Genomic DNA, 57,671 nt, shown 5'->3' with positions numbered 1-57,671 from the left:
AACTCCACGAAACAGGCCATCACGAGATTCCTTACCACAAGAAGCTGTTTACCATTTTCCAGGATTCCGAAACCACCCTTTCTCCCGACGTCGCAAACCTATTCGAGCGCGAAGCTAATAACTTCGCGAGGTTCATCCTCTTCCAAGGAGATACCTTTTCCAGGATGGCCGCAGATGCTGAGGTTGGAATTAAGGCGCCCATGGCTCTGGCGAAGAAATTCGGCGCCTCCGTCTACGCCTCCACCAGGGAATACGCAAGGACCCATCCCCAACCATGTCTTGTTTACATTCTTGACCCCGTCGAACTTGGTCCCGGCTGCGACTCACACGCGGTCGTCCGGAGACTCCAAGCTTCGCCATCCTTCGCGTATCAATTCGCGATGCCTGCTGAAACGGAAATCAACATTGCTCACCCCCTATGGAGCGTCATCCCCCTCGATGCCCGAAAAATGACTTCGCCACGCTCGTTTCAAATACGGGACAAGAACGGCAGTCAACATGAGTGTTTGGCTGAAGCATTCAAAACGCCATTCAACATATTAATTCTTGTTCATACGGTCAAAGAGATCACCTCTCAAACGGTAATTTTTTAGGCTGGGCACTCGAAACAGTCAATACTTACCCATCCCTCAGCCTTCCAGGAAGGCAATCCGGCCTGGGACGTTGCCAGACCGCTCGATAAGTGAAGGATCCTCCTAGGCCACCCATGAATCACCCAAGCGCTGCAGGAGGTTGCGCTCATCAGGGTCCCGCTCCTTGATGGACGCCATCCCCCCTGCCCCGTCCAGGGACAAGGAATCCAATTTGCGTACACCCCGGCCGTGAATACGCACCGCCTAGAGAAAGCCTATGGGCTGCCTCGCCTTGCGCAAATGAGAAGGCCCCAGGATTCAAGAATACGACGTGGGAGCGAGTCAGAATTGAATACTGACCATTGATTCTGACAAACATGAAAAATTAGTTGCGCATAAAACAAACCTCGCATTACTATCTCCATATATACGGAGTGACTTGTGAACAACGAGGCAAAAAAGAACCCAATCGCGTTTATCAACTCCCATCTAAAAAAAATGGGTTTGCAACCATGGAAAAGCGTGGATAAAAACCCGACAGCATTTTTTGATTATGTTTATAAACATTTTAAAATCAATTTGATGACATCTACAGGAGATAGCAAGACATTTTATTCAATCTTGAACTCAAATTTATCGTTAAGCAATGTTTGCTCTTCGCAATTTGATAAATCAAGAATTGAAGCAGTCACTCTTGCCGTAATTCAGTCCGAATTTGATATCGGCGATAACATGCTTGAAATTGGTTGTGGCAATGGGATTTTTACTTGCTTAATGGGAATTCTTTACCCCAATACCCATATTATCGGAATTGATCCTTGTGAAAATTCAATTTCTATTGCAAAACAAAGGGCAAATATTCTCGGTATTAAAAATATCGATTTCCAAGTAAATAATTTAGAAAACTTTCTTGCTTCTTACGATAGTGAAAAATTTGATTCAATATTTGCAATAACAAGCATGCAAGAAGCACTTGAAAGTTATTTCACAAGTTGCAATGTCGACATCGTCAGCAATTCAAAGTCAAATTCTTTATTAAAAACTGACGTTTATTATGAAAAATTTTTAACGTCAAGTCCCTTGTTCCTCAGACTGGTAAAACAACTTGTACCGAATGGCATTTTGATAACCGTTGATCGCAGAGACACTGCACCAGGCATTCTCGAATGGATACGCATAACAGAAAGCGTTGGACTTCATCCTGTTCTAAAAAAATCAAAACATTTGATTGAGCAAACGGCAAATGGCATTAAAAATAAACTCACAATGACTGTTTGTTTAAATCAAACCAAAGGCCGCATCAAAATTGGGGAAGTACTCTCGTTTTTAGCCAAATCAGAACTCGAAAAGACTAGAATAGTCGGGGTACATAATGGCACCCTTGCAGAAGCTCTATTCGTATCAATGGGGACGCCTATTCGTGTGAAGTGTTCTAAATTTGAATATTTCGACAAGAGCAAATCTGGGGAAATTCTGATTGGTTACTCTGGTGCAATTGGTTTTATATACATATCTGATGACGCCGACAACAGAGAGTTGGATCTTTTTCTTCTTGAGGAACTGGAAGAACGCATTAGCGACTTTGAACAGAGATGTTCTAGAATCAAAACAGTTGCATCACTTGATAATGTCAACTCCGAACAGGTCAACCGCATTATTTGATCAATATCGAACGTCAAATTCATAATGCAAGACATTCCCCGGAAGAGCCAGCGGCTTCTCGATGTGAGCCGTTCGAAGCGACTGAATGGCTTCACCAGTCTGTGTTCCTCGGCGCCCTCGGTCCGCCTCCGCAAGGCGGTGTAGTCGATGGTCAGCGCCCGGGCCACCGGGCAGCCCTAAACTCCCGGGCCAGGGTCACCGCATCCACCCGATCCTGCGGGGGGTCTTTCCTGAACCTGACCATGGGGCCTCCAGAGACCCCAAGAGCCTATCGGGCACTGGCCCCGCTATTCACGCACCCTTCCCGGAAGCACACTGTCCTCCGGTGTCGGTTCGATTTTTTGTTTCCTCATGGGTGAACTCCAGCGACCCATGAGCCTACCGGTGATCAGCCTACGACGTCACGCACGCGTGCTGGAAACACACCAAAAATCGCGATCGCCGCGCGCAGCATCGGCACCGATGCATTGAACCAGGCCGACCCGCGAACCTGCCGTGCACAAAGACAAGGCCCCCATCCGTCGAACGGGGGCCCGATCTCCACCCGAATGCCACCTACATCAAAGAGCTTTGGTTGCTTGGTCCCCATTGGGTGATGCCATGAAGCTAATAATTCCCAACAGTGGTGCAGGTCTCAATGATTTTTCGAGAACCCGATGATTAGGTCAGGTTCGATGCATGTAACAAGGTGGGTGTGGCATGGGTCACATGCGTCAATCATTGAGGCTTATATTGCTTTAGCATCAGGTGATTGGAATTCATCTAGCTTTTGATATCTTGCTTATGGTTTTTGAAATTGAATGAAATGATGTTGACGTTGGGAATCGCGGGACTTGTGTGGTGTTGGGATTGCATGATGTATAGACAGTGTGTAGGTGATATTTTTATCTTTGCTTTACAACGATCTTGGCGAACGGAGGACATGCATGCCTTGGCGCAGCTGGACGTATAAGGATTGGAACCATAGGTTATTGGGCGCTTGTTTTTCCGGCCGCGGTTCCTCTTCTTGGCAACCTGTTGAACGGTTCTCCTGTAATCAAGATTGCTTTCTGCAATTGCTGGGGATAGAGAATCTTGGCGGCGCCGATAGGGTGTTGCAGGGATTTATTGATTGTGTTCGCAAGCAGATAAGTGATGCTGGATTGCAGGCGTTCGCACGAACGGTGAGTGGAAATTTCGAGACAGAGTCAAGTGCTCCGCCCCTTTTTTTTGCGCTATTGTGGTCCACCTGTCTTGTTGCGTCCGGATATCCTGATGCTCAGAGGGGTTTTCACGATAATTGGGAGAGTTTGTTTGGGCAAAGGGGCACTTTTGGGTTTTTGCCCGGCATGTGGGCTGACTTGGAAGTGTGGAGGCGCCGGATGGCTGGTCTCGGCGGCGGACGACCTTTGAGGCTTCCTTCAACATCAGGATCGCAGTATTTAAAGAATATAGGCTACTCGTTTTTCATCGCTTTCCCGTCCCGCCCTGATCGGAACCAGCTTATAGATATTCTGTTTAAGCTAGGGGTATATGGGATGGAACCTCCTGTAGATGCTGTGCTTTCTAGACTCATGGCTTCTCGTAATTGTTTTTCCAGTGATTTCAAGGGCGCACTGGATGACTTTAATAATTTCATGGCACAGGGTGGGAGAGCTGAATGCAGTCCCTTTTGGAGGGTGATTCATGATGAGGCCTTGGGATTGGTGCCAGTGGAGGGTGGGCCTGAGAGCGGACACAATCTGACCTTGATGTTCGTTCAGGTTCAGGACGGCCTGGAGCCTGTTGTGCTGGGTCGTGCGGGCGCCTCGATCCCAGAGGGCCATTCACTCGATGACCCTGGTGATTTGCCGGATGAATGGCTTCAGTTGGCCGATGGATGCGGCGGTTGGCAGACTCCGGGCCTGAGCGTATTTCTTCCGGAGCCGCCGCCCTGGCTCTCACTCCGGATCAGCAACATGGTCGCTCAGGGGGTGTTGGTCCTGCGTCGGATCGACGCATCCTGGTTGGAACCCGTGACAGGGAATCATATCCAGGATTGCGATATTGCCTTGGTAAGGGAAGATCGCCTTCCGGCCTTTCAGGCTGCTTTTTCGGGCAGCTCCTCCAAGGCCTGTGTCGATGGGTGGTTTGAGCTGTGGAATTGCAAAATCAGGCGGCAGGGGGAGAGTTTTCGGGGGCTGGAAGATGTCCTGGCCCTTCAACCCACCATGCCCCGGCCGTCTGTGGCGATTCGTGGAGGGATACAGGTCCCTGGCGGGCATTTTCTCTTTCCCGGCATGCTCCCGAAACTTTCCGCTCGTGGGGCTGATAGGGTGTGGCTCCGGGGGGGTGGCGTGAACCTCCAGTGCGCGTTTGAGGATGTTACTGGTCTCTGGTCACTCCCTGGGGACTTGCCCGCGGGCGACTACGAGTGCAAGGCTGAGTGGACTTCGAACAGCGGGGCGGGCGATTTGACCGCGGGAACCCGCCTGCATCTGGATGGTTGGGTGCTTTCTGATGACTACCGTCCAGTCGGACAAAGTTTGGCGGGATATTCGGTGGAAGCTTCGGGGGGGCGGCAGCACCGCGGGGAGTTAGCGGTCGCTGCTGGACACGAGGTTCCCTTCGGCATCCTGAATTCTGGTATGGAACCTTCTGACGATCTTGTTCGCTTCGACCCCTCGGCCCGTTACCTCGGACCGGGATTGGGGGTGATGTCCTTGGAGCCAAAACAGGGATTTGAGTGGTTGGTTACCGGGGGACTGAATCATCCCTCGTCGATCATTTTTATCGGGGATCCTGGGAGCCCGACTCCCCCTGCAGCCATACAGTCGGCTCACAAAGGGGACAGGCGCCACTGGAGGCATGCGTTCGGTGCGAAGACTCGGTTGTATGTGGCCGGGAGGGGGAGGTACGAGGACCTCGCCAAAGCACCTGAAGGCCTCCGGGCGGTGCATGCCGCCTTCACGGAACTAAGCAAGGGCAAGCCCGGACCCACTCCGGGTGCTCACATCATTCAGTGTGAGCCTCTCGAATTGGAAGCCTGTCGTAAGTCGCTGATTGGATCGGCAAGGCCGACAGATCAACTCCAGCAGGGCCTTGATGCCTTGGCGGCAAGATCGGTGAAGGTCAGCGGGATTACCTATCAAGAAATTCGGAGCATCATTGGTGCCATTACAGGGCAAGCTTCGTGGGGGGTTCAGGAACAGATTCTCAGAAGTTGGTGCGAAATGGGGATGCTGGACTTGCTCCGGCATCCCAAGAGAAAGAGCCTAGTGGTGGTTGCCCGCAGACCCCGCTTGGCTCTTTGGTATCGGGCAGGGAGTGTCGTCGCTACCTTGGTTGGCCTAGTGACTTCAGCCCGCCTGGGGCGGGTGAGGGCCGAAGCGGGGTGCCTTGGGGTGGCCTCCGAGGAGATTTTGGGGCGCCACCCATGGCAGCCAACCACCCTCAGGTTTGAAGGGGCTCTGGAAGAGCTTCTTGAGATGGGGAAACAGGCGGAGCTGGCGCCTCCGCAATGGTTGGATTGGCAGGACTTGGATCTTCATCCCCCCGGCATGGATGTCGGGCTCGTCCTGCAAAGTATGGGATTTGGCGGTTCGGAACCGCCAGAATGGAAGGAAATTGGCACCTGGGATTGGGGGAAATCCCGATTTGCCAGGGGTGAAACGCATGTCAGTGCAGAAGGCGTTGCCGTGCGGTTTCGGGAATGCGACAGGGGGCGGATCATGGAAGTCCTGCAGGGCGGGCGTTCTCGACTCTGGACCTACAACCGGACTTGGGCTTTGCTTGCAGCAAGCCAATTGCGTGGTGTCTCCCCCTTCGTTCTTCGAAAGGATGGATGCTTGGTGAGTAACGGGCAATCCCCAGTCCATCTTCCTTTGGGTTTCGGTCGATTCTGCACCCTCCTGGGGGCCGGCCTTCCTGGACCTGTGTTTCCGAATGCGGATCCTCTCCAAAGGCAATCCGATGGTAGCCGGATTGACTGGACGTATGAATACCCCTTCGGGAGCCATGTTTCCCGGATTCTCAAGAAAGTCCTTCCCACTGATTGGTATTGCGAGGAGTAGTCGTGTTCGATCCGGTCGGCAGTTTTCAGGACATCAGGGAATACTACATCAGCTATCTGGATACGGCGTTCAGGATCGCCGATCCGGAGGTTGCTGCGGCACGACGGAGGCTGCTCCGCAAGGCCGGAGGGCTTTGCACCGACCCCCTCCTTGAGCCTATTCCACGCTACCAGTCGCATGAGTCGAGCTTTCATGAGTGGAATGGAATCGGTGACGGCGAACCCCTGAAGACACTCTCTCCGCAGGCGCGGGAGGCATTTGTGCAGCTTGCCTGCTCGGGGCTTTTCTTGGGCGAAGGGGATGCCGGGTTAAGGAAAAGTGCATATCCTCCGTACAGGCATCAGGTCGAAATGCTGGAGCGAGGCACGGCGCCGGGCCGACCGGGCATCGTGACCTCAGGAACCGGCTCTGGCAAGACGGAGTCCTTCCTTCTCCCCGTCCTGGCGACCATCGCCCGGGAAGCACAGGCCAATTGGGCTGCACCTGACGCGGGATACCTGGCAACGCGATGGTGGCACGATCCCGCAACGGGGAAGCCGAAGACCAGAACAGTCACCCAAGGGAAAAATGCCGGGGCGGTGGTTCCGAGCGTTTTGGGATTTTCGAACATGCCTCACAAGACCAATGGGCAGGATTCCCCCTATATGCATCATCGGTCAGGTGAAAACCGGCCACAGGCTGTGAGAGCCCTGATTCTTTATCCCATGAATGCCCTGGTTGAAGACCAGATGGTTCGATTGCGGAAGGCCCTGGACAGCCGGGAGGCCAGAGCTTGCATGGATCGTTATTTTAACGGCAACAGGCTTTTTTTCGGCCGGTACACCGGAGCCGCCCCCGTTACCGGCTTCTCCAAGGTGCATCCCGGACTGAAGAGACTTTTTTCGCCCCCCGCGAACAGTCTGGGTGAAGATGAGAAAAAACTTAAAGAGGGAGAGTTGGAGCGACTGAAGAGCGCCCTGCAGAAGCAATTCAACGCCGTGGTGGAAGCTGAGTCCTGCCAGCGGAAGGCTAGAATTCAGGTCGGTGGCCAGCCTGAGGTTGCCGCGTCTTGTGGCGGAGACGAGACCCCATTCTTGTTCCCCTCCGTGGATGGCGGAGAACTTATCACTCGCTGGGACATGCAGGCTGCGCCGCCCGACATCCTCATTACGAACGTCAGCATGCTCAGTGCCATGCTCAACCGGGAAGTGGATGCCCCCATCTTCGACAAGACCCGGGAGTGGTTGAAGGAGGATGATTCGTACTTCTATTTGGTGATGGATGAACTTCACCTTCAGCGCGGGTCGGCAGGCACTGAAGTCGCCTGTCTCTTGAGGCTCCTGTTTCACCGATTGGGACTGGAAACCCCGGAACAGCTGCGAAAACTCCGGATCCTGGCCTCCAGTGCTTCGCTGCCGGACGCTCCCGAAGAGGAGGCCGAAAAGAGTGCGAAGTTCCTGTGGGACATGTTCGGCTCGTGCGGGCTCGGGGGGGGATTCTATGAAGAATCCTTAGGTCGGGAAAAATGGAAGAAGGCCATCGTCTCCGGTGACCAAGTGCCGTCGGCGTACACCGAGTCCGACCCTCCCCAGCCCATGAATCCTCGTCCTTTCCTGGATTTATTGAAGGCTTGCAAAATCGGGGAGCCCCGGGATCCGGAACTCGGATGGGATTTTCCTACAAGCCTCGTGTTTCCCCGCGAAGGCGGCGAGGGGGCTCATGCATGGCAGGCGGTGGCCTGCGAGCTTCTGAGTGAGCCGAAGTCCAGCCTCCCCCAGACCATCGAAGCCTGTGTGCGGTCGGTTGCGGAGCGGTTGACGTATGCCTGTTGGGAACCTGGCCCGGTGGGGCGGTCTGGCAGGGTCAGGGCACACCACCTGGGGGAGATCGGCACCAAACTGTTTTCCGGGTTCGACGCGTTAAAAGATGACGAGGAGCGGACAGCCGCAGTTCGGGCTTTGCTGCTGGTCCGGGCCGCCGGGGATGTGTTCAAGGAGGAGCTGAAGGGCCAGGGCGGGGCGGCCAATCCTGTGCCCCAGTCCTTCCGGCTCCACACCTTCTTCCGAACCATCGAGGGGGTGTACGCGCCTGCTTCCGCAGAGGGCGGCAAGGTGGTTGATCCCGCTCGATTAAGCATCGAAAAGGAACAGAAGGCCGGTGGCGCCCGCAAGTTGGAATTGCTGTATTGCGAGGCCTGTGGGGAACTCTTCTTTGGGGGGATGAAGGGGCAGACTTCAAAACACATTGAACTTCTCCCCAATGAACCCGCCCTGGAAGGGCTTCCGGATGAATCCGCAACCGGTCGGTTTGAGGACTACAGCTACGACCAGTACGGGGTCTTCTGGCCACGTGACACAGACCCGTGTGCTCCTGATGATCTGCCTGCCTCGGCAAACTTCAACCCGGCGAGCCTTGGCTGGGACGCCTACGTGCTGGACGGTCTCACTGGAAGTCTGCAGACGCCCCGGGCGGTTGGCGGGAACCGGGAGGGGGAGCGATGGGTCCGGGGCCGACTTTACAGGCGTGAAAGTGAAGAAGCGTCGAGGAGGAGAGCTCACGGGCGAACAAATCAAACGCCAGGGAGTCATGCGCCATTCGCCTGCCCCAAGTGTGGAACGTCATACAAGAGAAGGAAAAGCGAGCAGCGGCTTTCGCCCATTCGCGGTTTCAGGACAGGCTTCGGAAAGACGACTGAATTGCTGGCAGCAGAGCTTTTCAAGGCTCAACGACTCGGTGGGAATGACTCCCCGAAGCTGGTCTGCTTTTATGACTCCCGGCAGGCGGCCGCCAAAGGGGCGATCTCCATTGAGTCCAATCATCACTCAGAGGCCATCCGGGACTCCCTGGTAAAGGCTCTTAGGGAGAGCGCTTGCATCTCGAATGACATGCAGCTCAAAGAGCTGGAAGAAGAAGAATTACAATATTTGTCCATGCCCAAAAGAAATGCCAAATTCGACGGACTTCTGGCAGAAGTCCAGGAACGGATCAGGGCACTCAGAGGGGCTGATTCACAAGTTGTTGATCTGAATGCTATTTTGGAGCGGCCTGGGACAACCGATTGGAGCAAGCCTGTTCTCCCGCTATTGTCAGCTTTGGTAAAGTGTGGAATTCATCCATTTGATGAATCCGGGAAAAAATCAATCAAGGCAGAGGTGGGTAATCAGTCCAGATATTTCAAGTGGAATGACCTCTTTGAGATTGAATCGGATGAGGTCCGATGGGCAATCGACGAACCCCAGGAGGATTTTCTGGGCAGGGCACGAAGCCACTTGCTTGAGGTTCTCCGAGAAGAAATCGGTGGGGTCATTTTCCGGAAGACCTATTTTGCCTTGGAGGAGACAGGCATCGGATACCCGACGCTCCGCAGCGGGGGCGATGGTGAAGATGCCCGGAGGAGGGCCAAGGAGTTGGCCGCGGTCATCCGTGTCCTGGCCGATTGTTACAGCCTGAATCCAAGCCCCTATGAGTTGCCGGAGGATCAAGATCCAGCCGTTATCGAAATTTTTGCGCAGGCGCCGACCCGACTGAAAAAGTTCGCCCAAGCTAGCTGGCCGGATTCCCCGGTGGACTCTCTCAACAGTGCATTGGGGGAGTTGAGGCGATCGGGTCATTACAAGGGCCAGGTGTATGTCGGTGCCCTGGCCATCCGGGTTGCAGAGCCGGAAGACGGCGTCTGGAGATGCGGAGGATGCGGGCGGATCCACCTCCATCCCGGTACCGGATGTTGCACCCGCTGTTGTCGGGAGCTCCCCAAGGAGCCGACGGAGACGGTCCGGGCACTCCAGCAGAGGCAATTCCTTGGAAGGAGGGCCAACAGCAGTCTCGCCGTCACTCGCATGCACTGTGAAGAGCTCACCGGGCAGACGGAAGACCCGGCCCGTCGTCAGCAAGAATTCAAAGGGGTTTTCCTGGACCTGGATCTTGAGGTTGAGGGTGGTCCGGACAGTGGGGAGGAAGGAGGTGAGCCCCCCGACGAGACCGGTGAAGATGTGTCACGCAACCTGGATTCCCGGAAGATCGGAGAACTTGCACGCGAGATCGATCTTCTTGCTGTCACCACCACCATGGAGGTGGGGATCGACATCGGTCCCCTCCAGGCGGTCATGCAGGGCAACATGCCACCTCAGCGTTTCAACTACCAGCAGCGCGTGGGTCGGGCCGGGCGACGGGGCCAGGCTTTTTCCATCGCCCTGACCCTCAGCCGCATGAAGAGCCATGACCTGTATTATTTCCAGGAACCCAAGCGGATGACGGGCGATATCCCCCCCACGCCTGTCCTGACCCGGGACGTAAAGGACATTCCCTGGCGCTTTGCAAGGAAGTACTGGTTCGGGAAGGCCTTTGCCTCCCTGCGTGAGGAGGTCAGGGGCTACGGGGTCTATCCGGGTGATGTCATGTCGCCCCCCGACATTCATGGTGAGTTCCTTCCGTCAGCCCTGTGGTGTGTGGATGAACAAGCAGAATGGCATGCGCTTCTTGCAAAGCACCTTGAACGCACCCGCGATGACGCCGGGGCCTTTGTTTCCTTCCTGCTGCAGGGCAGTCCGGTTGGGGCTTCTTTCACGCTGTGTCCGCCCGCAGAAATGATCCAAGCGGTTGATCAGGCCATGGAAGATGGCATAAGGCGGGATGGGGTCGCCCACAGTCTGGCCGAAAGGGGGTGGCTGCCCATGTTCGGGATGCCCACCAGGGTCCGTAATCTGTATTTGGGCCTCTCCAAGGGGAGCGGCCCCCAAGACTGGCGGACCGTGGACCGGGATGTTGACGTGGCCATTTATGAATTCGCACCTGGGGCCACAGTGGTTCTGGACAAGCAGGAACACCGCTGCATCGGCTTGACGCCCGACCTGGCTCCACCCGTGGGGAAAGGGATGATCAAACCGCATCCCGAAAGTCCCTGGGCCGAGGAATATCGGCTTGTCGAGTGCCCTTCATGTAATGCCTGGGCCCGGGTTGAAGAGACTGGAGCAGAATTCAATTGTAAAGGGTGTGGCGATCCGCTGGGGGGGGCGCCTTCCTTCCTGTGTGTCACCCCACACGCCTTTCGCACGGATTTCTGGCCAAAATACAAGAGGGATGATACTTCAGATGGTGTCAGGCACCGTTCCATCCAAGCGGAGGGTCAGCACCTGGAATTCCAGACGGCCACTCTGGGTGACATGCAGATCCGCACGGCATTCCTCTCCACGGCCAGCACCTTTAGGCTCAATAGGGGGCCTAAAGTTGATGGTGGCCTCCAGGGGTTTGCATTGAGGACCGGGTCGGTGGATTTTGGAAGGAATGAGATCCGTCACCAGTCTCTGCTTAAAGACTCTGAGTTGACAAGGCGATTCACGTTCAGCCAGGTTGATGCGGAGGAGGTTGTCTGGCTGGCTGCACGGAAGACGACTGATGCCCTCTTCCTTTCACCGGACGGCGACCGCCCCGGCTTGGCTTTACATCGGATGCCCGCCAGATGCAGCAGTGCGGATAGTCTTGGCCACCGGGTGCGGTGGGCCGGTGTCAGGGCGGCTGCTCTTTCTGCGGCATTCCTTGTTGCCAACCGGGCCGCTTTGGACATGGACCTGGACCCTGAGGAGTTTGATGTGCTGGAGCCCCGGCTGTACGGGGATGTGGATGCTCGCATGCCGGTTCTTCAGCTCACGGATCGCCTAGTCAACGGGGCCGGCTTCTGCAAAGAGCTGGAAAGCGTGGATGGCGGAAGCCCCAGGGTGCTCCGGATGATCAAGTCCATGCTTGAGGATCCGGAGCAATATCCCCTCAACAAATTCCTGGACTCCGAGGAGCACGGGCAATGCGACACGGCCTGTTATCGGTGTATGCTCCGCTATGGCAACCAGCCCTATCATGGGCTACTTGACTGGCGGCTGGGGTTGACCTATCTGAAGGTGATGACTGACAGAACCTTCATGTGCGGGCTGGATGGGGATTTTGAGAGCTTCCCAGGCCTCACCGATTGGCCCGAGATGGCCGTGGCCCTTGCCCGGCAGATCGCTGCAAAGTTCAATAGTCCGGATGGCATTAAAATGATGGGACGCCTTCCCGCCTTCCGTTTGGGCAGTGATAGAGAGCCTCGGAGCCCTTGGGTTCTAGTCACCCATCCGCTTTGGGACTGGAGTGACAAGGATGGTCCCTTGGAGGGTGATTTGCTTTGTCAGGCATACGAGGCAGTCCTCAAGGAGGAAGGCCCGGAATCGCGTGTTCTAGCTTGGGATACCTTCAACCTTGCACGCCGCCAGGTGCTGGTGAGAGAGAAAATCATGAATCCTGACGGTCATGCCTGATGAAGCCTCTTCCAGCACCTCTGGAATCGTTTCGGGCTCGGCGGTATTTCTCTCCCTCCCGCTGGCAAGATCTGAAGTCCTGCCCCCTCCGGGCCTTTGCCCGGGGGGGCATCCTTCCCGATTCTTTGGAATCGGTCGCGGGAACCTTCTTGCATGAGGTCCGTCATATGCTCCTGGCAAAGGGGGAAGTCGGTCCCTCCATGCGGGAGGAGGCGCGGGCTCGTCTTCGGTCCATGACGGAGGATCGTGAGGCGGAGCTTGCGGGTAATCCGGAATACGCGACTCTGGTTCCCTTTGTCTCTTCCTTCGGCAGGCTCAAATGGGCCGCAAAAGCTGCAGGATTGCTTGATTGGGCACGGAATGCTGCGCCCCTGGCATACAGTCCGCCAGCTGGAAAAGGGTTTCTTGGGTGTGGGGAACAGGATCCCGATTCTGTAAGGGCTGACTCCTTTGCCGTAGGGGCGGAGGTCACTTGGGTTTGCAACTCGTTACGCTTGGCGGGCCGGGTCGATGAAGCCCGGGAGCTCTCGGATGGCTCGATCCTGATCACGGATTACAAGTCCGGGGTACTCCCCGATGAGGAGGGCCGCATCCCTGACCACATGGTCTGGCAGATGTGGATGTACCTCCTCATGGCCGAGTCCCTGACCGGTAAGCCTGCTGCGGCGGTTCTGCAGGGAGGATGGGGGCGACTGCAAGTGCCATGGTGCGATGCAGAGCGCGAAAGGGCAAAAACGGCCCTGTTGCACTCGGCTGCAATCTTTCCAGTTGGCAGCAAACTCGATGCTCAGCAGTACGCCACCCCCGGCAGCGTTTGTGTGGGTTGTCGCCAGCGCCCGGCATGCCCAGCTTATTTACAGTCTGCCCCAAAATGGTGGCCGAATCGGTCCGGCCAGCCCCGCCCGATTCCCTTTGATACCTGGGGAGCACCTTGCGGAGCCCCGGGGGCAGGGGGTGTACGAATTGTGACGGTCAACGGGCTTGAATCGATAATAAGATGGCTGCCACCAACTCTTGACCTTGGCACGATGGACCCTGGGGACCGCCTTTTTGCCTTCGACCTTCAACCCACCAGCGAAATCCGCATGCATGGCATGCGCCTGCACCCACAGGCATTCCATGCCGATTGGCCCAACCGCCAGAAACCAAGGGCACTTCAGCCGCGATTTTTTATACAGAAGGGATGAACGATCCCCAAGCTTCCCTCAAATGAAAATATTCCGGATGCTTGAGATACTGGATGTCCCAAGCGGATAGGCTGTGTCTTCGGGGCCCTTCGCTGGGCTATCATCAAGAGCAGATGTTTTTTTGGAGTCCCGTTGTCTTCAGCTTCACAACAGACCGATCGCGGAATCCCAGTGCTTTCCTTTTTTACCGGTGCGGGATTCCTTGACTTGGGTTTTGAGGATGCCGGATTCACGTCGGTTTGGCATAACGAGTATTCCGAGGACTTCAGGCGGGGGTTCGCATTCGGGACCAGATCCATGGGAAAGGGTAGGGGCCGGGAGATTGAAAACCCTGATTCCATTGTGGATGTTGGCCCTGACCGGATCATTCGAGAAGCTTTCGAGATGCATGTTCCACCCATTTTTGGGATGATCGGGGGGCCACCTTGCCCTGATTTCTCAAGCGGTGGAAAAAACAAAGGCCATGAAGGGGAGAATGGCCGTTTAAGCGGTGTGTATGTCGAACGTATCATGGAGATCAGGCCAACCTTCTTCATCTTCGAGAATGTGCCAGGTCTGTTTCGAACAGCGAAGCACAAAGAGTTCTTTGCATCCTTGGTAGACAAACTGAAGCCGCACTATTTCCTAGACTGGAACATTCTCAATGCCTTGGAATATGGTGTGCCACAGGATCGCCAGCGTGTGATCTTTTTTGGCTTGTCGCAGTCATGGGTCGGCCAGTCTGATCTGTTCTCCCAGAGATTTCTGGACAAGTCCATGCATGAACGCATGATCGCAATGCGTCTTCGAAACGTTGGGTTGCCGGGAGTTCATTGGTTCCCCTGGGCCAAAGGGCGGATCCATCCAGATGCAAAAAAAGCCATACCATGGCCGGACGTGGCTCCGTTTGGGATGGATATTCCCATGCCTGCGGGCATTCCAGAGCAGCTTACCGTATGGGGTTGGATCAAGGATCTGGTGGAGGGGGCGACCACTCCAAACCAATCGGACCAATTCAGGGCTTACAGTCCGAAGTTTAACCAGATCCCGGAGGGATTTACCGCCAAGAAGAGCTTCAAACGCCTTCATCGCTGGCGTTTCAGCCCTGCCGCAGCATATGGCAATAACGAAGTTCACCTCCACCCGACCCTTCCCAGGCGCCTTTCTGTGCGGGAGGCGCTCCGGATCCAGACCGTCCCGGACAACTACCAGTTGCCTCCCGACATGCCCCTGAGCAAAAAATTCAAAACCATCGGGAACGGCGTTCCATTCCTTCTTGCCAAAGCCGTTGCCCTTGGTGTTCGCAGGGTGCTCACCGAAGGGATTTCCGACGCCGACATTCGACCTGACAGTCGGCCCTAAGTTCCTCATCGTGCTGGCAGTGTCTTGGCGGATTGTGTTGGAGCCGGCGGGCGTGACTTCACGGCCCTGTGTTGAACGTAAGCCACTGCGCGGCGGGGGTGTCGTCGGGTGGATAACCCTCGAAGTAAGAAAGCTAGCAATTCCATGTAAATGAAGGCTCCTTGGTCATCGCGAGATGGCGCATCGCCAGACGACCAAGGAGGCAACACATGAAGGACATCAGTCGTGTGCTTCCGGCAAGAGTGCGTGAATATCGGGCCTCCCGCCCGGTATGTTGGGGTCTCTGGAGGCCCCATGGTCAGGTTCGGGAGGGACCCCCCGCAGGATCAGATGAACGCGCTTCTCGCCAGGATCGGGGAGTGGCGGCAGGCTCGGCACGGGGTCCGGGGCCGATGCCGGGTGAGCTATGGGAGGCTGCAGTGACCCTGGCCGGGAAGTTCGGTGTCTGCCCGGCGGCCTGGGCGCTGACCACCGACTACACCGCCCTGCGGAGGCGCACCGAGGGCGCCGAGGAGCACAGGCTGGTGAAGCCAACCATTATCCAACTGCCCGCAACCCTGGAGCCGCCTCCTGGTGTTCCCCACGCACCTGGGCCCACCATCGAGATCTCGGCCCGCGATGGGTCTAGGATGCGGATCTCCCTACAGGCCGGCGGTGGGACCGAGGCCCTCGACATCATGGCGGCCTACCATGCCTCACCTTCTGCGATGACGGCGTAGTGTGCGATAGGTCGGCAGATCCCCCTCGCCGGCACGGGCAGGCTTCGGCCCTCCAGATGGTGGATGGCATGATCTGAATCCTCCACGACCTGGTGCCGACCCGGATGGATCCCGTGGCTTGCCACGATCTGGCCCTGCCAGAGCACGGCCAGGGAATCCGCCTCGATCCGCACTTCCAGGGTGGCTCCGATGAACCGCGGCGGAGCGCTGTAGTGGTTGGTGTCCAGGTCGATCCGCCCATCGGAAGCCACCTTTCGGGTCAAATGGCGAACGCGCAGGTAGCTGGAATGGTTCAGGAGGGGTCGGAGGGCGGCCGTCTCCGCTCCGAATCGATCGATGGGACGTTCGAAAGTCGTGCCGTGAACCCGCACATCCGCGACGTTCCGCATCCACCAGAGCAGGTGCTCATCCAACGGCTCGTCGCTCTCCCATTCCAGGCGGCCCAGGGCATTGCCTTTCACGTAGCCCACACCGCGCTCCACCTTACCTTTGGTCTGGGCCCGAAAGGGCTGGCAGGCTTTCGGGACCGTCCCCAGTGCCTGCAGAAGGCTTCGAATTCGGGATGAAAGACGGCCCTCCCGCCCTCCCAGCGATCCACCAAGGGTTTGGCGTTGTCACTCAAGAGCTGCTCAAATCGCGCAAAGGAGATCCCGGGAATCGGAGTCGACTACGGAGCCAAAGACTTTTGCGCGCATACCTCGACAGCCATTACCTCTGAGGTGATCGTCGTCTGGGCTACGCCCTCAGGGGTGATGCGCCAAAGAATCTTTGCCGATGCACCGACCTCGACCTCAATCGCAAGGAATGGCTTCCACCCCAGGCCAATTCGCTGTGTTGGGGGCCGCACGCCTCCTGTACGGCGAATCTGTTTGGCCACAGGGTCGACTTCATAAACCGAGGATTCGGTCCAGATCAGAAGGATCATGTCTGCAATGTTCATCGGGGTTCATCCTCTCCTGATCGTTCCAATGGAGAGCCCAGGGCTCGACACTGGAGAAAGAGACGGACGCACGGCTTCGCTGGGCGCAAGCCCGCCGCCGCTTGCCAAGTCCAGGTCATTCCAGATGACAAGGCTTGCGTGCATATGGGATCGAAGGCTGCCCTGGGCTCCTTCCAGGCTCGCGCCTGTTGAGTGCGTTCACAGGTCGGGTGTCCAGAAATCGTCTAAAGGCATGGCCTCGGCAGAGGCCAGGTACGCCAGGAGGGATTCCTTGCCCCGGAACAAAGTGGCCAGATGGTTGGTTCTTGGAACACAAGATCCAGCGATTACCTAGTGCCTGACACATTAGGCGAGCCCGCAACATAGGGCTCCCTGAGTGGATGAGCTCCCCACCTCATGCCCCAACCTTCGCCCTCTGCTTCGCCCAGTACCCCCGTGGCCGCGTCTCCAAACCAAGATCCCTACATCGTTTCTCAACCGCCTTGGCGCTCACGCCCAGATCCTTGGCCACCACGGTCACCGGTTTGGCCAGGACGAGGGCCTGCAGATCCTCCTGGGATGGCCAGGACGCACCAGCCAACCCTGGGATCGCCGCCTGGGCGATCTTCTGAGCAGCTCGCAGGCCAATGTCCAGGGCGTATTTGGTCTTCACCAAGTACTTCATGGTCACCCGGATATCGGAGTGACCGACCAGTGCCGCGATAGTCGGGATCGGCACCCCCTGCTCGGCAAGGTAGGTAATGTAGCTCGCCCGCAAGGAGTGCGTGCCCAGGCGGCCTACCCCCAACTCCCTTCCCACCCTGGCCAGGGTCCGCCGAAGGAATTCCTTTCCATGAGGCTGCCCCTCCGCCGAAGGAAACATCCACAACCCGTTCCGGGCTAGCTTCTTCAGCTCGGCGATAAGCCAAGGGTCGAGCTCGAAGACCAGTGGATCCCCATCCTTGATAATCGTCGGCGCCCAGATCCCCCGTTCAAGATCCATATCTTCCCACTGGGCTCGCAGGACGTCGATTCGCCGTACACCCGTCGCGAGGAGCAGGGCAACCATAAGAGGAATATGAGAATTTCGAGCCTTGGCGATTAGGGCCCCTATCTTGGAGTAGTGCTCAGCGCCTAGGATCACCCTCCGTTTTACAGGCTCTTTCCGCTTTCGAAGGGGCGGAAAAGGAAGCTCCCGAATCAGTTTGGCGCGCTTGGCGAAGGCGAAGAGTAGGTTGACCGTCCGCCGGAGCCCATTCGCGGAGGCAACGGCGTGGGTGCGGCAGTATGCCTTGATTACGGGCTGGATTTCTTCGATGCCGATCTGGTCGACTGGCAGATCGTGAAGGGGCTTAAGGTGCAGACGCACATGATCCCGGACGTTGCGGAGATGCCCAGAGCTGGCCTCTTCGTCTTGGGTGGCCTCCCATCGGTCTGCCAGCTTCTGCAAGGTGACCACGGCCGGAGGAGGTGTCGTGGCCATAGTCTGGGCCCCGAATTTTTCGATCATCCGGGCCTGAATAAACTGCTCGGCGACGATTCGAGCTCCGGCCAGCGTGGACTGCCGAGAAGACCGATGGTATTGACGGCCATCGAGCATGACACTGAAATAGTAGGTGCCATTTTTTTTGTGAAAATAGGTATTTGACACAAACGCCCCATGTAGGAAGCAAATTAATTCCGATGGAATCACGCCTTCTATACACTCTTCCTACGCCTGTTTTGTTTTTGGGTTGCAGTGTAAGTTCGGTACCAAGTCCAAAGTTGAGGCCAGTCGTAGACCCAGTATCTTTGCCCAGGAGGCTGGACGGCCCAAACCCCCAAGGGATCCATGACCCGCCAAGCAGCAAGCGTATTTGGCGAGATCGAGCGCCCCGTCGCAGCTTCGAAACACGCCAACACATCCACGGCCATGATCAGTTCGCGCCCAGCGATGATCTCATCCACGCTTCGCATGTTGACACCTCACTATTTCCACAATCGCATACTACATAATTCAGCAACAAAATATCAAACAAAAATTTTCTTAAGACACGTTATTTCAACACATAAAGCAAGTAATTAAAAAGAAAGTCAAGAAGTAAGGAAGCAAGTAAGTATTGATAATTTTGCCTATTTTCAACACTTATGTAAAAGCATTGACTTTAACCACAACACACCATATACATTCACGCTAAAGCAGAGCATCAAGCCACCCCCAAAGAGCTCCAGGGCCACCGCATGATGGAATTATTAGATAGAGGTCGTCTCTCCATTGTGTGGGAATCCAAGCAAAGCAGCCATACGATAATCCGGCGACATGGCGGCCTGCATCCTGCGGAACTTGATGCTTCCCATGGGGTTCGGGTCCTGCCGGAGGAGATTCAGCACGATATGGCGGAGGACCGCGCTGCACTCAGGGCCGCTCCCCTTCCGAGTCCGATTGGCATCTTCCCGAAATGCCACGTCTAGGACCCAGTGGAGCTTGTTCTCGATGCCCCAATGATGGCGGGCGGCCGAACCAATAGCCTCGGCTTGGGTCATGGACAAGGTGGTGATGTAGAACCGTTCTTCCAGGGCAGGCTTGCCGTTGCGCAGCGATTCTGATTGGATTCGCACGATCGTCTCCAGCTTGGGCCATTCCAGGAGGATGCTCTCTGGAAGTTGCTCAACGGCATCCAGGGTGGTCACGCGGCGCCGCTCATTCCGACCACGTCGAGACTCCAAAGACTCGGCGCTGCCGTGAGCAGTGCCCACCAAATTGGCATCCAGGCTTTCAAAGCACGCCTTGATGGCCTTGTGGAGGCGCTCCTGGTTGCCCTTGACGGCCAGAAGGTAGTCGGCCTTCTTCGCCACGATCCCCTTGGCGATTCCCTTCTGGCACCCCATGGCGTCGATCGTCACGATGCACCCTTTCAGATCCAGAACCTTGAGGAGTGCGGGAATAGCTGTGATCTCGTTGCTCTTTTCGTTGACGGCGCATTGTCCAAGCACCATATGGTTCGCAGAGGACCAAGCGCTGACCATGTGCAGGGCCGACTTACCGGCTGCAAGCGATGCCCGGAGCGTCTTGCCATCCAGGGCCACAACATCCCCAGGAACCTTCTTCCGTACGTCGCGAACCCAGGAGAGGAAGCACTCTGTGAAGGCCTTGGGGTCGAGCAGGATGAACACCCGGTTGATCGTATCGGCGCTTGGCACACCGTTGGGCAGCGTGAGGAAGGTCCTGAGCCAGGCATCCTGCGACTTGGCGAAGCGGTGGATGTCCTCCCAGCTGTCAGCGCCACAGAGAACGGCCAGGACGGCGATGAGAATGATGTCGAGAAGGAGGTGCCGCTGACCACGCGTGCTCCGGGGATCGGGCAAGGATTCGAGGTGATCGGCGAGGGTTCTGGCTTTGGTTACCATGGACAGTTCTCCATGGAATGTCATGCCATACTTGATTATGAAGTACAAGTGTTATATGGGCCCGCACCGTTGATTTGCCAGCTATATGGCCCGATTTATTGCTTTTTTGATTATTTGTACATGCGGCGGCCCTGCAAAGAGCTCCCATGCCCCCACCTACCCCCAACCCCCTTCCAGTCGTGTCCACCGGGAGAGCCCTGTCCTGGACCTTCGAAGGCCTGCCTCAGCATGTCCCGCACCCTCTCCCCACGCCCGTCGCCCTAGACAGCGAGGGAGAGGCCGACCCTCCCCCCTTCACTCGCCTGGGGCTCGCCGCCAGATGGCACTCGAAGCCGCCCTCCAGCCATCCACAACTCCTGGAGGTGCGCATCCAACTGAGAGCCTGGCCAGACCCGCCACGGTCCGCCTGGCTGGCAGAGATCGCCACCTTACTGACCGAATGGATCGAAACCGAAGGCTACCTGGTGGCTCATACCCTGCCTTTCGAGGATCACATCCTCGGGCAGCGGGTTACCCGCCACGCCCTCCTGGGCCTCCAGTCGCTCCAAGGAAACCCCCTTTGGGCGCACCCCACCGCTGTCGCGGCTGGGCTTCTCCCCTTCGACTTCCCCCCAAGCCAGGCCTGCCGGACCCTCGGCGCACCGATCCGATGGCGGGCGGGCGGTATCACCCCCCTGAGCCCCATCGACCCTGCCACCGGACTGCCCACCTGGTTCATCGCCCTTTCAGACTGCGCCCGATTCCAGAAGCTCCCGCCCAAAGCGCACTCAGACCAGGTCCTTCGCGACCGGGGTAGCGAACTCTTCCGACAGAGGCATTTCCCCACTCCCGCAGCAGCACTCACAGCCGCCCAGACTCAGCTTGACGAAGCCATCCAGACCATCCTGGGCTTCGGACACCTCTGCCCCGCCCAGCCACCCTCCCATGCCTGAAGCCCTCCACACTCCTCGGCCCCCATGCCGGGAACTTCTCCGTGGACAGCAAGGACTTCTCACGGTAGCCTAGAGGGCTGGAGCTTTTCAGGTTCCAGGATTTACGAGGAAGCAATTCCGATTCTGTGGGCCAACTCTGGCCACCCACACAGTTTTGACACCGAGCTTTTAAGTTCTTTGTTTTCAGTGGTTCCATCAGACTACGAATCTGAGGGTCGGGCGTTCGAATCGCTCCGGGACCACCATCAACCCCTGAAGTCACACGACTTCGGGGGTTTTCCACGAATCACGGCGAGGCATTACGGGCCAGACACCTCCGGTCAGTCTTCCCCCGGCTCCCATCGATTCGCCTTTTCTGCCCCGACCGGGGCCCGCGTCGGACGTTGCTCCGGGCGGGTGGGCCCTTCCAGGAGCATTCATGTCCTTCGATACCCTCGGCCTTCTGCCCGAGCTGCTGCGTGCCGTACGCGAGCAGGGTTACGAAACCCCCACCCCCATCCAGGCTCAGGCCATTCCCGTAGTCCTCCAGGGCCGGGACCTCATGGGCGGCGCCCAGACCGGCACCGGCAAGACCGCAGCCTTCACGCTGCCCATGCTGCAGCGCCTGGCCCCCCAGGCCAGCACCTCCACCTCTCCCGCCAAGCACCCCATCCGGGCCCTGGTCCTGACCCCCACCCGGGAGCTGGCCATGCAGGTCGAGGAGAGCATCCGCACCTACGGCAAGCACATCCCCCTGCGGTCCACCACCATCTTCGGCGGCGTCAACATCAACCCCCAGATTGCAGCCCTCCGCAAGGGCGTGGAGATCCTGGTGGCCACCCCCGGACGCCTCCTGGACCACCATCAGCAGGGCACCCTGCGCTTCGACCAGCTGGAGATTCTCGTCCTGGACGAGGCGGATCGCATGCTCGACATGGGCTTCATCCGCGACATCAAGAAGATCCTCGCGCTCCTGCCAGCAAAGCGCCAGAGCCTCCTCTTCTCCGCAACGTTCTCCGGCGAGATCCGGGAACTGGCCGCCAGCCTCCTCAAGGATCCCGCCTCTGTGGATGTGGCTCCCCGCAACTCCACCACCGAACTGGTGAAGCAGGTGGTCCACCCCGTGGATCGGGAGCGCAAGCGGGCCCTCCTGGCCCACCTGATCCAGACCAAGAACCTGGAACAGGTACTGGTCTTCACCCGCACCAAGCACGGCGCCAACCGTCTGGCCGAACAGCTGGACAAGGATGGCATCAGCGCCCTGGCCATCCATGGCAACAAGAGCCAGCCCCAGCGCATCAAGGCCCTCTCTGACTTCAAGCAGGGCAACATCCGCGTGCTGGTGGCCACGGATATCGCCGCCCGGGGCCTGGATATCGACCAGCTCCCCCACGTCGTGAACTACGAACTGCCCCAGGTTCCTGAGGACTACGTGCATCGCATCGGCCGCACGGGCCGTGCCGGAAGCGAAGGCGAGGCCCTCAGCCTGGTCTGCGTGGACGAGCACAAACTCCTGAAGGGCATCGAACGCCTCCTCAAGAACCCCCTCCCCAGCGAAGTGGTCGCAGGCTTCGCCCCTGACCCCGCCATCAAGGCCGAGCCCATCGAGAACGGGCGCAGCGGCGGTGGCCAGCGGCCCGGCGGAGGCCGCCCCAGCGGTCGCCAGGGGTCCAACCCCAGGTCTTCCAGCGCCCGACCAGCCCGCCCCGAAGGTCGGCGTGGGTCAGCCCCCAGCAGCAGCCGCCGCGGCGTGTAGCAACGGCATCCGACCCAGGGTCTGCGAAAGCGCAGACCCTGGAGTCCGCCAGCAGACAAAGAAAAAGGGCGGCTGAAGCCGCCCTTTTTCTTGCTTATCTTTACGGTAACTAGAGCTTGTTGACGTTGGTGGCCTGGGGCCCCTTCTGGCCCTGCGCGACGTCGAAGGTGACGCGCTGATTCTCATCCAGGGTGCGGAAACCGCGGGTCTGGATGGCGGAGTGATGGACGAAGAGATCGGGACCACCCTCATCGGGGGTGATGAAACCGAAACCCTTTTCAGCGTTGAACCACTTGACGGTGCCTTGGGCCATGATGAATTCCTACGAGTGCCTGGAACATGATTGCGATGACATCCCCCAGGCAGGGGCGTCAAAGTGTGTTCGTGGTGGCCGCACTTCGCGGGCATCACGGCATGCCATAGAATGACAGAGTTTCTAATAATACCCAGAAAAAGTCCTCGCCGGGAAAAAAAATTCAGTTCACCCCGAGAATTACACTGGAGGCCTTGAACATCGCGCAGGCGTGGTCCCCGATCTGCAGGTCCAGGACCTTCGCGCTTTCATGGGTGATGACGGCGCTGATCGCAACACCTGGCCCGACGTTGATATGGATTTCGGCATTGATGGGGCCATCCACCACCTTGCACACCTCGCCACAGAGCAGGTTCCGGGCGCTGACCTTGGCCTGATGGAGATCGGCCCCCACGATCACAGAGCTGGCCTTGACGATGGCAAAGGCCTCCTTCCCACCCTCAAGACCGAGCTCCTCCACACTGGCATTGGTGATGCTGGCGAAGACATCATTCCCGTTCTTGAGGGTGAGCCGCACCAGGGCGTTCACCGCCCCTTGGCTGACCTCGGAGACCTGTCCGACCAGGACATTGCGCGCACTGAGCTTCACGACGATCCTCCTAATCCAAGTTGGCAAATGAGGACATAGCTCGACACCTCGAGACTGCCCAGGTGGCTCCAGCACACCCCCTAGACACCCAGGATCACGCTCGAAGCCTCGAACATGGCGCAGGCGTGCGCCCCAGGCTCGAGCCCCAGCTTCAGGACACTGTCATGGGTGATCACGGCGCTGATGGTGTTGCCCCCCCCCAGATCCACATCCACTTCAGCATTGACCTGGCCATCAATGACCTTGGCAACTTGGCCGCAAAGGACATTCCGCGCACTGAGCTTCATCGCATGGAGATCGGTCCCAAGAATGACAGAGCTGGCCTTGATGATGGCGAAAGCATCCCTCCCCACCCCAAGCTCCAGGGCGTCAACGCTCGCATTCGTGATGGTGGAGGAGATGCTGGCGCCCCCCTTCATGGCCAGAACCACCAGGGCGTTCACCGAGCCTCGGGTAAGAGTGGTGATCTTGCCAGCCAGGACATTGCGGGCACTGACCTTCATGGACATCCGGCGCAGGAAGGCATAGAGGTCCCCACCCCCCTCGATGCGCTGACTGATGTTCTGCAGGAAGCGCCGGTGCTCCTCCGCAAAGACATGGAACTGCCGGACGACCTCCAGCCCGGCCTCCGTGAGGGCCGTGCCCCCTCCCCCCTTGCCACCGGCATTGCGCTCCACCAGGGGACGATCCGCCAGGTTGTTCATGAGATTGACCACATCCCAGGCGGTCTTATAGCTGATCCCCACGGCCTTGGCGGCATGAGTGATGCTCCCAAGCTCGTGGATCTTCTCCAGGAGGGCGATGCGCTCCTCGGCAAAGACCTTCTGCCCGGCCTTCTGAACCCAGAGGGATCCGGCAAGTTCCATCTGGGGTGTGCTGCTCTTGGACATTCTCTGGCTCCAGGCTTGGCGTTCATCGTGGCACCGCCCAGAGGGCGAGACAAGCACCCCGCTCAGCCCCCCTCACGATAGACGTTTGCGCTGAAAGCCCCCCAGCAGGTTCGCTTCCAGCGCAAAACGCCAGCAGTAAAAACGGAAGCTCAGAACGTGTACCGGGCGTTGGCAAACCAGGTGCGGCCCGGCATGGGGTAGCCGACGCTGTACTGGTAGTTGCGGTCCAGAGCATTCTTCAGGCCGGCATCACAGCTGAGCTTGGCCATGGGCTGCCAGCCGATGGCCACATCGGCCGTGGCGAAGCCACCGACATAGGTCGATGTGACAAGGCCTGTCGAGGAAGCCTGGGAGGAACTATCACACACACGGCCCTGGGACTGGATACTGGCCTGCACATAGAGAGTCTCCAGCGGGTCCACCCGGAGGTATCCCGTAACCCGGTGCTTGGGGGTGCCGGTGAGGGCCGTAGCGCCGCTCTGGTTATCCCGATTCAGGTAGGTATAGCCCAGACCGCCCTTGACGTATCGGTTCGGCTTCAGGCCGATGGCGAGCTCCACCCCCTCGTGCTGGACCTTTCCGATGTTCTGCATCTGATACATCTTGGTGGTGCCGACGGTTTCGACATAGACAGACTGGATGAGATCCTTGATGTCACTTCGGAAGAGAGCGGCCTCCAATTGCAGCCACGGGGCAGGAGTCGACTTGACGCCAATCTCGTAGTTGAGGGAGGTTTCAGGCACCAGGCTCGGGTTGGCGTAATAGGTTCCGAATCTCAGGGAGTAGCGATCCTTGAGAGTGGCGAAGTGGTCCTTCTGGGCGATGGTGGCGTAAAGCTGGGTACCGGGGGTCACCCTCCAGAAGAGACCCACCTGCCCGTGCCACTTGCTCCTGGATTCAGATAGCTCCCAGGTGGACCCCGACTTCTCAGGCTTCATCTGATCCCACCCAGCCCCCAGGGAGAGGTCCAGGGTGGGAGAGAGCGTAATACTGTCCTCAAGCCCCAGGATCAGGTACCGGTCCTCGAAATGAGGCATGCTGGCGGTGCCGGACTGGGTGTAGTCACCCTCCCGGTGGACATCCGTCTTGGTCTGCAACACGACCTTCAGGCTGTGGTTGGCAATGGCCAGGGTGCCGGCCTCAGCCATCAGCCCATGACTGAAGTCTCGGTAGCGGCTGTGACCATAGGGGCTCATGGCCCCTGACCCACTGGTCTTGAGGGTGGTGTAAGTGCTGTCCGTGTAGCTGTCGATGCCATTCTCATAGCGATCGAAGTAGGCGCGGAACTTGACGTAGCTCTTGGCCCCCAGAGCCGTGCGCGTCACAAGAAAGGTGCTGTCCATGTTCCAGAGGGGCCAGTCCCAATAGCGGGCGGTGGTGCTCAGGTCCGTGCTGACCGGGCTGGACTTGTCACCCCGCTGCCTGACGATCCCGATCGCATACTCGTCCGTATCGTTGGGGGTGAGGCCAACCTTCAGCGACAGCTTCCTGTCGGAATAGCCCGAATGATCCCGCGCCCCCCCGTCCTCCCGGGCATTGGGAACGAAATCCGAAGACATCCTCCAGGAGTCGGCCTGGTTGTATGCAAGCCCCCCCTGGACGTACCACCCCCCCTGGTTGCTGCCGAGGTTCAAGGCCGTCGTCCTGCCGTTTCCCTCGAAGGCTCCCACCCGGAAGTCCCCCTCGAAGCCCGTTGCGGGCTTTCGCGTCACCACATTGATGGCACCGCCCAGGGTGTTGGCCCCGTACGCGATGGAACTGAATCCTTTGGCCACCTGGATCTCGGCCACATCGAAGGTCGTGAAACGGGCGTAGTCGATATTGCCGTCGTAGGGGATGTAGCAGGGCACACCATCCACGAAGACCGGGGTCTGCCGGGGATCATTCCCGCGAAGGTAGAACATGGCCTCGTTGCGTGCGCCCCCCTGACTGACGCTCACCCCCGGCAGCAGGGCCAGGGCGGAACTGATGTCATCCCGGTTGAGCTGCTGAATCTGCTCCGCGCTGATCGTCGTGTTGGCCGTTTCGATCGGGTCCAGATCAGCGGTCACCGCGACGGTGACCTCGCCCATCCGGAACTTGCCATCCTTGATGGCCCTGGCCCTTTCTTCGGCCGCATTCGTGGTGGTGGACTCCGAAGCCGCCTCCCCCGCCACCAGGGCTGGGGATGCGCAGAGAAACAGGGCCAGTGCTGAAACTGCAATGGGAAACCGGGACATGGATGTCCTCCGATGGCGCTGCCAACCCCTCTCATGGAGGGGCGGACAGCAAGGTTGGGGAGAGGGGTTGAGGGTTGAAACGAGTCCTTGTTCGCGACCTGATCAGTTGCTCTTCCGCCACCAGATCAGGGCCCACTGGATGGCATCCTGATGGCACAAGTACCACTTGCCATCCCGGAGGCTCAGTTCCCGCTGGAGATAATCCTGCAGGCGCCGGTCCTCCTCGGGACTGAGGCCGTCAATGAGCGTGCGGTAGAAGTCCAGGGCTTCCTCCGGCCCTTCGAAGGGGCGCCCCTGCTCGGACCTGATGAGGGTAATGTTGGCGAAAATCCCCATCTGGTGGAGGAGGTTGTAGACGTAGATGTAGTCAGGCCCCTTGCGCGCGGGTCGCCCCACCGCCTCCAGAGCCCTGCGATCCGAGGGACCATAGCCCGCCGGGGCGGTGAGATAGACTCCGCGACGCGAAGCCCGGTCAAGCTTGCGAAGCGCCGCTGCCAGATCCCCCACCATCAGGGAGCGGGAAGCGATGACCACATCGTGGACCCCCACCCCAAGGGCATCCCAGTCGTCATCCCACCCCCCGTGAAGGGCGCAGATGTTGGATAGCCCCAACTCGTCGCGACGCAGAACCAGCTGCTCGAGCATGCCCTCAGAGAAGTCCATAGCCGTAACAGCCTTAACGCGCTCGCCCAAAGGAAGGGCGAGGGTGCCGGCCCCGCAGCCCACATCCAGCACCGACCATTGGGGCTCGGGGGCCAGAACCTCCAGGAAGGTCCGGGTATAAGGGGTCTCATGACAGCGGGAGGCAAAGGAGGGCGCCCGACGGTTCCAGTATTCCGAGCGGGCCCGGGTGTCAACCGATTCGTCCTTCCTGGCCATGGCTTCCTTCCAGAGGAGATTCCAATCCAGCCCCTCGATGCCTGGGGCGGCATTCGCCGATGCGCTCATGCCTGCCTCCCGGGGATGAAGTAGCTCTGACCTTCCGCACAGGGCTGGCACAGACTTTCGCCGTTCACACAGAGATCCCGCATGTCCATGACGGATTCGCCACAATGCGCACAGGGCACCGACCGCACGGGCCGCCCGGGCAGGTCCCCCGCCCCCAGAGGGACGCTTCCGTGCTGGATCCAGAACAAATCCTCGTCCGAAGCCGCCTTGATGGCGTCCTCCAGGGAGCCCGCCTGCTCCGAATCCTTGGGCCCTTTTGACGCGAGACGGACGGCCCGGCCGCTCTCCAGGTTGATGAAGGTGGCGGCCATCTTCCCGTAGTCCTTGATCTTCATGCTCCGCTTGCCGGGGCGGCACCCCGTGACGGAGGTGATGGCATCCGTCGCGCAGCGATCGATCTCCACGAAGACGATGAGGTTCTTGCGGTCCTCCCCTTTGGGATCCCGGATCCCGATCTCCTTCAACCCGCGGAGGGCCATCCGCACCCCCGACACGATGCCTCCGCACAGATGACCGTGGAAGACCTCAGCCTCCTTGAGGTGCTGACCAAACGGAACCGTATGAATATCCATAGTTGCCTCTTTGTGAATTAAAACGGCTCTCATCCCCCCAGGAATCCATGAAGCCCAATGCATGAAAAGCACTGGGGGAGGATTCGACCGTTATATCATTCAGGACATATCGGATGCCAACACTCTTTCACATCGCCACCACAAAGTGCCATAACCCCGACAAAAGGAGCAAGGAAACCCGAGGCACCCAGAGACGAGCTACATCTTTGCGATCAGCATTTGCATCATCGCGACCCGCAAATATTATCAAAAATAATGTTCCAAAAAGCCAGCAACCAGAAAAAGGCTTCCACCTGCAATCTGGAGCAAGGATGAGCGACCCCGCCCACCAAGTCCCACCCAGAATCAGGAGATCCGCTACCCAACACCCCTTCTCACATTCAGAGGTGCATGGCAATGGACATCGCCTTCTGTCCCGAATGCGGCCACGCCCAGAAAGCCCGGGTCAGCCATGGGGCCTGGGAATAATATTAATAAATTCGCAACAGATTGCTTCTAGAACAGAATCAAAAAAACAGGCGTCGCCAAAGAAGACCTGACTTTCGAAATAAAGCAGGAAATATTGCGCCACTACGATATATACTGGCCACCACATCGAACCCCCGGGCCCCTTCCAGGCGGCGGAGCGTTCTTAGCATCCTTGACCGGATTGCCGCACAATACTCCCGACATTCCGTGCCGGTTGCCTCACCACAAGCCCTTCAGTCACACCCAACCCCGCCGAGAGGCGTATCGCACAAGGAGACGTCATGAAGCCCCTGCTCCTCACCACCCTCGCCCTGGCCACCCTGGGGGCCTCGGCCCAGGATCTTCAGACGGCCCTCGCCCAGGGCAAGGTCAGCCTGGAAGTCCGCACCCGCTATGAGTACGACACCGATCAGGCCTACACAGCCCCCGCCTCTTCCAAGACCGCGACAGCCCTGACCAATCGCACAATCCTGGGGTACAAGACTGGCGAATACTACGGAGTGAGCGCCAACCTGCAATTCCTGGACGTCAGCACCCTCTTCGATGTGAACCGCTTCAACGACGGATTCAACAACAAGACCGAAGCTGCCAAGATCAGTGATCCCCACCAGGACCGCATTCTCCAGGGCTACCTGGAATGGAAGGGCCTCAAGGTCGGTCGCCAGACCCTCTCGGTAGACAACCAGCGGTTCATCGGAGGTGGAGCCTGGTCCCAGGCCCCCAAGTCCTACACCGGCGCCACATTCAAGGGCAACTTCGGCCTGCCCTGGATGGAACTCCACGCAGGACACATCACCGACATCCTCATGAGTGATGGCACCCACAGGGATCTCAAGCTGGAGTTCGCCAGGATCCGCTTCACGCCCTGCAAAGCCATTGCCATCACACCCTTCTACTACGCTGCCGACGTAGCCAACGCCACCGCCCCCACGGTGCCCGTCACCACCTACACCGCCACGTCCTCGTACCAGCACCGGGGCTTGCGGGCCGACGGCGCGTGGAATGGCCTCATCTACGAGGCCTCCTACGCCCAGCAGCGCACGTACAAGGACGGCACCGAGGCTAAGGTCCCCGACCGCATCTACCGGATGGGCATGGTCGGCTATAAATACCAGAACTACAGCATCAAGGTGGTCCGAGAGGCCCTGGAGAGCGGCTACACAACCCCCGATGCCTCCCTTCACGGCTTCTATGGCTATTCCGATCGCATCAGCACCACACCCGCGGCAGGCCTGGTGGACACCTATCTCCAGGGCGACGCCAAGGCATGGGGCATCAGCTTTGAGGCCCAATACCACTTCTTCAAGGCCGAATCCGATCGCAGCCTGGATTACGGCAAGGAACTGGACCTCCTGGTGAACTACCCCGTCAGCAAGAACGTCTCGATCCTGGCCAAGTTCGCCGACTACAAGGGCGACGGGGAGGTCACCAGCAGCAGCCTGGACAAGGACCTCCGCAAGTTCTGGTTCATGACAACTTACAAATTCTAGGAAGGGTGTCACCCATGAAAAGCATCAGAACCCTATTCGCAGTCCTGGCCCTGTCCGTGGCTTCCTTCGTCCAGGCAGGGGACAAGATCACCGTCGCCGCTGCCGCCTCCCTCAAGAACGCCCTGACCGAGGTATCCGAGGCGTTCAAGAAGGCCCACCCAGGGAACGAGGTGGCCCTGGCTTTCACATCCTCCGGAAAGGCCCTGAGCCAGATCCAGCAAGGTGCTCCCTACGACATCTTCCTTTCGGCCGACATGGAGTTTCCCGAGCAGCTGGTGAAGACCGGGTTCGCGGCTTCCGAGGTGAAGACCTATGCCCTCGGCCACCTGGTGCTCTGGAGCTCCAGCATCGATGCCAAACACCTGAGCCTGGAAGGCCTGACTGACCCCAAGGTCCAGCGCATCGCCATCGCCAACCCCAAGCTCGCCCCCTACGGCAAGCGAGCCGAAGAGACCCTGAAGGCCAAGGGACTCTGGTCCAAGGTGGAGTCCAAGCTGGTCTATGGTGAGAGTATTTCCCAGACCGCCCAGTTCGCCCTGACCGGGAATGCCCAGGTGGGCTTTGTGGCTCTCTCCCTCGCCCTGAGCCCAGAAATGGCCAAGGGCAGCTACATTCCGGTCCCCGAGAACCTGCATCAGCCCTTGGCCCAGGGCTATGTCATCCTGAAACCCGGCGCCAACCGCCCCCTGGCCAAGCAATTTGGAGATTTCCTCCTCTCCAGGCCCGCCCAGGCCATCTTCAGCAGGCACGGTTTCTCCTCCCCTCGCAAGTAGTACGAAAGTCCGCATGTTCCTAGCCGAAGGCGACCTCCAGGCCCTGCTGCTCACCGCAAAGCTGGCCGGCACCACCACCGTGATCCTTCTCGCGGTGGGAACTCCGGTGGCTTGGTGGCTGGCTCGCACGAAATCCTGGTGGAAGGGCCCTGTGGGAGCGGTTGTCGCGCTCCCCATGGTCCTGCCGCCTTCGGTATTGGGTTTCTATCTCCTCCTCCTCCTGGGCCCTCAGGGCATGGTGGGCCGCCTGACCCAGTGGCTCGGCATCACCCCCCTGGCTTTCACATTCCGGGGCCTCGCACTGGCTTCGGTCCTGTATTCAGCCCCCTTCCTGATACAACCCCTCCAGACGGCCTTCGAGGCCATCGGCGATCGTCCATTGGAGGTAGCATCCACCCTGGGCGCGGGTCCCATCGACCGGTTTTTCACGGTGGCAGTGCCCCTGGCCCGATCAGGGTTCTTCACGGCGACGGTGCTGGCCTTCTCCCACACCGTCGGGGAATTCGGCGTGGTGCTCATGATCGGCGGCAACCTCCCCGGCATATCCCGTGTGGCCTCGGTTCAGATCTACGACCATGTAGACGCCATGGAACTGGCCCAGGCGAATCAGTTGGCAGGTGTCCTCCTGGTTTTCTCCTTCCTGGTGCTGCTGGTAGTCCACCTCTGGAGGAAGAAGGCATGACTGGACTCATCAAGGCCCGCTTCACCATGCCCCTGGACACCTTCAGCCTCGAGGTGGACCTGAGTCTTCCCCACCAGGGGATCACGGCCCTCTTCGGCCATTCCGGCTCGGGCAAGACCACCCTGCTCCGCTGCATCGCTGGCCTGGAGCACACCGAAGGCTTCCTCTCAGTCAACGGGGAGGTCTGGCAGGACGGAAAGCGATTCCTGCCTACCCACCAACGCCCCCTGGGTTACGTCTTCCAGGAGGCCAGCCTCTTCCCCCACCTCAGCGTCCTGGGGAACCTGACTTACGGGCGCAAACGTTCCCGACGGGAGCTGCGGGTCAGCCTGGACAAGGCGGTGGAACTCCTGGGCATCGGTTCCCTCATGGACCGCAAGCCAGACAAGCTCTCGGGCGGAGAGCGCCAGCGGGTGGCCATCGCCCGGGCCCTGGCGGTGAGCCCTCGGCTCCTCCTCATGGACGAGCCCCTGGCCGCCCTGGATCTGACCCGTAAGCACGAGATCCTCCCCTATCTGGAACGCCTCCACGACGAGCTGGAAATCCCCATCCTCTACGTCAGCCACTCCCCCGACGAGGTGGCCCGCCTGGCAGACCATATCGTGGTGCTCCAGGAAGGCCGCGCCGTAGCCCAGGGCCCCCTGGCTGAAACCTTGGCGCGCCTGGACCTTCCCATCCGGCTCGGCGAGGACGCTGGCGTGGTGCTGGAGGCCCGGGTGGTGGAGAAGGATGAGCCATGGCATCTGGCGCGCCTGGACTTCCCAGGCGGCCAGCTCTGGACCCGGGACACCGGCCTTTCCATCGGGAAGCACGTCCGGGTGCGCATCCTGGCCCGGGACGTGAGCCTTGCCCTCGTCCACCAGGAGCACACCAGCATCCAGAACCTCATCCCCGCCACCGTGGAAGCCCTTGCCCCAGACGAGCATCCGGCCCAGATCCTCGCCCGCCTGCGGATCGGCCCGTCCGTTCTCATGGCCCGTCTCACCGAACGATCCGCCCATGCCCTGGACATCCGCCCGGGCCTGGAGCTCTTCGCCCAGGTCAAATCCGTAGCCCTGCTCGACTCCTGACGAGCTCCGTCCGAGTCAGCCCCCAGGAGCACAGGCGCCGCCTAACCCCTTTTTTGACAACCGTTATATTCAAGAAGATATAACGCATACAGATCGCCGCCCCATGAAGCCCATTCCCATCCTGATCTTCCTCGCCCTCCTCCTGGGAATCGCCCTTGTCTCCCTCTCCCTCGGCAAGTACCCCCTTCCCGTGGGAGAGGTTGCGGCCTTCCTGGCTTGGAAGGTGACAGGCCTGGGCCATGTGCAGCCGGAACGGATTCCCCTCCTGGAGAACATCGTCCTCCAGATCCGCTTCCCACGGATCCTCAACGCCTGCCTCATCGGGGGGGCACTGTCGGTTTCCGGCGCATCCTACCAGGCCCTCTTCGTCAATCCCCTGGTCTCCCCCGGCCTCCTGGGGGTGCTGGCTGGCGCCTCTTTCGGGGCGGCCCTGGGCATGGTCTTCCTCAAGAGCTGGTTCGCGGTCCAGACGGCGACCTTCCTGGGGGGAATCGCGGCGGTGGTCCTTGCCCTCTTCATCGCCCGGATCTATCAGGTCCGCAGCACCCTCATGCTGGTGCTGGGGGGGATCATCAGCGGCGCCTTCTTCACGGCCCTGGTCTCCATCGTCAAGACCCTGGCGGATCCCTACACCCAGCTCCCCAACATCACCTTCTGGCTCATGGGCAACCTCACCCTGGCGGACCGGGCCACCATCCTGCGGATGGGTGTCCCCATCGTCCTCGGGATCCTGGGGCTCCTGCTCCTCTCCCGGCAGCTCAACGCCCTCAGCATGGGAGACGAGGAGGCCCGGAGCCTGGGGGTCCATGTCGAGTGGATCCGGGGTCTGGTGATCCTCCTGGCCACCCTGATCAGCACCCTCACCGTGGTCCTGGGTGGGATCATCGGATGGGTTGGCCTCATCATCCCCCACACCGCCCGGATGCTCGTGGGGCCCAACAACGAGTCCCTGCTCCCGGTTTCAGCATTGCTGGGGGCCAGCTACCTCCTCCTGGTGGACGACCTCTCCCGAACCCTCTTCACGGTGGAGGTGCCCATCGGCATCGTCACCTCCCTGGTGGGCATCCCCTTCTTCCTGCTCGTCATGAAGAACGCACGGAAAGGATGGCAATGATGGCAACCCTCTCGGCAAGGAACCTGGGCTTTTCATACCACCGCACCCCGGTGATCTCGAAGGTGGATATCCAGATCGAAGGGGGCGTGACCGCCCTCCTGGGGCCCAACGGCAGCGGCAAGACCACCCTCCTCAAGCTGCTCCTGGGGCTCCTGAAGCCCGCCCATGGCCAGGTCTTCCTGGACGGCGTGGATCTCCAGAGCCTGGGGCATCGTCAGGCGGCAAAGCGGATGGCCTATGTCCCCCAGGTCCACCGGGAGGCCTTCGCCTATCAGGTGGAGGACGTGGTGCTCATGGGCAGGATGCCCCATGCCTCCTTCCTCAGCCCCTACAGCCGTGAGGACCGGGAACAGGCCCGGGAGGCCATGGAGCGCCTGGGCATCCTCCATTTGGCGCGTCGCCCTTACACCCAGGTCAGCGGCGGAGAGCGCCAACTGGCCCTCATCGCCCGGGCCATGACCCAGGGGGCCCAGGTCTTCATCATGGACGAACCCACCAACGGCCTGGACTACGGCAACCAAGTCCGACTCCTGGAACGCCTCCAGACCCTCGCCCAGGGGGGCCTCAGCTTCATCTTCTCCACCCATCACCCGGACCATGCCCTTTCCGTGGCGGACCGGGTCGTGATGATGAGCCAGGGGCAAATCCTCCGGGACGGGGACGCCGGAACCATTGACGCCGAGAGCCTGGAGGCGATCTACGGCGTGGATGTCCGCCTCTTCCATGTCCAGAGCGGGATCAGGGTCTGCGTGCCGGGCCTGCGCCTTCGCCCCATCGCCTGCTGAAAGGAAGCCCATGCGCCTGCCCTCCTGGCCGTCCATCCTCCTGAGTGCCTGTGTCGCCCTGCATGCCCAGACCCGCACCATCGTGGACATGGCGGGCCGCACCGTCAGGGTTCCCCAGCAGATCCGGCGGATCTACGCCCCGACCCCCTACGGCTCCTATATGCTCTTTGCCGTGGCACCGGACCTGATGTCCGGCCTGATCTTCCAGCTGAAGGAAGAGGACAAGCCATTCCTGAGTCCCGCTGTCCACAAGTTGCCAGTCATCGGCGGTCGCTTCGGCGGCGGTGCGAACACCAACCTGGAGGTGCTCCTCAAGAGCAAGCCCGACCTCCTCCTGCTCTGGGCCGAAAGCAACCGCTCCTTCACCAAAGACTCCGACGAGGCCCTCACGAAGTTCGGCATTCCCGGCGCCACTGCCATCCTGGACAATCTGGAGGGCTACCCAGCGGTCTTCCGGTTCCTGGGGAAGCTCCTGGGTCGGGAGGAACGCTGTGAGCGCTTGGCCACCTATTCCCAGAAGACCCTGGACAAGGTCCAGGCCACGCTGAAGCGCATCCCCCCGGCCAAACGCCCCAAGGTCTACTATGCCGAGGGACCCGACGGCCTCTCCACCGAGTGCAATGATTCCCTCCACGCAGAACTGCTGAAGCTGGCCGGCGACTGCAATGTGCACCATTGCCACACCTCCGGCCATGTCGGCATGGAGAAGGTCTCCCTGGAACAGGTGATGATCTACAACCCGGATGTCCTGGTGGTTCAGGAGCCGACCTTCTACTACCGGGTCTGGTCCGATCCGGCCTGGCAACGCGTCAAGGCGGTGAAGGAGGGGCGGATCTACCTCGTTCCCCGCAGCCCCCTGAACTGGTTCGACCGTCCCCCTTCCTTCATGCGGATCCTGGGAATCCAGTGGCTGATGCACAGCCTCTATCCGAAGGATTACCCGGTGGACATCGTGAAGGAGGCCCGGAACTTCTACGCCCTCTTCCTGGGAGCCCAGGTGTCCGACGCCCAGATGCAGAACGTGATCTACCGGAAATGAAGACCATGAGACCAGGTGATGAAGCGCTGACTGCGGAAGCCCTCTGTTTCAACTACCGGGAAAGGGAGATCCTCCGCAAGGTCAGCTTCCAGGTCAACCACGGAGAGCTGTGCGGACTTCTGGGGCCGAACGGATCGGGCAAGACCACCCTGCTGAAGTGCCTGAACGGGCTCCTGAGCCCCCGGTCCGGTCGCGTCACCGTCCAGGGCCGGGAGATCGCAAAGCTCCCCCGGGAGGAGATCGCCAGACGGATCGCCGTCGTGCCCCAGGAACTGAATATCGTCTTCGCCTTTTCAGTGCTCCAGATGGTGCTCATGGCTGGCAGCGTCCGTTTCGGCCTCGCGGGCATCCCGAAGATGAAGGATCGGCATCAGGCCACCGAAGTCCTTGAGGAGTTGAACATCCAGCACCTGGCTCCCCGCAGGTACAACGAGCTTTCTGGTGGCGAGAAGCAGATGGTGCTGATCGCCAGGGCCCTGTTCCAGGGGACGGGCATCCTGCTTCTGGATGAACCCACCTCCCACCTCGACTTCAAGCGCCAGCACACCGTCCTGGAGTGCATCAGGCGCATCACCCTGGAGAAGGGGTTGACGACCATCATGACGCTCCATGACCCCAACGCCGCAGGAGTGTATTGCGACCGGCTCATCATGCTGAACCAGGGAAGGGTTCGCTACCAGGGGCTGCGGGACGAGGTCTTCCATGTGGAATCCCTGGAGTCCACCTATGACATGAAGATCCACATGGGACGCACGGACAGCGGGGCTAGCTATGTCACGCCGGTGTACGAGATATGAGGATCCCGAGCGCCTTCCTCCTCGTCGCCCTCCTGCTGCTGGCCTGCGTGGGATTCGCGCTCACGACGGGGCAGTACCACATCTCCCTCGAGACCCTCTGGAAGGTCCTGGCTGCGAAGTTTGCAGGGTGCGCCCCGAACGAAGATCTGGCCACCCCGGCCATGGTGCTGTGGTCCGTTCGGCTACCCAGGGTCCTCATGGCCATCCTTGCGGGAGCGGCCCTATCGGTCGGTGGCGTGGTCTTCCAGGGGATCATGAAGAACCCGCTGGTCTCGCCATCCTTTCTCGGTGTCACCCACGGAGCGGTCTTCGGCGCCTCCCTGGCCATCATCTTCCTCGGTAAATCCGCAATCTCCATCGAGAGTTCGGCCTTCTTCTGGGCCGTTGCCGCCGTGGCCATCGTCTATGCCATCGGTGGACGCGGAATCAACACCCTCACCACACTGGTGATCGCCGGGGTGATCGTGTCCACCTTCTTCATGGCGGCCAGTTCCTTCCTGAAATACATCGCTGATCCCAATGAGCAGCTCCCCGCCATCGTCTTCTGGACCATGGGGGGCCTGAACAACGTGCTCTGGACCCAGGTAATCCGTGCAATGGCGATCATTGTCATCGGCATAGGCGTCATCCTGACTTTCCGGGGAAAGCTCAACCTCTTGGCCTTGGGGGATGAAGAGGCCCTGTCCATGGGGGTGAACGTCAAAGTCATGAGGATCCTCTTCATGCTCTTCGCGACCCTCATCGTGGCGGCGGGGAGTTCCTCATGCGGAATCATCATGTGGGTGGACCTCATCGTCGCCCATATTGCCCGCCTGATCGTGGGACCTGACCACGGCAAGCTGGTCCCCTTCTCAGCCCTGCTGGGCGCCCTTTTCCTGCTTTCCACGGACACCGTCGTACGCCTCCTGCCCGGCGGGGAAATCCCGATCAGCATCGTCACCTCCTTCATCGGCGCACCGCTCCTCGGGTACCTCCTGATGAAACAGAACAACGCATGGAAGGCCTGAAATGAAGTGCAGAACCGCATCACTCGCCCTTGCCCTGGCGCTGTCCGCACTCGGCGGCACCGGTTCCCCCATCCGGGCCCAGGGCACCCGGATCATCACGGACATGGACAGCCGGAAGGTCGAGGTCCCCGTCACACCCAAGCGGATCGCCTGCATGCATGGGGTCTCCTCGGACCGGATCACCATGCTTGGGAAGGGCGATTGCCTGGTCCTGGCGATGAAACCGAGTCCATGGGCCGCCAAGCTCTATCCAGAGACCAGGAACCTCCAGACGGTCCAGGCCCCTTTCACCGGGAATGTGGAACGGATGCTGAGCCTCAAGGCGGATCTGGTGCTGTACGCCCCCTACCCTGGCGAAGCCGAGAAATATCGGGCAGCGGGCCTGCATACGGCCTGCGGGTTCTCCGCCCAGAAGAGACCCAGGACCCTCAGCGACTTCCTGGCCGACTTCAAGCGACAGGTCAGATTCTTCGGTGATCTCCTGGGACCGGATGCCAAGGCGAGATCGGAAAACTACTGTCGTTATTTCGACAGGAAGATCGGTTCCATTCTCGCCATCACCTCAAAAATCCCCCCAGGCAAGCGGCCTTCGGTCTATTACGGAGGAATGTTCGGGAATCCCCTGGCCACCCAGGGCAAGGCCAGCGTCATGCACTGGATGACGGAGATCGCCGGCGGCCGCTTCCTGCCCCAGGCCATCGACGCCAATTTCACCGCCGCCAACCTGGAACAGGTGCTGTCGTGGAATCCAGACGTCATCTTCCTCAGCGGGTGGGGCAGCACGCCCGGGAGCACCTTCAAGAGCCCTGCCTGGGCAGCCATGCGGGCCACCCGGAGCGGGAGGGTCCATGTCCTCCCCACGGGCGTCTTCGCCTGGGACTACGCCAGCGGGGAAAGCGTGCTGCTCGCCATCTACATGGCCAAGCAGCTCCACCCGGAGCAGTTCAGGAACTGGAACATGGTCCAGGAAATGAGGACCTTCTATTCCGAGGTCTATGGCAAGACCGTTTCCGACAAGGATGCTGAAAGGATTCTGCAATGCCTGCCCCCTTTGTGAAGGCTGCGGGAAGCGCGCTCGCCCTTCTCCTGCTGCTCGCCCCCCTGGCCCAAGCAGGAGAGACCAGGAAGATCACGACCCTGGAGGGGGAAAGAGTTGATGTCCCCGTCAATCCGGGAAGAATCGCCTGCTTCTACCATCCCGCCTATGACAAGATCGCCATGCTCAGCAGAGGGTCGAGAATCGCTTTGATGCCCCGAGAGGCCAGTCCATGGGCCTACAGGTTCTATCCGGAACTGAAGGGGGTTCCGACGGCTGCCGCAGGCACCGTCCCAGATGTAGAAAGGCTCCTGAAGCTCAAGGTCGACCTCGTCATCTACCCCAAGGGTCACTACGATGTCAGCAGGATAAAGCAGGCGGGCATCGCAGCCATCTGCCCTTTCAACAACGATTTCGTGCCCTCCAGCCCAGACCGGTTCAACCAGGAGTTCAAGAGACAGATCCTGTTCTTCGGCGAACTCCTCGGATCGGATGCAAGAATCCGCGCTGAAAGCTACTGCCGCTACTTCGACTCCATCATGACCAGAGTCCAGGCCATCACCTCCAGGATCCCGGAGTCCAGCAAGCCCAAGGTCTATTACGGCAAGGCGACGGATCTCTGCTCCACCCAGGGCAGCAACACCAACATGCGGTGGTACACCGAACTTGCGGGCGGCATATACCTTCCCAGGCAGCTCCCCAGATACTTCGCCCAGGTAAACCTGGAGAGCATCCTGGCGTGGAATCCCGATATCGTCCTGCTCGGCTCCTATGGGGCCTTCAACACCCCCCAGAGGGATTTCCCGGCCAAAACCATCAAGGCCTACCGGACCGGGAGGATCTACCGGATTCCAGCCGGGGCCTTCTACTGGGACATGACCAGCTGCGAAACGGCACTGCTCCCCCTCTTCTTGGCAAAGAAGTTCCACCCGGCCCTGTTCAAGGACTGGGATCTCGTCCAGGAAATGAGGAAGTTCTACGCCGAGATCTATCACATCCGGCTCTCCCCCCAGGATGCGGAACGCATCCTGAACGGCCTCGGCCCGGTCTGACCAGAAACGACGGCGGGTCCCACACCTGCGTCCATGACGGAGCTCAAATGGAATGCCCCACCTGTGAAAACCGATGCAGCATCCCCAACGGGGGCTCTGGCGTCTGCGGCATGTATGCCAACCATGAGGGTGTGATCTCGGAGCGCTTCCCCGACCAGTATCTGGTGATGGTGCCCTCTGCAATCGAGTCGATGCCCATGTTGCACTACCATCCCGGGAGCAAGTTCCTCCAGGTCTGCACCATCGGGTGCAACTTCCGATGCAGCGGCTGCGTTTCCTGGATTCTCACAGAAAGCCTTGTCGCCATTGAATCTGCCGTCCGGAGAACCAGCCCGGAGGACATCGTGGCCAAGGCCATGGAGGAGAACTGCAGGGGCGTCATGTTCTGCTTCAACGAACCAGCGGTCTCCTTTCCCACCTTCAAGCGGGTCGCCACGCTCGCCAGGAGCCAAGGTCTGCTTGTGGGGTGCGCCACGAACGGGTACTTCACGGAAACAGCCTTCCAGGAGCTTCTGCAGCACATCGATTTCATCAATCTTGGAATCAAGGGCTGCACCGACGAGACCTATGCCCAGTTCGGCGCCACCTCCGCCTCCCCCATGTTCAGGAACCTCAAAGCCAGCTTTGAATACGGCGTGGCCACGGAAGTGGCGGCGGTCTATGTCCGGGGACATGAGGATGAGCTCCTGGAAACAGCCCGACGGGTCGCTGCGGTCTCAAGAGACATTCCCTTCCAGGTCATGCGCTTCATCCCCCTCGGGACCGCGGAGGCATCCGGAGAACCTTCCATCCGCGAGGCGGAGCACCTCTGCCAGCAACTCGGAAAGCTGCTGAAGTTCGTCTACCTCTTCAACGCTCCCGGCACCTCCTTCCTGGATACCTACTGTCCAGAATGTGGAGAGAGCGTCATCCAGAGGGGCTTCAATGGCCCGATGTGCGCCCATGTCTCGGGCTACCGGGATGGCGGCACCTGTGGGTGCGGACACACCCTGCCGGTCATCGGAGCCTTTGAAAAAGAGAGCGGGGCGCAGGTCCTTGGATTCTTCGGCGGATACAAGACCATCAGCAGCCTGGAGTCGATTCAGACCGTACTCGCCTTCCTTGGGGAGCGGCGTCCGGAAGTCGTAGCCTCGGTATTGCACCAGATCCTGGAGACAGACTTCATCAAGGACCTCTATGCGAGGACCAAGACCATCGATTCCTACCTGGACACCGTGGATCACTACGCCCAGCTCGCGGGAAGGACCCGGGAAGCGCAGGAACTCAGGATCTACATCGAGGACAAGGTGGCCTTCATCAGGGAACAGGCGAAAGGAGCGGACAGGCCCTATGTCTACTTTTCCCTGGGCCATCCCCTCGTGGCGGTGTTCGGCGACAAGTTCGAATGCAACCTGGTCGAGATCGCCGGGGGGTGCTGCGCGAACAAGGATCTCCTGCGGGACGAAACCCCGGGTGTGGCATTGCAGGATGAAACCCTCCGCCAACTGGACCCGGACATCATTCTCAGCAGCGGAGGCATGGGCTTCCCTGTGGAGGATGTCCAAGCGTATTGCTCCCACCACCACCTGGACCTCAAAGCCTCCAGGGGAGGCCGGATCCACAACCTGCACCCCTTCCCGGCTTCGGGCCGACCCGATTGGATCCTTGGCCTGATGCAGATGGCCAACCTCATCCATCCGGAGTTGTTCCACTTCGACATGGATCGTATTGGCGAGGACTTCTACAGCAGGTTCCTCAAAGTCCCATTCCGCGCAGTCCGGAAGAGTCGATCGATCCCCCCCGCCCCCACGAGGCTGGGGTCCGATGGAGTATGAAGGCCTGAGGTCATCCACCCACTTTCACAATAGAATAAGCACATGCATTCAGCCCCCCCAGAGGAACTCGTCCTGCGTCCAATCGGCCTCGTGCGCAGTCCCCACAGGGATCCAGAGGCCACCCCGATCCAGCCCCTCTTCGCCCAGGGCTGCCCGGCCACCCTGGAGCTCCTGCCCTCTCTTGAGGAAGGACTCCAGGACATCGAGGGCTTTTCCCATCTCATCCTGATCTACCACCTGCACCGCTCCGAACCAGGCCCCCTCATCGTAAAGCCCTTCATGGATCCGAACCCCCACGGGATCTTCGCCACCCGCTTCCCCTCCCGTCCCAATCCCATCGGCCTCAGCATCGTGCGCCTGGCGGGGCGCCGGGGCCCTGTCCTGGACCTCCTCGACGTGGACATCCTGGACGGAACGCCAGTGCTGGATATCAAGCCATTCTTCCCCCGCTTCGACAGCCCCGAGGGCGCGAAGGGCGGCTGGAACGACCAGGTGGCCGAAGGGGACATCGAAGCCCGCGGGAGGCGCTACAAGAAGTAGGGCCTCACATCGGCTGTGCTGCCCCCAGCACGGCCGCCAGGCCTGGGTGGGAGACCCGACGCTCGGTGGAAACCGCATAGGTGCTGAAGCGGAGCCCCTCGGCCTGCCCGATGGCCTGGACCTGGTATCGCCGGACCACGTCCGGGGCGATGGCGGCGGGGGCTGCAAAGAAGCCCTCCCCGGCGGCCCCGAAGGCCTTCAGGAGGGCGCTGTCCTCGAAGTCCCCAGCAATGATGGGCTCCAGTCCCTGTTGCTGAAACCAGCGGTCCAGGGACTGGCGCAGGACCGCTCCCTCGGCGGGGAGCAGCACGGGGGCCCCGTCCAGACAGGCGGGAAAGGGCTTGGCATAGCGCTGGACCAGCGAAGCTTCCCCGAAGAAGGTCACGTCGCACTCCCCCAGGAGGTGGTTGAAGGCCCGGGGCCCCCCCAGGGGCACATAGGGGGCGTCGGAAAGCACCAGATCCACCTCGTGCTCAAAGAGGGCGCCCAGCAGGGTGACCAGTCCGCTCTCCCGGCAGCTCAGACGCAGAGCCTCCGGCAGTTCCAGGGCGGGGTGCAGGATCCGATGCACCATGAGCTTGGGCAGCGCATCCGAGATGCCCACCACCAGCCGCAGGGGCCTTCCCGTGGGGCGCCCCTTGAGTTCGTTCTGGAACTCGCGCCCCAGCTTGAAGATGTCCTTGGCGTACCGCAGGGCCAGGTGACCGGCATCCGTGAGAATGAGCTTGCGTCCTGAGCGCTCGAAGAGCCGCTCCCCGAGGGAATCCTCCAACTGGCGGATCTGGGTGCTCAGGGCGCTCTGGGAGACATTCAGGAGCTTGGCGGCGCCCGTCACCGAACCTTCACGGGCAATGATCCAGAAGTAGTAAAGGTGGTGGTAGTTGAGCCAATCCATCCCCAAATCTATCTACTTTATAGATGTATTTATACATATTTATCTATTAGATATATCCATTGACCCTCTGCATCATAAAACCTGAGGAGTGCACCATGAGAATTGAGATCAAGGCCATGGGATTCAAGCTCACCGAAGCCCTCAAGACCTTCATTTTTGAACACCTTTATCAGATGCTGGCGCGAAGGGCCGATGCCGTTCGGAGCGTCATTGTGCGCCTCAGCGATCTGAACGGCCCCCGGGGCGGCGAGGACAAGCTCTGCCGGATCCAGGTCGACCTGATGGGACGACAGCTGCAATTCGCGGAGGCAGTAAGATCAGACGCCTACGCCGCCATCACAGAAGCCAGCCGTCGCGCAGGCCGGAACGTGAACCGCACCCTGGACCACCATCGCTGAAGGAAAGGACCATGAACCAGCTCAAGACCATCTTTCTCCTGGGCGCGGTAAGCGCCCTGCTCATCGCCCTTGGGGCCCAGATGGGCCAAGGGTGGATGATCCTGGCTGTCGGGGCTGCCCTGGTGATGAACCTGGGCTCCTACTACTGGAGCGACAAGATCGTCCTGGCCATGCACCGCGCCCGAGAGGTCTCCGAACAGGAAGCCCCCCAGCTCCACGCAGAGGTGACCCAGCTCGCCGCCCGCGCAGGGATCCCCAAGCCCAGGATCTGCATCATCCCCGACGCCTCCCCCAACGCCTTCGCCACGGGACGGAACCCAGCCCATGGCGTGGTGGCCTTCACCGAAGGGCTCCTGGATACCATGCCCCGACGGGAGCTCCAGGGGGTCATCGCCCATGAACTGGGACACATCGCCCACAAGGACATCCTCATCGCCACGGTGGCCGCAGCCATGGCCAGCGCCATCAGCCTCCTGGCCAGCATCCTCCAGTGGACTGCCATGTTCAGCGGTGGCAGCCGGGACGACGAAGAGGGGGGCATGAACCCCATCGCCGCCCTGGCCTTCGCCATCCTTGCCCCCATCGGCGCCACCCTCATCCAGTTCGCCATCTCCCGTTCTCGGGAATTCCTGGCGGACGAGGAGGCGGCCCACCTGACCGGCGACCCCGAGGGTCTGGCCCGCGCCCTGGAGCGCCTGGAGCACAGCCATGACGTGATGCCCGCCGGGCTCACTGCCCGCCCCGCCACCGCCAGCCTCATGATCGCCAGCCCCTTCAGCGGTCGAGGTGTCATGACTTGGTTCAGCACCCACCCCCCGATCCCCGTGCGCACGGCCAAGCTCCGGGCCATGATCGGAGTCCGTTAGACTCAGAGCATGTCCGGTCCAATCCAGAGCCTTTGGCGACGTCTCCAGGCCCACGGGGCCAGGAATAGCCTGCCCGCCAGCGATGGAAATGCCGTCCAGCTCCTGGAATCCGGCTGCCAGATCCTGGAAGCCAGCCGGAACCTGATCCGGGGCGCCACCCGGACCCTCCACTTCGAAACCTACATCTGGACCGACGACCAGACGGGGCGGGAACTCCTGGAGCTGCTGAAGGATGCCCAGACAAGAGGGGTCCAGGTGCGGGGCATCGTGGACCACTTCGGAAGCTGGGCATCCGAAGCCCTGATACAGGAGGCCAGGAAGGCCGGACTGAACGTGCGCCTCTACCACCCCATACGCATCCGCTTCCCCTGGCGCTCATGGATGAGACGAAACCACCGAAAACTGGTCATCGCCGATGGCCGGAGAGCCGTGGTGGGCAGCGCCAATTGGGCCGATGACTACAACAGTGAAGTCAATCCCAATCACTACCGGGACCTGGGCCTTGAGTTGATGGGTCCTGTCATGAAGGACTTGAGCCTGGACTTCGCGGCCTCCTGGACCCGAGCCAAGGGCCAGCCCTTCTCCACAGAAGACCTGCCGGCGAGCACGGAAGAGCTCCCCTCCCAGGCCTGGATCCCCAGGGTGCCCATCCAGGTGGTTTCCAGCCTGAACCGCGGCCGCCAGCCCATCCGCCGTCACCTCCTGGTGGTGCTGCGCCAAGTCAAGCAGCGGGCCCTGGTGGCCAGTGCCTACTTTGTCCCGGATCCACAGGTGCTGCGGGCTCTGACACGCATGATCCGCCGGGGCGTGGAAACAGACCTGATCCTGCCGGGCACTTCCGACCACCCGGCGGTCCAGGCCGCCAGCCGAGCCACCTTCGGGCGCCTCCTCCGGGTGGGGGCCAGGATCTGGGAACGGCAGGGACGGATGCTCCACACCAAGGCCGCGGTCCTGGATCAGGAAATCGTGATCCTTGGCAGCGCCAACCTGGACTCCCTCAGCTTCAGGCGGAACCTGGAGCTCAACCTCGTGCTCCGAAGCCGCACCCTGGCCGGGATCATCGAGGAGACCCTGGAGCGGGACCGGAGCCGGAGCCTCCCATGGGATCTGGAACAGTGGCACGCCCTGCCCTTCTGGCGGAAGACGCTCCAGAGGGTGTTCTATGCCCTTTGGCCCTGGCTATGACCGGAGCTCTCGGCGAGATGGAACACCCAGGTAAGTCCCCCGACAAAACCCAACTCATTTTTCCAACATAGTGCCTTATCACCTGGATGATCCGTGCCGATGGATCCACTATGGAGTGCCCAAGGGGGCGTTATGGATATTGGAAGCGCCAGTTCACTGAGTCTATACAGCTATCTCTCCGCCCTGCAGGGTTCCACGTCCACCAGCAGTCAGAGTTCTGCCGTCCTCCAGGCCCTGACAGCGGCCTATTCGAACAGCAGCAGCACGAGCAGCCTCCTGGGCTCCGACTCCCTGACGGCAGTGGCAGGCAGCGCCAGCACCCTGCCCTCCCTCGTGGGCAGCATCTATGCTGCCGCCACGGCGAACGGCGCCTCCTCGGATCTCTTCGCATCACTGAGCAGCACTGCCGCAGATGCCACCAGCACCGCCAGCCTCCTGGCCAGCCTCGGGACCTCCGGCTCGAACAGCTTCTCAAGTTCAGCAATCAATTCCGATGCGACCCTGGCCCTTGTGGCCTACAACTATCAACAGAGCGGCTTGGCCAGTACCATCACAGCCTCCGCCAAGGAAGCCGCCTCAAGCATCGACACCACCGACGCCAGTGCCGTCCAGAGCCTCATCCAGTCCGCCCAGAGTTCCGCCTTCACCAGCGTCCTGGACATGATGGGCTGAAGACGTGGCCCACACCGACAAGCACAGAAATACAGAAGGTTATACCCAATTCAAGCTTGCACCTATGTTGCACTTTTCCTACCCTGTGGATGTCTTTTCAACCCCGTGCGCGGATGGTTAGCTTCTTTCCCAGGCAAAGAAAAAGCCCCAGAACCTATTGGTTCCAGGGCATTTGGCGGAGAGTAAGAGATTCGAACTCTTGAACGGGTCGCCCCGTTACACGATTTCCAATCGTGCTCCTTCGACCACTCGGACAACTCTCCAGGTCGATCCCGTATTACGCGGGAAGAAGTAGGTTAACACGGAAGTGGGCCGTCGCCAAGAGCTGGGATTGCGGGGAGTGGGAACGACAGGGATGATGAAGGTATGTCCTCTAACCTGTGCACCCTGGCCTCGGAAATCCTGAAACGCATGGAAGGGCGTCCGCTCCCCCAAGGGGTGCCCCAATTTCTGGCCTGCGACGGGGAACAGTGCCTGCTGCGAACGGGAAAAGGATTTCAGGAACTGCCGCTAGCCGACCTGCCCCCCCGTCCGGACATCGCCCACCTCCTGGACCACACCCTCCTGAGGGCTACAGCCACAGAAGGAGAGATCGATCAACTTTGCCGCGAGGCCCTGGAACACGGCTTCGCTTCGGTATGCGTCAACCCGGTCTGGGTGAAGCGCTCCGCCAGCCTCCTGGAGGGGAGTGCCATCGGAGTGTGCACAGTGATCGGCTTCCCCCTGGGAGCCAACACCCTGAGCACCAAGGCTCGGGAAGCCGAAGATGCCCTGGCACAGGGTGCCCGGGAGATTGATTTCGTCATGGCCCTGGGATACGCCAAGTCCGCAGAGTGGCGAGCAGTGGAAACCGAATTCCGGGAACTCCGCCGGGTCACAGGCTCCGCCTGCCTGAAGGTAATCCTGGAGACCTGCCTCCTGGAAGACGAAGAAAAGCGCCTGGCCTGCCGCCTTGCCCGGGAAGAGGGCCTGGACTTCGTGAAAACAAGCACCGGATTCTCTACCGGAGGAGCAACGCCCGGGGATGTGATGCTGCTGCGCCAAGCCGTGGGGACGGATTGTGGAGTCAAGGCATCCGGAGGCATCCGCACCCATGAAGCGGCCATGCGCATGCTCCTGGCTGGTGCCACGCGCCTGGGAGTCTCGGCCTCGCTGGCGATGCTCAGCACCTGTCAGGAATCCCCTTACTGATTCCCCCCAGGAGTGCGGTATGCTCATGAACAGAAACGCCTTTGGAGGAAATTGTGGCCAAACTCGATCTCGTCATGTTCGAGGAGGAGTACAAGCAACTCCAGGAGATCATCGGCCGACTCCAGGTGGATTCCTCGAGCAAAGTCGTCTTCCTGGTGGACAAGAACGGTCAGCAGATCGCCGCCGCCGGGGAGGTCCGCAGCATCGACGCCACCAGCCTGGCTTCCCTCACCGCCGGAAACGTGGCGGCCACCGACGGCCTGGCCAAGCTCATTGGCGAGAAGGAGTTCAGCCTCCTCTTCCATGAGGGGGAAAAGGACAATCTGCACATCTCCATCGTCGGCAAGCGCGGCATTCTGGTGGTCATCTTCGACCAGAATTCCAGCCTTGCCCTTGTGCGACTGCGCGTGAAGAAGGCCAGTCGGGAACTCCAGGAAATCTTCGAGCGTGTAGAGCACAGAGCCCAGGACCAGGGCGGCGAGAACGCCAAATTCGAGAGCCCTTTCACGGAAATCACCGACGAAGACATCGATCGTCTCTTCGGAGACTGACCGGAGTAATTTCATGACCTTCATCAATTACGCTTCCAGAGAGATCAACTGCAAGATCGTCTACTACGGTCCGGGTCTCTGCGGAAAGACGACGAACATCCAATGGATATTCGAGCAGGCCAACCCCGAGAAGAAGGGCAAGCTCGTGAGCTTGGCCACGGAAACCGACCGGACCCTGTTCTTCGACTTCCTCCCCCTGGACATGGGCACCGTCAAAGGCTTCAAGGTCCGATTCCACCTCTACACAGTCCCTGGCCAGGTCTTTTACGACGCCTCCCGGAAGCTGATCCTTCGAGGCTGCGACGGGGTCATCTTCGTGGCAGACAGCCAGGCAGCGCGGATGGAGGCAAACATCGAATCCATCGCCAATCTGGCCACCAACCTCAAAGAGAACGGGTTCGATATCCGCACCATCCCTTACGTGCTCCAGCTCAACAAACGGGATATGCCCACTGCCGCCTCCGCCCAGGAAATGGAGCAGCTCCTGCGCTTCCGCAGTGAACCGATGATTGAGGCCGTGGCCAGCCGGGGGATCGGCGTCATCGACACCCTCAAGGCCACCGCTCGCCAGATCCTCATGGACCTCCAGAAGGGCTGATCACTGCTTGACCTTTGCAAAGGGCGTGGTAGAGTGGAGTTTACCCATTCCGGCGTAGCTCAGGGGTAGAGCAATCGGCTGTTAACCGATCGGTCGGGGGTTCAAATCCCTCCGCCGGAGCCAGTAAGAAAGCCCACCAAATGGTGGGCTTTTTTGGTTTGAGGCAAAAGGTGGCCAGATGAGGCGGCATGTTGCTGTGAGCCTGGACTCCGCCAGCGGCTCGCGATTAAACCCAAGGCCAGGAGAGGTCGATCAGGCGGGTGTGCACGCTTTGCATGCCGAGGTCCCATGACCAGCCTCCCCCCTTTTCCGGGAACACGATTCCATGCCAAGGCAGGGACGGCAGAGGGACTGCAGCTCACCCGCAAAGGAAAGCCCCATGGGTGAGCACGTCCGGATCCGGCCAGGCCTCCGGATGCCCTGCACCGTCCCGGTGCTCTGGGTTGTGCTGGCGTTTCTGTTATTGGGTACCGGATCTCTGTACGCCGCCTCCTGGCAGGGGAAGGAGGCCAACATTCCGCTCACGGGCGAGGAGAAGGCCTTCCTCACGGGGAGAACGATTCGGATCGGGGTGGACTCGGCTCGTCCCCCCTTCGAGTTTCTCGATGCCCAGGGCGTTTACACGGGCATCAGCGCGGCGTTCATCCAGGAGTGCGCCAAGAGGCTTGGGATTCGGCTCGAGGTCGTGCCCGGACTGACGGTCGATCAGGCGGTCGCCAAGGTGGAGACAGGCAAGATCGACCTCATCCCCAAAGTCACCCCCACGGCCGAGCGCGGCAAGCTCCTGATCTTCACGGCGCCCTACAACTCCTTCCCGTCGGTGATCGTCAGCCGAAGGGAGACCAGGTTCATCCGGGGACTGGAGGATCTGGGAGGCCTGAAGATCGGAGTTCTGAAGGGACTGGTGGTGGAGGAGCTCCTCCGGAGGGACCATCCCGAGCTGCCCCTCGTTGCGATCGCCAATATCAAGGATGCGCTCCTCCAGCTCTCCACAGGCAAGATCGATGTCTTCATCGACAACCTGGGAACGGTCACCTACAACATCGACCAACTCGGACTGACCAACCTGAAGATCGCTGCCCCGACCCCCTACACCCACGACTTGGCCTTCGGGGTGCGGAAGGACATGCCCCTGCTCCGCTCCGCTCTGGACAAGGCCCTCGCGAGCCTGTCGAACGAGGAACGGGCGCTCATCAAGAACCAATGGCTGGGCAACCCCGAGCCGAAGGGCATAGCCTGGACCGCCCTGCTCCCCTATGCCGGTGCCCTCGCCGGCCTCGCCCTGCTCCTGCTTGTGCGCAACTTCTACCTCCGGAAGGCCATGCGGGAGCGCCAGCGGGTTCAGGGGGAACTGGAGGCCCACGCTCTCCTCCTGGAGTCCCAGGCACAGATCAAGGCCCAGCTGACCACGCTATCCGTCGGGCTTCAGAACGCCCGCACTTACGAGAAGCTGGCCGAGGTCTGCCTCTCCCAACTCGCTCCCTTGACGGGCATGGCCTCCGGGTCGCTTCACATCCTGGAGGAAGAGGAGGGGATGCTTAGGTATGCGGGCGGGTACGGCCGGACCGGCCGCGAACCCGAATCCCGATCGATCGGCTTCGGTCGCGGCTTGGTGGGGCAGTGCGCCCGGGACCGGGCTCCCGTCGAGCTCGTGGATCCCCAGGGCCTGCCCTTCACCGCCGCACTAGGATGCGGGGAACTGGTTCTTCACGAGCTGTTGATCCTGCCCATCCAGCGGATGGATCGGGTGCTCGGCGTGCTTGCCCTTGCGACTCCGACCCGCTTCGAAGCGGAACACCGCCGCCTGCTGGAGGAGGTCCTGCCCATCCTGGCACTGAACCTGGAGATCCTCGCGGGGAACCTGGAGACGCAGCAGCTGTTGGAGCGGAGCCGGTGTCAGGCCAAGATTCTCGCCGAAGCGGAGCAGAAGAGCCGCACCCTCCTTGACTCCCTCAGTGTGGGCATGTTGCTCATCGACCCGCGGCAGGGGGTTATCGTCGACACCAACCCCGTCGCCCTCCAGTTGATCGGTTGCACCCGGGAGGACCTGATCGGACAGCCTTGCGGCAGCGGAGGCTGCACCCGTGCGCTCCACCAGTGCCCGGCCCTGGACCGGGGCGAGCCTCTGGAGAATGCCGAGGAGATGGTGGGCCGCACCGCCGGGCGGCAGATCCCGGTGCTCAAGAACGTGGTGCCGGTGGTCCTGGGGGGGCAGGACTTCCTTCTGGAAAGCATCGTGGACATCTCGGCCCAGAAGGCGCTTGAGGGACAGCTGCGCGAATCCGCAGAGCGCCTCCAGGTTGCCTCTAACGCCCTCGTCCAAAGCCCCGTGTCCGTGATGATCACGGATTCGCAGGGCGTCATCGAGTATGTGAATCCCAAGTTCGAAGCCCTCAGCGGGTATGCCTCCGAGGAGATCCTCGGGCAGAATCCGCGCTTCCTCAAGTCGGGGCTGAATCCCCCCGAACTCTAGGAGGCGCTGTGGACCACCATTCTCGCCGGCCGGGAGTGGTGCGGCGAGATCTGCAACCGCAAGAAGAATGGCGAGTTCTACTGGGAGCATGCCTCTATCTCCCCCATCCACGGGGAGGGAGGCCGGATCACCCACTTCGTGTCCGTCCGGGAGGATATTACGGAGCGCAGACGCCTGGACGGAGAGATCCAGCAGCAACTGGAGGAGCTGGAGCGCTTCGCGCGCCTCACCGTGGATCGGGAGGAACGGATGATCGAGCTCAAGCAGGAGATCAACGCCCTGCTGGCCGAGGTCGGCCAAAAAGCACGCTACACCATCGTGGAATAGCAACGGGAGATCCCATGTTCAAGGAACCGCGGCAGGAAACCCTCTTCGAATGGCAGATGCTCGGCGACATCGCGGCGGGCCGACCCCACCTGGGCAGTACCACGGATGTTGCGGTCTACCGGCTGATGCAGTTCACTTTGCGGGATGTGATCATCCAGGAATTCGATCCAGTCACCGCAGACCGCCTTTACTACAAGGCCGGGGAATTGGCCGGGAAGCACTTCTTCCGCAACCTCATCACCCAAAGGAAGGACTTCCCGGCCTTCGTAAAGGAGCTGCAGGAGCTCCTGAGCACCCTGAAGATCGGCATCCTGAGGATCGAGAAGGCCGACCTGGAGCGGCTGGAATTCACGATGACCGTGGCCGAAGACCTGGACTGCTCCGGGCTACCCATCAGCGAGGAGACCATCTGCACCTATGACGAGGGTTTCATCAGCGGACTACTCCAGGAGTTCACAGGGCGGCCCTTCGAAGTGAAGGAGGTAGACTGCTGGTGCTCCGGTGACCGGGTCTGCCGCTTCGATGTGCGTCCGGCGTGAACGGGGACGGACCATGATCGAGGTTCGCAAAGAGGACATCGACCGCCTCACCGAGGTCTTCGCCCATATCCTGGGCGGGAAACGGCCCCAGCGGCTCGAACTGCCTCCGGGCCATCCGGACAACGAATTCCACCAGGTCGTGGAGTATGTCAACCGCTTCGTGGAGAGCTACAACGAGACTGCGGAACTGTCCTACCAGCTGGCCCGGGGGGAACTCGACGCCGAGCCTCCCCGCGGGAGGACCGTGGTCCTGCAGTCCCTCAAGAGCCTGCACGCCAGTCTCCGGACCCTCACCTGGACCACCCAGCAGATCGCCCGGGGGGATTTCTCCCAGAAGGTCAGCTTCATGGGGGACTTCTCCGAGGCCTTCAACCGCATGACGGAGCATCTGAGGCAGTCCTTCGAGGAGCAGGAGAGGGCCGCCCGGAGGCTGCAGGAACAGGTGGACGAGTTGGCCCGGACCCGGCGGGCCATGCTGAACATCATGGAGGATCTCAAGTCATCCAGATAACACGCCCGCTTTCTGAGGTGGGCGACGTCAGCCCATCCGCGAAACCCGCGGACCATTCCCCCATCCATTGCGAGTCGCCCATGAAATTCATCGATAACATGCGGATCCGGAACAAGGTGCTCTTCGCCCTGCTGCCCCTGATCGCGATGGTCCTGTTCGCCACCCTCTACTCCTCGATGCAGATGCGCCGGGTCGACGGCCACTACCAGTCCCAGCGGACCCAGGGGCGGGCAGAGCTCTACCTCACCCGCGCCAATTCGCGGATCTACCGCTACGGGATGCTGCTCTATCAAGAGATCTCGGAGCAGGACGGGGAGGCCATCCAGGGGACGGAAAGAGAGTTGGAGACCACCTACCGGGACTTCCAGGGCTACATCGACGAGTCCCTCAAGGCGAACCCGGCGAAGGCGGGACGGATCACGAGCATCCGCAACGATTTCGGGGAAGCGGTTCGAATCTCCCGGGCGGTGCGGAACTACGCCATGCGCAACGAGGACAAAGTCGCATTCGGTCTGCTCAACGAGGAGGTGGCGGCGCGGATGGAGAGGGCGCGGCAGGCCGGGACGAGCCTGGTGGACGATATCGGGCAGGAGGTCGACCGGATCAACGCCGATTATGCCCAGGCGACGAACCAGATCGTGGTCAACACCTGGCTGGTGATCAGCCTGGGGCTGATGGGCTCCCTGCTCGCCACCTTCCTCGTGGTCCGGCGGGACATCCTCACGGTCTTCCTCGACCTGCGCCGCAGTATCCTGGACGTGGCGGAGGGTCGCCTGGACCAGCCCATCGGCTACCAGGAGCGCACCAACGAGGTGGGCGACATGGCCCGGGCCCTCGCCGTCCTGCGGAAGTCGGCGCGGGAACAGGAGATACGGTCCTGGGTGAAGGGCCAATCGGGGATCCTGCTGGAATACCTGCAGTCGGCCGAGGACTTCGAGGTGTTTTCCTCTGTGCTGCTGCGCGAGCTCTCCCGGTCCATTCCGCTCCTCTACGGCGCCCTCTATGTGGCTGCGGATGACCAGAACACCTTCCACCGAGTGGGTGGGTACGCGCTGGAAGGGCTGGCCCAGGTAAAGAAGTTCTCCCGGGGCGAAGGGCTGGTGGGGCAAGCCGCATCGGACCGGAGGCCCCTTGCGTTCACGGCCCTTCCCGAGGACCATCTGGAGATCCAGGCCGGGCTAGGGGCGCTGCAGGTGCGTTCCCTGGCCATCTTCCCGGTGATGGACCAGGAGGGCGTCACGGCCGTGCTGGAGCTGGCGCCCCTCGAGCCCATCGATGGGAGGCAGCAGGCCCTGCTCGACCAGCTGCTGCCCAGCCTGGCTGTCCACATGAAGATCATGAACGCCAACCTCCGGACCCGGAGGTTGCTCGCTGAAACCCAGCGCCAGACCGAGACCCTGGCGGCCTCCGAATGCCAGCTCCAGGCCCGCAAAGAGGAGCTGGAATCCATCAACGAGCAGGTGGCCAAGCAGGCGAGGCACTTGGCCGAGGCCGAGGAACGCTCCCGCCTTATCCTGGGCTCGGTCAGCGAAGGCATCCTGGGGATGGGGAACAACGGCCACATCACCTTCACCAATCCTGCCGGGACCCGCATGCTGGGCTACGACCCGGAGGAGCTTGTCGGAAAGCTGCTCCACGCGGAGATCCACCACACGTGGCCGGATGGTTCCCCCTACCCCAAGGACGAGTGCCCGATGTTCCTGACCTCGCTAGACGGCGAGCAGCGGGTCGTGAGCGACGAGGTGCTCTGGCGGAAGGATGGCACCTGCTTCCCGGTGGAGTACGTTACGACCCCGATCCTGAAGGACGGTTTCGTGGCGGGCACGGTGATCTCCTTCCGGGACATCACCGAGCGCCTGCTGGCCGAAGGGGCCCTCAGGGAGAGCGAGGCCAGGAACCGGAGCATGCTGGAGGTGATGCCTGTCGGCGTGGCCCTGATGAACGAGCAGGAAGAGATCGAGTTCCTCAACCACACCTTCGTCGGAATGTTTGGCTACACCCCCGAGGAGATTCCGGACGTCGCCCGCTGGTATGAGCTGGCCTATCCCGACCCGGGCTACCGGAAGCAGCAGCAGGAGGCCTGGAATGCAGCCTTGGCAAGGGCCGTTGCGGCTGACGCCCCCATGAATTCGCTTGAGATGCGCGTAACGCGCAAGGACGGGGAGGTCCGGGACGTCGCCTTCTCCAGCGTCATGATCGGCACCCGCAACCTCGCCACCTGCATCGACATCACCGAGCGCAAGCATGCGGAGCGGATGATGCAGGAGGCCAAGGAGATCGCGGAGGGGGCCTCCCAGGCCAAGGCGGACTTCCTGGCCAACATGAGCCACGAGATCCGCACCCCCATGAACGCCATCATCGGCATGGCGCACCTGGCCCTGAAGACCGAGCTCAATCCACGCCAGAAGGACTACGTGAAGAAGATCCAGCAGTCCGGCCAGCACCTGCTGGGCATCATCAACGATATCCTGGACTTCTCAAAGATCGAGGCGGGCAAGCTCTCCGTGGAGCTCACGGAGGTCCACCTGGACAAGGTCATGGAGAACGTCTCCAACCTCATCACCGAGAAGGCCACGGCCAAGGGCCTGGAGCTGGTCTTCGACGTGGGCCCCGGGGTGCCCAACGACCTGATGGGCGATCCGCTGCGGCTGGGCCAGATCCTCATCAACTACGCGAACAACGCTGTAAAGTTCACGGAGCAGGGAGAGATCGATATCCGCACTCGCCTCGTGGAAGACCTGGGGAGCGAGGTCTTCCTCCGCTTCGAGGTGCGTGACACGGGCATCGGCCTGACCGAGGAGCAGAAGGGGCGCCTCTTCCAGAGCTTCCAGCAGGCGGACTCCTCCACCACCCGCAAGTATGGCGGCACGGGCCTGGGCCTGGCCATCTCCAAGAAGCTGGCGGTGCTCATGGGCGGAAATGTGGGCGTGGACAGCCTTCCAGGCCAGGGCTCCACCTTCTGGTTCACCGCCCGCCTGGGCAAGGGCAAGCCGCGGAGGGCCCTGGTGCCACGCCCCGACCTGCGCGGCAAGCGCATGCTGGTGGTAGATGACAACGAGAACGCCCGCCACGTGCTCGTGGACATCCTCATCTCCATGTCCTTCCAGGTGAACGAGGTGGCCTCGGGCGCGGAGGCCCTGGCCGCCATCCGCAGGGCCGCGGCGTCGGGCCAGCCCTACGAGGTGGTCTTCCTCGACTGGCAGATGCCCCGAATGGACGGCCTGGAGGCGGCCCACCATATCAAGGCCCTTGGTCTTGACACCGCTCCCCGCCTCATCATGGTCACGGCCTACGGGCGGGAGGAGGTGCTGAAGGGAGCGGAGACGGTTGGGGTGGAGGACGTGCTCATCAAGCCGGTATCCCCCTCGATGCTTTTCGACTCGATCATGCGCGTCCTGGGCGCCGTCCTGGAGGAGGGCGAGGCCGGGGAGGGTGAAGGCCCCCTTCCCACCGACGAAGCCGTCCTGCAGCTCCGGGGGCTGAAGGTCCTGCTCGTGGAAGACAACGATTTCAACCAGCAGGTGGCTACCGAGTTGCTCGCGGATGCGGGCATCAAGGTGGACGTTGCCGAGAACGGGCTCATCTCCCTCGAGAAGGTGCGGACCGGCACCTATGACCTGGTGCTCATGGATATGCAGATGCCGGTCATGGACGGCATCACCGCCACCGTCAGGCTGCGGGAGGAGGGCCACCGCATGCCCATCATCGCCATGACGGCCAATGCCATGCAGGCGGACCGGGACCGGTGCACCTCGGCGGGGATGAACGACTACCTAGTTAAGCCCATCGATCCCGACGAGATGTTCAGGGTGCTGGCACGGTGGCAGCCAAGGATTGAAGCCGCGCCCGAGGTCCCGCCCGTGCGCGAGGCGGCGGCTCCGACCGCTGACGAGCCAGGGGACGAGGTCCCCCGGGATATCCCCGGCTTGGATGCGGAGCTGGGCCTGAAGCGCGTGCGGGGGAAGCGGCCCCTCTACCTGGAACTGCTGCGCAAGTTTGCGGAAGGACAGGGACGCGCCGCGGAGGAGATCCAGCGGTGCCTGACCGCCGGGGACCGGACCACGGCGGAGCGGATCGCCCACACCCTGAAGGGCATCGCCGGGAACGTGGGGGCCACCGGGATCCAGGGCGAGGCCGCCGCGGTGGAACACGGGATCCGGGACGGTCATGGGGTCGCGGGTGAGCTTGACCGGTTGGGGCAATCCCTGGCAGAAATGGTCACCCGGCTGGAGCTGGCGCTGCCTGCACCGGTCCACCACGAGGTGGTGGACGCCGGACAGGCCGACGCCATCGTGGAGCGGCTACGCCGCCTCCTGGGTGACAACGATCCCGAAGCCGAGGAACTGATGGAGGAGCATCTGGAACTCCTGCACCGCATCCTGCCCGGGCAGGGGGACACGTTCGCCCGTGCCGTCCGCGCCTTCGATTTCGACAAGGCGCTGGCGCTGCTGGCCGCGACGGAGGGAGAGCCATGAACGAGGACACCCGCCCCACAGTGCTAGTGGTGGACGATGCTCCAGACGACCTGAAGCTGCTGAGCGGGCTGCTCAAGGAATGCCACCGCGTCAAGATCGCCAACGGCGGGGAGAAGGCCCTCGCCATCGCCCGATCGGAGCCTCTGGACCTGGTCCTCCTGGACATCCTGATGCCCGAGATGGACGGCTTCGAGGTGTGTCTGGCGCTCAAGCAGGACGCGCGACTGAGGGATATCCCCGTCGTCTTCATCAGCGCCCTGGACGATGTCTGGGACAAGGTCAAGGCCTTCCGCGTGGGAGGCGCCGACTACGTGACCAAGCCCTTCCAGGCCGAGGAAGTCCTCGCGCGGGTGGACTACCAGATCGAGCTCCGCCAGCTGCGGCGGCAGCTAGAGGACAGGAACCGCGGCCTGAAGGAGGCCAACGCGAGACTCCAGGAGCTGGACCAGCTCAAGGCGAGCTTCACCGCGATGATGGTCCACGATCTGCGGTCACCCCTCACGGGGATCCAGACTGTCCTGGATATGTATGAGGCCCAGGGGTCGATCAGGCCGGAGCTCCTGGTGCGATGCCGCCATTCCCTTCAGGACATCCTCTCCATGCTCAATGACCTGCTGGAGCTATTCCGCAGCGAGGGCAGGGAGATCCCCCTGGACTTCCGCAGGTTGGATCCCAAGGTCCTCCTCCAGGGCGTGCTGGATGCCTTCACCCCCCAGGCCTCCGCGCGGGGGGTCCACTTGAACCTGACGTGCCCCGACCCGCTCCCCGAGGTCGAGGTGGATCCGCAGAAGGTGAACCGCATCCTCTCCAATCTCCTTGACAACGCGCTGAGGTTCACGCCGTCCGGGGGCCACATCCTCCTGGACGCCTGCGAGGTGGACGGAAGAGGCGTCGACCTTGGGCTGCGCTGGCTATCCGTCTCGGTGACGGACACCGGCCAGGGCATCGTCCCGGAGCAGCTGCCCTACATCTTCGACCCCTACCGGCAGATCTCGAAGCACGATGCCGGACTGGGATTCGGGCTTGGCCTGGCAATCGTTCAGC

At 60.7% G+C, this 57,671-nt stretch carries 44 protein-coding genes, 3 tRNA genes and 1 pseudogene (2 of these 48 running past the window's edge); 36 read left to right on the top strand and 12 right to left on the bottom strand.

Going from position 1 to position 57,671, the window contains the following annotated elements:
• The 7 genes from HOLFODRAFT_RS0215110 to HOLFODRAFT_RS0215070 all read left to right on the top strand — a co-directional run.
• On the top strand, positions 1-593 hold the 3' portion of the coding sequence (locus tag HOLFODRAFT_RS0215110) for an ImmA/IrrE family metallo-endopeptidase (RefSeq protein ID WP_005034587.1). It extends 322 nt beyond the left edge of the window; the window shows 593 of its 915 coding nt (coding positions 323-915); its start codon lies beyond the left edge, outside the window; the stop codon is at positions 591-593.
• Between the two features lie 420 nt (positions 594-1,013).
• The gene (locus HOLFODRAFT_RS24110) at positions 1,014-2,234 is read left to right on the top strand and encodes a methyltransferase domain-containing protein (protein ID WP_005034585.1); all 1,221 of its coding nucleotides are present in this window, start codon (positions 1,014-1,016) and stop codon (positions 2,232-2,234) included.
• Between the two features lie 926 nt (positions 2,235-3,160).
• Positions 3,161-6,265 carry a hypothetical protein gene (locus HOLFODRAFT_RS0215095; protein WP_005034583.1) on the top strand — a complete coding sequence of 1,035 codons (3,105 nt, stop codon included), beginning with the start codon at positions 3,161-3,163 and terminating at the stop codon, positions 6,263-6,265.
• A gap of 2 nt (positions 6,266-6,267) precedes the next feature.
• Positions 6,268-12,528 (top strand): DEAD/DEAH box helicase, encoded by a 6,261-nt coding sequence (locus HOLFODRAFT_RS0215090; protein WP_005034581.1) that lies wholly within the window; start codon positions 6,268-6,270, stop codon positions 12,526-12,528.
• Positions 12,528-13,715 (top strand): PD-(D/E)XK nuclease family protein, encoded by a 1,188-nt coding sequence (locus HOLFODRAFT_RS25835; RefSeq protein ID WP_005034579.1) that lies wholly within the window; start codon positions 12,528-12,530, stop codon positions 13,713-13,715. Before HOLFODRAFT_RS0215090 ends, HOLFODRAFT_RS25835 begins: the two co-directional genes overlap by 1 nt.
• Before the next feature lie 132 nt (positions 13,716-13,847).
• Positions 13,848-15,056, top strand: a complete 1,209-nt coding sequence (locus HOLFODRAFT_RS21640) for a DNA cytosine methyltransferase (RefSeq protein WP_005034578.1) — start codon at positions 13,848-13,850, stop codon at positions 15,054-15,056.
• A gap of 419 nt (positions 15,057-15,475) precedes the next feature.
• Complete coding sequence (locus HOLFODRAFT_RS0215070; protein WP_005034575.1) at positions 15,476-15,775, top strand: hypothetical protein; 300 nt, start codon at positions 15,476-15,478, stop codon at positions 15,773-15,775.
• Here the strand turns inward: HOLFODRAFT_RS0215070 and HOLFODRAFT_RS21635 are convergent.
• The 4 genes from HOLFODRAFT_RS21635 to HOLFODRAFT_RS21630 all read right to left on the bottom strand — a co-directional run bounded on the left by HOLFODRAFT_RS21635 (position 15,742) and on the right by HOLFODRAFT_RS21630 (position 20,081).
• Positions 15,742-16,245 (bottom strand): Mu transposase domain-containing protein, encoded by a 504-nt coding sequence (locus HOLFODRAFT_RS21635; RefSeq protein WP_005034574.1) that lies wholly within the window; start codon positions 16,243-16,245, stop codon positions 15,742-15,744. The two genes, HOLFODRAFT_RS0215070 and HOLFODRAFT_RS21635, sit on opposite strands and share 34 nt — an antisense overlap.
• A 197-nt stretch (positions 16,246-16,442) precedes the next feature.
• Positions 16,443-16,715 (bottom strand): hypothetical protein, encoded by a 273-nt coding sequence (locus tag HOLFODRAFT_RS0215060; RefSeq protein ID WP_005034573.1) that lies wholly within the window; start codon positions 16,713-16,715, stop codon positions 16,443-16,445.
• Positions 16,716-17,109: 394 nt separating this feature from the next.
• Positions 17,110-18,387, bottom strand: a complete 1,278-nt coding sequence (locus HOLFODRAFT_RS0215055) for a tyrosine-type recombinase/integrase (protein WP_026939364.1) — start codon at positions 18,385-18,387, stop codon at positions 17,110-17,112.
• Positions 18,388-18,926: 539 nt separating this feature from the next.
• Positions 18,927-20,081 carry an ISAs1 family transposase gene (locus HOLFODRAFT_RS21630; RefSeq protein WP_043485832.1) on the bottom strand — a complete coding sequence of 385 codons (1,155 nt, stop codon included), beginning with the start codon at positions 20,079-20,081 and terminating at the stop codon, positions 18,927-18,929.
• Positions 20,082-20,227: 146 nt separating this feature from the next.
• Between HOLFODRAFT_RS21630 and HOLFODRAFT_RS0215045 the strand changes: the two genes are divergently transcribed.
• From HOLFODRAFT_RS0215045 to HOLFODRAFT_RS0215035, 3 genes are all read left to right on the top strand, one after another.
• Positions 20,228-21,013 (top strand): hypothetical protein, encoded by a 786-nt coding sequence (locus HOLFODRAFT_RS0215045; RefSeq protein WP_005034569.1) that lies wholly within the window; start codon positions 20,228-20,230, stop codon positions 21,011-21,013.
• 171 nt (positions 21,014-21,184) lie between these two features.
• Positions 21,185-21,258 (top strand) — tRNA-Arg (locus tag HOLFODRAFT_RS0215040).
• Between the two features lie 173 nt (positions 21,259-21,431).
• Positions 21,432-22,748 (top strand): DEAD/DEAH box helicase, encoded by a 1,317-nt coding sequence (locus HOLFODRAFT_RS0215035; RefSeq protein ID WP_005034567.1) that lies wholly within the window; start codon positions 21,432-21,434, stop codon positions 22,746-22,748.
• Between the two features lie 109 nt (positions 22,749-22,857).
• Here the strand turns inward: HOLFODRAFT_RS0215035 and HOLFODRAFT_RS0215030 are convergent, their stop codons facing one another.
• From HOLFODRAFT_RS0215030 to HOLFODRAFT_RS0215005, 6 genes are all read right to left on the bottom strand, one after another.
• Positions 22,858-23,061 (bottom strand): cold-shock protein, encoded by a 204-nt coding sequence (locus HOLFODRAFT_RS0215030; RefSeq protein WP_005034565.1) that lies wholly within the window; start codon positions 23,059-23,061, stop codon positions 22,858-22,860.
• 163 nt (positions 23,062-23,224) lie between these two features.
• Entirely contained in the window at positions 23,225-23,650 is a 426-nt protein-coding gene (locus HOLFODRAFT_RS0215025; RefSeq protein ID WP_005034563.1) for a TOBE domain-containing protein, read from the bottom strand.
• 80 nt (positions 23,651-23,730) lie between these two features.
• A complete protein-coding gene (locus HOLFODRAFT_RS0215020; RefSeq protein ID WP_005034562.1) occupies positions 23,731-24,540 on the bottom strand; it encodes a TOBE domain-containing protein in 810 nt (269 codons plus the stop codon).
• A gap of 149 nt (positions 24,541-24,689) precedes the next feature.
• Complete coding sequence (locus tag HOLFODRAFT_RS21625; RefSeq protein ID WP_005034559.1) at positions 24,690-26,759, bottom strand: TonB-dependent receptor plug domain-containing protein; 2,070 nt, start codon at positions 26,757-26,759, stop codon at positions 24,690-24,692.
• A gap of 102 nt (positions 26,760-26,861) precedes the next feature.
• The gene (locus tag HOLFODRAFT_RS21620; RefSeq protein WP_005034556.1) at positions 26,862-27,707 is read right to left on the bottom strand and encodes a class I SAM-dependent methyltransferase; all 846 of its coding nucleotides are present in this window, start codon (positions 27,705-27,707) and stop codon (positions 26,862-26,864) included.
• Positions 27,704-28,279: an FmdE family protein gene (locus tag HOLFODRAFT_RS0215005; protein WP_005034554.1), complete on the bottom strand. Its 576-nt coding sequence runs from the start codon at positions 28,277-28,279 to the stop codon at positions 27,704-27,706. The genes HOLFODRAFT_RS21620 and HOLFODRAFT_RS0215005 overlap by 4 nt, the downstream gene beginning before the upstream one ends.
• A gap of 749 nt (positions 28,280-29,028) precedes the next feature.
• Between HOLFODRAFT_RS0215005 and HOLFODRAFT_RS0215000 the strand changes: the two genes are divergently transcribed.
• The 13 genes from HOLFODRAFT_RS0215000 to tsaA all read left to right on the top strand — a co-directional run bounded on the left by HOLFODRAFT_RS0215000 (position 29,029) and on the right by tsaA (position 41,946).
• A complete protein-coding gene (locus HOLFODRAFT_RS0215000; RefSeq protein ID WP_005034552.1) occupies positions 29,029-30,237 on the top strand; it encodes an alginate export family protein in 1,209 nt (402 codons plus the stop codon).
• Between the two features lie 14 nt (positions 30,238-30,251).
• On the top strand, positions 30,252-31,010 hold the full coding sequence (gene modA, locus HOLFODRAFT_RS0214995; protein ID WP_005034550.1) for a molybdate ABC transporter substrate-binding protein: 759 nt from the start codon (positions 30,252-30,254) through the stop codon (positions 31,008-31,010).
• 13 nt (positions 31,011-31,023) lie between these two features.
• Positions 31,024-31,692, top strand: a complete 669-nt coding sequence (gene modB / locus HOLFODRAFT_RS0214990; RefSeq protein WP_005034548.1) for a molybdate ABC transporter permease subunit — start codon at positions 31,024-31,026, stop codon at positions 31,690-31,692.
• Positions 31,689-32,762 (top strand): molybdenum ABC transporter ATP-binding protein, encoded by a 1,074-nt coding sequence (modC, locus tag HOLFODRAFT_RS0214985; protein WP_005034546.1) that lies wholly within the window; start codon positions 31,689-31,691, stop codon positions 32,760-32,762. The genes modB and modC overlap by 4 nt, the downstream gene beginning before the upstream one ends.
• Before the next feature lie 103 nt (positions 32,763-32,865).
• Entirely contained in the window at positions 32,866-33,876 is a 1,011-nt protein-coding gene (locus tag HOLFODRAFT_RS0214980; RefSeq protein ID WP_005034544.1) for a FecCD family ABC transporter permease, read from the top strand.
• Positions 33,876-34,661 (top strand): ABC transporter ATP-binding protein, encoded by a 786-nt coding sequence (locus tag HOLFODRAFT_RS0214975; protein WP_043485831.1) that lies wholly within the window; start codon positions 33,876-33,878, stop codon positions 34,659-34,661. The genes HOLFODRAFT_RS0214980 and HOLFODRAFT_RS0214975 overlap by 1 nt, the downstream gene beginning before the upstream one ends.
• A gap of 10 nt (positions 34,662-34,671) precedes the next feature.
• On the top strand, positions 34,672-35,700 hold the full coding sequence (locus HOLFODRAFT_RS0214970) for an ABC transporter substrate-binding protein (protein WP_005034541.1): 1,029 nt from the start codon (positions 34,672-34,674) through the stop codon (positions 35,698-35,700).
• Between the two features lie 5 nt (positions 35,701-35,705).
• Positions 35,706-36,497, top strand: coding sequence for an ABC transporter ATP-binding protein (locus HOLFODRAFT_RS0214965; RefSeq protein ID WP_005034538.1), 792 nt, complete (start codon positions 35,706-35,708; stop codon positions 36,495-36,497).
• Positions 36,494-37,504, top strand: coding sequence for a FecCD family ABC transporter permease (locus HOLFODRAFT_RS0214960; RefSeq protein ID WP_005034535.1), 1,011 nt, complete (start codon positions 36,494-36,496; stop codon positions 37,502-37,504). The genes HOLFODRAFT_RS0214965 and HOLFODRAFT_RS0214960 overlap by 4 nt, the downstream gene beginning before the upstream one ends.
• A gap of 1 nt (position 37,505) precedes the next feature.
• On the top strand, positions 37,506-38,561 hold the full coding sequence (locus HOLFODRAFT_RS0214955) for an ABC transporter substrate-binding protein (protein WP_005034532.1): 1,056 nt from the start codon (positions 37,506-37,508) through the stop codon (positions 38,559-38,561).
• Complete coding sequence (locus HOLFODRAFT_RS0214950; RefSeq protein WP_005034531.1) at positions 38,543-39,592, top strand: ABC transporter substrate-binding protein; 1,050 nt, start codon at positions 38,543-38,545, stop codon at positions 39,590-39,592. The genes HOLFODRAFT_RS0214955 and HOLFODRAFT_RS0214950 overlap by 19 nt, the downstream gene beginning before the upstream one ends.
• 47 nt (positions 39,593-39,639) lie before the next feature.
• Positions 39,640-41,406, top strand: a complete 1,767-nt coding sequence (locus tag HOLFODRAFT_RS0214945; protein ID WP_005034529.1) for a radical SAM protein — start codon at positions 39,640-39,642, stop codon at positions 41,404-41,406.
• Positions 41,407-41,448: 42 nt separating this feature from the next.
• The gene (tsaA, locus tag HOLFODRAFT_RS0214940; protein ID WP_005034527.1) at positions 41,449-41,946 is read left to right on the top strand and encodes a tRNA (N6-threonylcarbamoyladenosine(37)-N6)-methyltransferase TrmO; all 498 of its coding nucleotides are present in this window, start codon (positions 41,449-41,451) and stop codon (positions 41,944-41,946) included.
• Between the two features lie 4 nt (positions 41,947-41,950).
• Here the strand turns inward: tsaA and nhaR are convergent, their stop codons facing one another.
• Entirely contained in the window at positions 41,951-42,841 is an 891-nt protein-coding gene (nhaR, locus tag HOLFODRAFT_RS0214935) for a transcriptional activator NhaR (RefSeq protein WP_005034525.1), read from the bottom strand.
• 95 nt (positions 42,842-42,936) lie between these two features.
• On the opposite strand from nhaR, the gene HOLFODRAFT_RS21615 reads away from it, so the two are divergent.
• The 4 genes from HOLFODRAFT_RS21615 (at position 42,937) to HOLFODRAFT_RS25585 (ending at position 45,962) form a co-directional block, all read left to right on the top strand.
• Positions 42,937-43,239 carry an HPF/RaiA family ribosome-associated protein gene (locus HOLFODRAFT_RS21615; protein ID WP_005034523.1) on the top strand — a complete coding sequence of 101 codons (303 nt, stop codon included), beginning with the start codon at positions 42,937-42,939 and terminating at the stop codon, positions 43,237-43,239.
• An 11-nt stretch (positions 43,240-43,250) separates the two neighbouring features.
• The gene (locus HOLFODRAFT_RS0214925) at positions 43,251-44,105 is read left to right on the top strand and encodes a M48 family metalloprotease (protein WP_005034521.1); all 855 of its coding nucleotides are present in this window, start codon (positions 43,251-43,253) and stop codon (positions 44,103-44,105) included.
• A 9-nt stretch (positions 44,106-44,114) separates the two neighbouring features.
• Complete coding sequence (locus tag HOLFODRAFT_RS0214920) at positions 44,115-45,290, top strand: phospholipase D-like domain-containing protein (RefSeq protein WP_005034519.1); 1,176 nt, start codon at positions 44,115-44,117, stop codon at positions 45,288-45,290.
• 132 nt (positions 45,291-45,422) lie between these two features.
• The gene (locus tag HOLFODRAFT_RS25585; protein ID WP_005034518.1) at positions 45,423-45,962 is read left to right on the top strand and encodes a hypothetical protein; all 540 of its coding nucleotides are present in this window, start codon (positions 45,423-45,425) and stop codon (positions 45,960-45,962) included.
• Positions 45,963-46,135: 173 nt separating this feature from the next.
• Here the strand turns inward: HOLFODRAFT_RS25585 and HOLFODRAFT_RS0214910 are convergent.
• A tRNA-Ser gene (locus HOLFODRAFT_RS0214910) sits at positions 46,136-46,225 on the bottom strand.
• 103 nt (positions 46,226-46,328) lie between these two features.
• Here HOLFODRAFT_RS0214910 and deoC point away from each other — a divergent pair.
• The 9 genes and pseudogenes from deoC to HOLFODRAFT_RS0214860 all read left to right on the top strand — a co-directional run.
• A complete protein-coding gene (deoC, locus tag HOLFODRAFT_RS0214905) occupies positions 46,329-47,153 on the top strand; it encodes a deoxyribose-phosphate aldolase (protein WP_005034516.1) in 825 nt (274 codons plus the stop codon).
• A 53-nt stretch (positions 47,154-47,206) separates the two neighbouring features.
• On the top strand, positions 47,207-47,704 hold the full coding sequence (locus HOLFODRAFT_RS0214900) for a roadblock/LC7 domain-containing protein (protein WP_005034515.1): 498 nt from the start codon (positions 47,207-47,209) through the stop codon (positions 47,702-47,704).
• Positions 47,705-47,717: 13 nt separating this feature from the next.
• Positions 47,718-48,302, top strand: a complete 585-nt coding sequence (locus tag HOLFODRAFT_RS0214895; protein WP_005034513.1) for a GTP-binding protein — start codon at positions 47,718-47,720, stop codon at positions 48,300-48,302.
• A 48-nt stretch (positions 48,303-48,350) separates the two neighbouring features.
• Positions 48,351-48,425 (top strand) — tRNA-Asn (locus HOLFODRAFT_RS0214890).
• Between the two features lie 202 nt (positions 48,426-48,627).
• Positions 48,628-51,102, top strand: a pseudogene (locus tag HOLFODRAFT_RS0214885) (PAS domain S-box protein).
• Between the two features lie 14 nt (positions 51,103-51,116).
• Positions 51,117-51,641 (top strand): V4R domain-containing protein, encoded by a 525-nt coding sequence (locus tag HOLFODRAFT_RS0214875; RefSeq protein WP_005034506.1) that lies wholly within the window; start codon positions 51,117-51,119, stop codon positions 51,639-51,641.
• Positions 51,642-51,654: 13 nt separating this feature from the next.
• Entirely contained in the window at positions 51,655-52,152 is a 498-nt protein-coding gene (locus HOLFODRAFT_RS0214870) for a HAMP domain-containing protein (protein ID WP_005034501.1), read from the top strand.
• Positions 52,153-52,232: 80 nt separating this feature from the next.
• Positions 52,233-56,627 (top strand): response regulator, encoded by a 4,395-nt coding sequence (locus HOLFODRAFT_RS23425; RefSeq protein ID WP_005034499.1) that lies wholly within the window; start codon positions 52,233-52,235, stop codon positions 56,625-56,627.
• Positions 56,624-57,671: the 5' portion of a hybrid sensor histidine kinase/response regulator gene (locus HOLFODRAFT_RS0214860; RefSeq protein WP_005034498.1), read on the top strand. Its footprint extends 101 nt past the window's final position; only the first 1,048 of its 1,149 coding nucleotides appear in the window; the start codon lies at positions 56,624-56,626; its stop codon lies beyond the right edge, outside the window. The genes HOLFODRAFT_RS23425 and HOLFODRAFT_RS0214860 overlap by 4 nt, the downstream gene beginning before the upstream one ends.

The sequence above is a fragment of the Holophaga foetida DSM 6591 genome (genome assembly GCF_000242615.2).
In the GTDB taxonomy this organism is placed as follows: domain Bacteria; phylum Acidobacteriota; class Holophagae; order Holophagales; family Holophagaceae; genus Holophaga; species Holophaga foetida.
This window is presented reverse-complemented; position numbering and strand designations above follow the sequence as displayed.

Bases quoted from the DNA above. Each gene is read 5' to 3' on its own strand.
- HOLFODRAFT_RS0215095 (WP_005034583.1), top strand. From the start codon at position 3,161: ATGCCTTGGCGCAGCTGGACGTATAAGGATTGGAACCATAGGTTATTG.
- HOLFODRAFT_RS25835 (WP_005034579.1), top strand. From the start codon at position 12,528: ATGAAGCCTCTTCCAGCACCTCTGGAATCGTTTCGGGCTCGGCGGTAT.
- HOLFODRAFT_RS0215060 (WP_005034573.1), bottom strand. From the start codon at position 16,715: ATGAACATTGCAGACATGATCCTTCTGATCTGGACCGAATCCTCGGTT.
- HOLFODRAFT_RS21630 (WP_043485832.1), bottom strand. From the start codon at position 20,081: ATGGTAACCAAAGCCAGAACCCTCGCCGATCACCTCGAATCCTTGCCC.
- HOLFODRAFT_RS0215045 (WP_005034569.1), top strand. From the start codon at position 20,228: ATGCCCCCACCTACCCCCAACCCCCTTCCAGTCGTGTCCACCGGGAGA.
- HOLFODRAFT_RS0215035 (WP_005034567.1), top strand. From the start codon at position 21,432: ATGTCCTTCGATACCCTCGGCCTTCTGCCCGAGCTGCTGCGTGCCGTA.
- HOLFODRAFT_RS0215030 (WP_005034565.1), bottom strand. From the start codon at position 23,061: ATGGCCCAAGGCACCGTCAAGTGGTTCAACGCTGAAAAGGGTTTCGGT.
- HOLFODRAFT_RS0215020 (WP_005034562.1), bottom strand. From the start codon at position 24,540: ATGTCCAAGAGCAGCACACCCCAGATGGAACTTGCCGGATCCCTCTGG.
- HOLFODRAFT_RS21625 (WP_005034559.1), bottom strand. From the start codon at position 26,759: ATGTCCCGGTTTCCCATTGCAGTTTCAGCACTGGCCCTGTTTCTCTGC.
- HOLFODRAFT_RS21620 (WP_005034556.1), bottom strand. From the start codon at position 27,707: ATGAGCGCATCGGCGAATGCCGCCCCAGGCATCGAGGGGCTGGATTGG.
- HOLFODRAFT_RS0215005 (WP_005034554.1), bottom strand. From the start codon at position 28,279: ATGGATATTCATACGGTTCCGTTTGGTCAGCACCTCAAGGAGGCTGAG.
- HOLFODRAFT_RS0215000 (WP_005034552.1), top strand. From the start codon at position 29,029: ATGAAGCCCCTGCTCCTCACCACCCTCGCCCTGGCCACCCTGGGGGCC.
- modA (WP_005034550.1), top strand. From the start codon at position 30,252: ATGAAAAGCATCAGAACCCTATTCGCAGTCCTGGCCCTGTCCGTGGCT.
- modB (WP_005034548.1), top strand. From the start codon at position 31,024: ATGTTCCTAGCCGAAGGCGACCTCCAGGCCCTGCTGCTCACCGCAAAG.
- modC (WP_005034546.1), top strand. From the start codon at position 31,689: ATGACTGGACTCATCAAGGCCCGCTTCACCATGCCCCTGGACACCTTC.
- HOLFODRAFT_RS0214980 (WP_005034544.1), top strand. From the start codon at position 32,866: ATGAAGCCCATTCCCATCCTGATCTTCCTCGCCCTCCTCCTGGGAATC.
- HOLFODRAFT_RS0214975 (WP_043485831.1), top strand. From the start codon at position 33,876: ATGGCAACCCTCTCGGCAAGGAACCTGGGCTTTTCATACCACCGCACC.
- HOLFODRAFT_RS0214970 (WP_005034541.1), top strand. From the start codon at position 34,672: ATGCGCCTGCCCTCCTGGCCGTCCATCCTCCTGAGTGCCTGTGTCGCC.
- HOLFODRAFT_RS0214965 (WP_005034538.1), top strand. From the start codon at position 35,706: ATGAGACCAGGTGATGAAGCGCTGACTGCGGAAGCCCTCTGTTTCAAC.
- HOLFODRAFT_RS0214960 (WP_005034535.1), top strand. From the start codon at position 36,494: ATGAGGATCCCGAGCGCCTTCCTCCTCGTCGCCCTCCTGCTGCTGGCC.
- HOLFODRAFT_RS0214955 (WP_005034532.1), top strand. From the start codon at position 37,506: ATGAAGTGCAGAACCGCATCACTCGCCCTTGCCCTGGCGCTGTCCGCA.
- HOLFODRAFT_RS0214950 (WP_005034531.1), top strand. From the start codon at position 38,543: ATGCCTGCCCCCTTTGTGAAGGCTGCGGGAAGCGCGCTCGCCCTTCTC.
- HOLFODRAFT_RS0214945 (WP_005034529.1), top strand. From the start codon at position 39,640: ATGGAATGCCCCACCTGTGAAAACCGATGCAGCATCCCCAACGGGGGC.
- tsaA (WP_005034527.1), top strand. From the start codon at position 41,449: ATGCATTCAGCCCCCCCAGAGGAACTCGTCCTGCGTCCAATCGGCCTC.
- nhaR (WP_005034525.1), bottom strand. From the start codon at position 42,841: ATGGATTGGCTCAACTACCACCACCTTTACTACTTCTGGATCATTGCC.
- HOLFODRAFT_RS21615 (WP_005034523.1), top strand. From the start codon at position 42,937: ATGAGAATTGAGATCAAGGCCATGGGATTCAAGCTCACCGAAGCCCTC.
- HOLFODRAFT_RS0214925 (WP_005034521.1), top strand. From the start codon at position 43,251: ATGAACCAGCTCAAGACCATCTTTCTCCTGGGCGCGGTAAGCGCCCTG.
- HOLFODRAFT_RS0214920 (WP_005034519.1), top strand. From the start codon at position 44,115: ATGTCCGGTCCAATCCAGAGCCTTTGGCGACGTCTCCAGGCCCACGGG.
- HOLFODRAFT_RS25585 (WP_005034518.1), top strand. From the start codon at position 45,423: ATGGATATTGGAAGCGCCAGTTCACTGAGTCTATACAGCTATCTCTCC.
- deoC (WP_005034516.1), top strand. From the start codon at position 46,329: ATGTCCTCTAACCTGTGCACCCTGGCCTCGGAAATCCTGAAACGCATG.
- HOLFODRAFT_RS0214895 (WP_005034513.1), top strand. From the start codon at position 47,718: ATGACCTTCATCAATTACGCTTCCAGAGAGATCAACTGCAAGATCGTC.
- HOLFODRAFT_RS0214875 (WP_005034506.1), top strand. From the start codon at position 51,117: ATGTTCAAGGAACCGCGGCAGGAAACCCTCTTCGAATGGCAGATGCTC.
- HOLFODRAFT_RS0214870 (WP_005034501.1), top strand. From the start codon at position 51,655: ATGATCGAGGTTCGCAAAGAGGACATCGACCGCCTCACCGAGGTCTTC.
- HOLFODRAFT_RS23425 (WP_005034499.1), top strand. From the start codon at position 52,233: ATGAAATTCATCGATAACATGCGGATCCGGAACAAGGTGCTCTTCGCC.